This is a genomic window from Thermincola ferriacetica (genome assembly GCF_001263415.1).
Taxonomy (GTDB): Bacteria; Bacillota; Thermincolia; order Thermincolales; family Thermincolaceae; genus Thermincola; species Thermincola ferriacetica.
Map to the genome: position 1 here is coordinate 1 of NZ_LGTE01000002.1, position 57671 is coordinate 57671.

The 57671-nt window shown below is 47.2% G+C and carries 65 protein-coding genes and 1 riboswitch (1 of these 66 running past the window's edge); of the genes, 63 read left to right on the forward strand and 2 right to left on the reverse strand.

Annotated features, from left to right (window positions below; translation table 11 throughout):
• Window positions 1–261: 261 nt before the first annotated feature.
• The 8 genes from Tfer_RS01590 to Tfer_RS01625 all read left to right on the forward strand — a co-directional run bounded on the left by Tfer_RS01590 (window position 262) and on the right by Tfer_RS01625 (window position 6564).
• The gene (locus Tfer_RS01590; protein WP_013120645.1) at window positions 262–468 is read left to right on the forward strand and encodes a DUF378 domain-containing protein; all 207 of its coding nucleotides are present in this window, start codon (window positions 262–264) and stop codon (window positions 466–468) included.
• Between the two features lie 143 nt (window positions 469–611).
• Window positions 612–742, forward strand: a riboswitch (FMN riboswitch).
• A 108-nt stretch (window positions 743–850) separates the two neighbouring features.
• The gene (gene ribD / locus Tfer_RS01595) at window positions 851–2008 is read left to right on the forward strand and encodes a bifunctional diaminohydroxyphosphoribosylaminopyrimidine deaminase/5-amino-6-(5-phosphoribosylamino)uracil reductase RibD (RefSeq protein ID WP_052216590.1); all 1158 of its coding nucleotides are present in this window, start codon (window positions 851–853) and stop codon (window positions 2006–2008) included.
• The gene (locus Tfer_RS01600) at window positions 1993–2652 is read left to right on the forward strand and encodes a riboflavin synthase (RefSeq protein WP_052216591.1); all 660 of its coding nucleotides are present in this window, start codon (window positions 1993–1995) and stop codon (window positions 2650–2652) included. Before ribD ends, Tfer_RS01600 begins: the two co-directional genes overlap by 16 nt.
• Before the next feature lie 35 nt (window positions 2653–2687).
• Window positions 2688–3914, forward strand: a complete 1227-nt coding sequence (locus Tfer_RS01605) for a bifunctional 3,4-dihydroxy-2-butanone-4-phosphate synthase/GTP cyclohydrolase II (RefSeq protein ID WP_052216592.1) — start codon at window positions 2688–2690, stop codon at window positions 3912–3914.
• A 2-nt stretch (window positions 3915–3916) separates the two neighbouring features.
• Window positions 3917–4384: a 6,7-dimethyl-8-ribityllumazine synthase gene (gene ribH, locus Tfer_RS01610; protein WP_013120641.1), complete on the forward strand. Its 468-nt coding sequence runs from the start codon at window positions 3917–3919 to the stop codon at window positions 4382–4384.
• 167 nt (window positions 4385–4551) lie between these two features.
• On the forward strand, window positions 4552–4935 hold the full coding sequence (gene speD, locus Tfer_RS01615) for an adenosylmethionine decarboxylase (RefSeq protein WP_013120640.1): 384 nt from the start codon (window positions 4552–4554) through the stop codon (window positions 4933–4935).
• 189 nt (window positions 4936–5124) lie between these two features.
• Window positions 5125–5691: a 4Fe-4S dicluster domain-containing protein gene (locus Tfer_RS01620; protein ID WP_052216593.1), complete on the forward strand. Its 567-nt coding sequence runs from the start codon at window positions 5125–5127 to the stop codon at window positions 5689–5691.
• A 6-nt stretch (window positions 5692–5697) separates the two neighbouring features.
• On the forward strand, window positions 5698–6564 hold the full coding sequence (locus Tfer_RS01625; RefSeq protein ID WP_052216594.1) for a CoB--CoM heterodisulfide reductase iron-sulfur subunit B family protein: 867 nt from the start codon (window positions 5698–5700) through the stop codon (window positions 6562–6564).
• Between the two features lie 80 nt (window positions 6565–6644).
• Here the strand turns inward: Tfer_RS01625 and Tfer_RS01630 are convergent, their stop codons facing one another.
• Entirely contained in the window at window positions 6645–7208 is a 564-nt protein-coding gene (locus Tfer_RS01630) for a hypothetical protein (protein WP_052216595.1), read from the reverse strand.
• 196 nt (window positions 7209–7404) lie between these two features.
• On the opposite strand from Tfer_RS01630, the gene Tfer_RS17225 reads away from it, so the two are divergent.
• From Tfer_RS17225 to Tfer_RS01820, 38 genes are all read left to right on the forward strand, one after another.
• Window positions 7405–8985 (forward strand): demethylmenaquinone methyltransferase, encoded by a 1581-nt coding sequence (locus Tfer_RS17225; RefSeq protein ID WP_013120636.1) that lies wholly within the window; start codon window positions 7405–7407, stop codon window positions 8983–8985.
• 36 nt (window positions 8986–9021) lie between these two features.
• Window positions 9022–9894 (forward strand): UbiA-like polyprenyltransferase, encoded by an 873-nt coding sequence (locus tag Tfer_RS01640; RefSeq protein WP_013120635.1) that lies wholly within the window; start codon window positions 9022–9024, stop codon window positions 9892–9894.
• A gap of 38 nt (window positions 9895–9932) precedes the next feature.
• Window positions 9933–11036 (forward strand): aminofutalosine synthase MqnE, encoded by a 1104-nt coding sequence (gene mqnE / locus Tfer_RS01645; protein ID WP_052216596.1) that lies wholly within the window; start codon window positions 9933–9935, stop codon window positions 11034–11036.
• Window positions 11036–11887: a menaquinone biosynthetic enzyme MqnA/MqnD family protein gene (locus tag Tfer_RS01650; protein ID WP_052216597.1), complete on the forward strand. Its 852-nt coding sequence runs from the start codon at window positions 11036–11038 to the stop codon at window positions 11885–11887. The genes mqnE and Tfer_RS01650 overlap by 1 nt, the downstream gene beginning before the upstream one ends.
• 7 nt (window positions 11888–11894) lie before the next feature.
• Window positions 11895–12953 carry a cyclic dehypoxanthinyl futalosine synthase gene (gene mqnC / locus Tfer_RS01655; RefSeq protein ID WP_200900998.1) on the forward strand — a complete coding sequence of 353 codons (1059 nt, stop codon included), beginning with the start codon at window positions 11895–11897 and terminating at the stop codon, window positions 12951–12953.
• A gap of 34 nt (window positions 12954–12987) precedes the next feature.
• Window positions 12988–13200 (forward strand): twin-arginine translocase TatA/TatE family subunit, encoded by a 213-nt coding sequence (gene tatA / locus Tfer_RS01660; protein ID WP_052216599.1) that lies wholly within the window; start codon window positions 12988–12990, stop codon window positions 13198–13200.
• Window positions 13201–13223: 23 nt separating this feature from the next.
• The gene (tatC, locus tag Tfer_RS01665; RefSeq protein ID WP_052216600.1) at window positions 13224–14213 is read left to right on the forward strand and encodes a twin-arginine translocase subunit TatC; all 990 of its coding nucleotides are present in this window, start codon (window positions 13224–13226) and stop codon (window positions 14211–14213) included.
• A gap of 16 nt (window positions 14214–14229) precedes the next feature.
• Window positions 14230–16134 (forward strand): selenocysteine-specific translation elongation factor, encoded by a 1905-nt coding sequence (gene selB, locus Tfer_RS01670; protein WP_052216601.1) that lies wholly within the window; start codon window positions 14230–14232, stop codon window positions 16132–16134.
• 114 nt (window positions 16135–16248) lie between these two features.
• Entirely contained in the window at window positions 16249–16830 is a 582-nt protein-coding gene (gene yedF / locus Tfer_RS01675) for a sulfurtransferase-like selenium metabolism protein YedF (protein ID WP_013120628.1), read from the forward strand.
• A 306-nt stretch (window positions 16831–17136) separates the two neighbouring features.
• Window positions 17137–18042, forward strand: a complete 906-nt coding sequence (locus tag Tfer_RS01680) for a diguanylate cyclase (RefSeq protein WP_052216602.1) — start codon at window positions 17137–17139, stop codon at window positions 18040–18042.
• An 81-nt stretch (window positions 18043–18123) separates the two neighbouring features.
• A complete protein-coding gene (locus tag Tfer_RS01685; RefSeq protein WP_052216603.1) occupies window positions 18124–19428 on the forward strand; it encodes a nickel-dependent lactate racemase family protein in 1305 nt (434 codons plus the stop codon).
• A complete protein-coding gene (locus Tfer_RS01690; protein ID WP_052216604.1) occupies window positions 19418–19678 on the forward strand; it encodes a DUF4911 domain-containing protein in 261 nt (86 codons plus the stop codon). The genes Tfer_RS01685 and Tfer_RS01690 overlap by 11 nt, the downstream gene beginning before the upstream one ends.
• A 112-nt stretch (window positions 19679–19790) precedes the next feature.
• Window positions 19791–20114 (forward strand): YbaB/EbfC family nucleoid-associated protein, encoded by a 324-nt coding sequence (locus Tfer_RS01695; protein WP_052216605.1) that lies wholly within the window; start codon window positions 19791–19793, stop codon window positions 20112–20114.
• Window positions 20115–20129: 15 nt separating this feature from the next.
• Complete coding sequence (locus Tfer_RS01700; protein WP_152908939.1) at window positions 20130–20609, forward strand: hypothetical protein; 480 nt, start codon at window positions 20130–20132, stop codon at window positions 20607–20609.
• 234 nt (window positions 20610–20843) lie between these two features.
• Window positions 20844–21194, forward strand: a complete 351-nt coding sequence (locus Tfer_RS01705) for a hypothetical protein (RefSeq protein WP_052216607.1) — start codon at window positions 20844–20846, stop codon at window positions 21192–21194.
• A 131-nt stretch (window positions 21195–21325) separates the two neighbouring features.
• Complete coding sequence (locus tag Tfer_RS01710) at window positions 21326–22663, forward strand: UDP-N-acetylmuramoyl-tripeptide--D-alanyl-D-alanine ligase (RefSeq protein ID WP_160315509.1); 1338 nt, start codon at window positions 21326–21328, stop codon at window positions 22661–22663.
• 112 nt (window positions 22664–22775) lie between these two features.
• Window positions 22776–23294 carry a YqeG family HAD IIIA-type phosphatase gene (locus Tfer_RS01715; RefSeq protein ID WP_052216609.1) on the forward strand — a complete coding sequence of 173 codons (519 nt, stop codon included), beginning with the start codon at window positions 22776–22778 and terminating at the stop codon, window positions 23292–23294.
• A 61-nt stretch (window positions 23295–23355) separates the two neighbouring features.
• Entirely contained in the window at window positions 23356–23556 is a 201-nt protein-coding gene (locus tag Tfer_RS01720) for a hypothetical protein (protein WP_052216610.1), read from the forward strand.
• 113 nt (window positions 23557–23669) lie between these two features.
• A complete protein-coding gene (gene aroE, locus Tfer_RS01725) occupies window positions 23670–24551 on the forward strand; it encodes a shikimate dehydrogenase (protein ID WP_052216611.1) in 882 nt (293 codons plus the stop codon).
• Window positions 24552–24665: 114 nt separating this feature from the next.
• Window positions 24666–25142 carry a MerR family transcriptional regulator gene (locus tag Tfer_RS01730; protein WP_052216612.1) on the forward strand — a complete coding sequence of 159 codons (477 nt, stop codon included), beginning with the start codon at window positions 24666–24668 and terminating at the stop codon, window positions 25140–25142.
• Window positions 25143–25310: 168 nt separating this feature from the next.
• Window positions 25311–27014: a type II secretion system ATPase GspE gene (gene gspE, locus Tfer_RS01735; protein ID WP_083436711.1), complete on the forward strand. Its 1704-nt coding sequence runs from the start codon at window positions 25311–25313 to the stop codon at window positions 27012–27014.
• Between the two features lie 54 nt (window positions 27015–27068).
• Window positions 27069–28127 (forward strand): type IV pilus twitching motility protein PilT, encoded by a 1059-nt coding sequence (locus tag Tfer_RS01740; RefSeq protein WP_200900996.1) that lies wholly within the window; start codon window positions 27069–27071, stop codon window positions 28125–28127.
• A 61-nt stretch (window positions 28128–28188) separates the two neighbouring features.
• Window positions 28189–29403 (forward strand): type II secretion system F family protein, encoded by a 1215-nt coding sequence (locus tag Tfer_RS01745; protein WP_052216614.1) that lies wholly within the window; start codon window positions 28189–28191, stop codon window positions 29401–29403.
• 35 nt (window positions 29404–29438) lie between these two features.
• Window positions 29439–29780, forward strand: a complete 342-nt coding sequence (locus Tfer_RS17060; RefSeq protein ID WP_052216615.1) for a competence type IV pilus major pilin ComGC — start codon at window positions 29439–29441, stop codon at window positions 29778–29780.
• A 65-nt stretch (window positions 29781–29845) separates the two neighbouring features.
• Window positions 29846–30598: a prepilin peptidase gene (locus tag Tfer_RS01755; protein WP_052216616.1), complete on the forward strand. Its 753-nt coding sequence runs from the start codon at window positions 29846–29848 to the stop codon at window positions 30596–30598.
• An 18-nt stretch (window positions 30599–30616) separates the two neighbouring features.
• On the forward strand, window positions 30617–31057 hold the full coding sequence (locus tag Tfer_RS01760; protein WP_052216617.1) for a GspH/FimT family pseudopilin: 441 nt from the start codon (window positions 30617–30619) through the stop codon (window positions 31055–31057).
• 22 nt (window positions 31058–31079) lie between these two features.
• Window positions 31080–31643 (forward strand): type IV pilus modification PilV family protein, encoded by a 564-nt coding sequence (locus Tfer_RS01765; RefSeq protein WP_052216618.1) that lies wholly within the window; start codon window positions 31080–31082, stop codon window positions 31641–31643.
• Entirely contained in the window at window positions 31546–32160 is a 615-nt protein-coding gene (locus tag Tfer_RS01770) for a PilW family protein (RefSeq protein ID WP_160315510.1), read from the forward strand. Before Tfer_RS01765 ends, Tfer_RS01770 begins: the two co-directional genes overlap by 98 nt.
• Before the next feature lie 10 nt (window positions 32161–32170).
• Window positions 32171–32716 carry a TadE/TadG family type IV pilus assembly protein gene (locus Tfer_RS01775; protein WP_052216620.1) on the forward strand — a complete coding sequence of 182 codons (546 nt, stop codon included), beginning with the start codon at window positions 32171–32173 and terminating at the stop codon, window positions 32714–32716.
• A 27-nt stretch (window positions 32717–32743) separates the two neighbouring features.
• Window positions 32744–33925, forward strand: coding sequence for a type IV pilus assembly protein PilM (gene pilM, locus Tfer_RS01780; RefSeq protein ID WP_052216621.1), 1182 nt, complete (start codon window positions 32744–32746; stop codon window positions 33923–33925).
• Entirely contained in the window at window positions 33922–34479 is a 558-nt protein-coding gene (locus tag Tfer_RS01785; RefSeq protein WP_052216622.1) for a PilN domain-containing protein, read from the forward strand. Before pilM ends, Tfer_RS01785 begins: the two co-directional genes overlap by 4 nt.
• On the forward strand, window positions 34476–35081 hold the full coding sequence (locus Tfer_RS01790; protein ID WP_052216623.1) for a type IV pilus inner membrane component PilO: 606 nt from the start codon (window positions 34476–34478) through the stop codon (window positions 35079–35081). Before Tfer_RS01785 ends, Tfer_RS01790 begins: the two co-directional genes overlap by 4 nt.
• Window positions 35082–35226: 145 nt before the next feature.
• A complete protein-coding gene (gene aroC / locus Tfer_RS01795; protein WP_052216624.1) occupies window positions 35227–36381 on the forward strand; it encodes a chorismate synthase in 1155 nt (384 codons plus the stop codon).
• A gap of 4 nt (window positions 36382–36385) precedes the next feature.
• Entirely contained in the window at window positions 36386–36895 is a 510-nt protein-coding gene (locus Tfer_RS01800) for a shikimate kinase (RefSeq protein ID WP_083436714.1), read from the forward strand.
• Between the two features lie 9 nt (window positions 36896–36904).
• Window positions 36905–37993, forward strand: coding sequence for a 3-dehydroquinate synthase (gene aroB / locus Tfer_RS01805; protein ID WP_052216625.1), 1089 nt, complete (start codon window positions 36905–36907; stop codon window positions 37991–37993).
• A gap of 87 nt (window positions 37994–38080) precedes the next feature.
• A complete protein-coding gene (locus Tfer_RS01810) occupies window positions 38081–39502 on the forward strand; it encodes a TldD/PmbA family protein (protein ID WP_052216626.1) in 1422 nt (473 codons plus the stop codon).
• A gap of 123 nt (window positions 39503–39625) precedes the next feature.
• Entirely contained in the window at window positions 39626–40066 is a 441-nt protein-coding gene (gene rnhA, locus Tfer_RS01815) for a ribonuclease HI (protein WP_052216823.1), read from the forward strand.
• A gap of 97 nt (window positions 40067–40163) precedes the next feature.
• Window positions 40164–40700 (forward strand): FmdE family protein, encoded by a 537-nt coding sequence (locus Tfer_RS01820; RefSeq protein WP_052216627.1) that lies wholly within the window; start codon window positions 40164–40166, stop codon window positions 40698–40700.
• 24 nt (window positions 40701–40724) lie between these two features.
• Here Tfer_RS01820 and Tfer_RS01825 read toward each other — a convergent pair whose 3' ends face one another.
• Window positions 40725–41327, reverse strand: coding sequence for a superoxide dismutase (locus Tfer_RS01825; protein WP_052216628.1), 603 nt, complete (start codon window positions 41325–41327; stop codon window positions 40725–40727).
• A gap of 287 nt (window positions 41328–41614) precedes the next feature.
• Between Tfer_RS01825 and Tfer_RS01830 the strand changes: the two genes are divergently transcribed.
• The 17 genes from Tfer_RS01830 to accB form a co-directional block, all read left to right on the forward strand.
• The gene (locus Tfer_RS01830) at window positions 41615–42433 is read left to right on the forward strand and encodes a CPBP family intramembrane glutamic endopeptidase (RefSeq protein ID WP_052216629.1); all 819 of its coding nucleotides are present in this window, start codon (window positions 41615–41617) and stop codon (window positions 42431–42433) included.
• A 71-nt stretch (window positions 42434–42504) separates the two neighbouring features.
• On the forward strand, window positions 42505–43281 hold the full coding sequence (locus tag Tfer_RS01835) for a hypothetical protein (protein ID WP_052216630.1): 777 nt from the start codon (window positions 42505–42507) through the stop codon (window positions 43279–43281).
• 810 nt (window positions 43282–44091) lie between these two features.
• On the forward strand, window positions 44092–45450 hold the full coding sequence (locus tag Tfer_RS01840) for a TldD/PmbA family protein (protein ID WP_052216631.1): 1359 nt from the start codon (window positions 44092–44094) through the stop codon (window positions 45448–45450).
• 65 nt (window positions 45451–45515) lie between these two features.
• Window positions 45516–45956 carry a type II 3-dehydroquinate dehydratase gene (gene aroQ / locus Tfer_RS01845; RefSeq protein ID WP_013120595.1) on the forward strand — a complete coding sequence of 147 codons (441 nt, stop codon included), beginning with the start codon at window positions 45516–45518 and terminating at the stop codon, window positions 45954–45956.
• Window positions 45957–45964: 8 nt separating this feature from the next.
• Window positions 45965–47032: a M24 family metallopeptidase gene (locus Tfer_RS01850; RefSeq protein ID WP_052216632.1), complete on the forward strand. Its 1068-nt coding sequence runs from the start codon at window positions 45965–45967 to the stop codon at window positions 47030–47032.
• Between the two features lie 36 nt (window positions 47033–47068).
• Window positions 47069–47626: an elongation factor P gene (efp, locus tag Tfer_RS01855; RefSeq protein ID WP_013120593.1), complete on the forward strand. Its 558-nt coding sequence runs from the start codon at window positions 47069–47071 to the stop codon at window positions 47624–47626.
• Window positions 47627–47756: 130 nt separating this feature from the next.
• Window positions 47757–48206: a CD1247 N-terminal domain-containing protein gene (locus Tfer_RS01860; RefSeq protein ID WP_052216633.1), complete on the forward strand. Its 450-nt coding sequence runs from the start codon at window positions 47757–47759 to the stop codon at window positions 48204–48206.
• 165 nt (window positions 48207–48371) lie between these two features.
• Window positions 48372–50750 carry a sensor domain-containing protein gene (locus tag Tfer_RS01865; protein ID WP_052216634.1) on the forward strand — a complete coding sequence of 793 codons (2379 nt, stop codon included), beginning with the start codon at window positions 48372–48374 and terminating at the stop codon, window positions 50748–50750.
• A gap of 191 nt (window positions 50751–50941) precedes the next feature.
• A complete protein-coding gene (spoIIIAA, locus tag Tfer_RS01870; RefSeq protein WP_052216635.1) occupies window positions 50942–51919 on the forward strand; it encodes a stage III sporulation protein AA in 978 nt (325 codons plus the stop codon).
• 6 nt (window positions 51920–51925) lie between these two features.
• Window positions 51926–52444 (forward strand): stage III sporulation protein AB, encoded by a 519-nt coding sequence (locus tag Tfer_RS01875; RefSeq protein WP_052216636.1) that lies wholly within the window; start codon window positions 51926–51928, stop codon window positions 52442–52444.
• A gap of 32 nt (window positions 52445–52476) precedes the next feature.
• Entirely contained in the window at window positions 52477–52674 is a 198-nt protein-coding gene (gene spoIIIAC, locus Tfer_RS01880; RefSeq protein ID WP_013120588.1) for a stage III sporulation protein AC, read from the forward strand.
• Window positions 52675–52687: 13 nt separating this feature from the next.
• A complete protein-coding gene (gene spoIIIAD / locus Tfer_RS01885; RefSeq protein ID WP_242843534.1) occupies window positions 52688–53086 on the forward strand; it encodes a stage III sporulation protein AD in 399 nt (132 codons plus the stop codon).
• 23 nt (window positions 53087–53109) lie between these two features.
• Window positions 53110–54324, forward strand: a complete 1215-nt coding sequence (spoIIIAE, locus tag Tfer_RS01890) for a stage III sporulation protein AE (RefSeq protein WP_242843535.1) — start codon at window positions 53110–53112, stop codon at window positions 54322–54324.
• A 27-nt stretch (window positions 54325–54351) separates the two neighbouring features.
• On the forward strand, window positions 54352–54972 hold the full coding sequence (spoIIIAF, locus tag Tfer_RS01895; protein ID WP_052216638.1) for a stage III sporulation protein AF: 621 nt from the start codon (window positions 54352–54354) through the stop codon (window positions 54970–54972).
• A 15-nt stretch (window positions 54973–54987) separates the two neighbouring features.
• Complete coding sequence (gene spoIIIAG / locus Tfer_RS01900) at window positions 54988–55638, forward strand: stage III sporulation protein AG (protein ID WP_052216639.1); 651 nt, start codon at window positions 54988–54990, stop codon at window positions 55636–55638.
• Window positions 55639–55643: 5 nt separating this feature from the next.
• Window positions 55644–56267: a SpoIIIAH-like family protein gene (locus tag Tfer_RS01905; RefSeq protein ID WP_160315511.1), complete on the forward strand. Its 624-nt coding sequence runs from the start codon at window positions 55644–55646 to the stop codon at window positions 56265–56267.
• 213 nt (window positions 56268–56480) lie between these two features.
• Window positions 56481–57671, forward strand: partial view of an acetyl-CoA carboxylase biotin carboxyl carrier protein gene (gene accB / locus Tfer_RS01910; RefSeq protein ID WP_052216641.1) — the 5' portion only. The gene runs 717 nt beyond the window's last position; the window shows 1191 of its 1908 coding nt (coding positions 1–1191); the start codon lies at window positions 56481–56483; its stop codon lies off the right edge, out of view.

Consider the following 57671-nt stretch of genomic DNA (forward strand, 5'->3'; position numbering starts at 1 on the left):
CCATCGAGTTCGGGAACACTGCCTTCTTGGCAAGGTTTTGCAGCATAAAGCTCCGTGGTAGCGGAGAGCCCACCCACCCCTCCAATGGACTGGATTGGAAATATTGGAGTGGAGGATCATTTAAGCTCTCCTCAATTGTACTAATTTGATTTGTCTACAATCTGAAACTCACCCACAGGTGAGTTTTTTCGTTTTAAATTAATATTATTGTGGAATACTAGATTCAATCTGAAATTTATCTGAAGGAAAGGAGGGTCAACCATGGTTTTGGACAGGATCGCCCTGGTCCTGGTAATCATCGGCGCCTTGAACTGGCTTTTGGTTGGACTATTCAATTTTGATGTTGTTGCTTACCTTTTCGGCAGTTCAACGGCAACCCTGAGCAGGGCTGTTTACGTTTTGATCGGTATTGCCGGCTTGTGGGCGATAACCATGTTGTTTAGGCCACGGGAAAAAGCCAAATCATAAGGTAACATAAGAGGGCATATTATTTTTTAATATGTCCTCTTACAATTTAGCCCCCATGTATGATAAGTCCCACATTGAATAAACCCACAGTTTATTTGACAGTTTATGTCCAAAGTAATATAATTAAAATCAAATAAATATTGGATTATCTTCGGGGAAAGGTGCAATTCCTTACCGGCGGTGATGCCCGTCTTGGGATGAGCCCGCGAGCCAGAAGGCCGATTTGGTGAGAATCCAAAGCCGACAGTTAAAGTCTGGATGGGAGAAGATACTTAGGTTTGAACCTATTTGCTTATCTATGCACAATCCTGAAGATATCATTCTTCGGGGTTTTGTTTTTATTAAATTTAAATAGACCACTATATTGATTCGGGTGAGTGGTATGATAAAAACCGACGTAAAATATATGCGCATGGCCCTTGAACTGGCCTCAAAAGCAAGAGGAAATACAAGTCCCAACCCTATGGTGGGGGCGGTTATTGTCAAAGATGGCCGGGTTATTGGCAAGGGTTATCATATGAAAGCCGGGACTCCCCATGCTGAAGTGCATGCACTCCGGGAAGCGGGCGAATTAAGCAGGGGCGCTACCATGTATGTTACCTTGGAACCCTGTTCCCATTACGGGCGGACACCCCCGTGCAGTAAAGCAGTGATTGCAGCAGGAGTGGCGCGGGTGGTTGTAGCCATGGAAGACCCCAACCCATTAGTATCCGGCCAGGGCATTCAGCAAATGAGAGAAGCCGGGATACAGGTGGAAGTAGGGTTAATGGAAAAAGAGGCCAGAGAATTAAACGAAGTTTTTATTAAATACATAAAAACACGCCGGCCTTTTGTTGTAATGAAGTCTGCTATGACCCTGGATGGCAAAATTGCTACGGCTACGGGGCATTCTCGGTGGATTACGGGGGAGGAGGCCCGTCGGCTGGTGCACCTATGGCGGAGCTGGTATGATGCGATTTTGGTAGGCATCGGTACTGTGCTGACCGATAACCCTTTGTTGACCTGCCGGCTGGAGGACCGTCAAGCCCAAAATCCTGTCCGCATTATTTTAGACAGTTTAGGCAGACTGCCTGTTGATGTAAATGTTCTGAAAACCATAGAACAGGCTCCTGTTATTGTGGTCTCCACAGAAAAAATACCCCGGGAACGCAAGGCAGTTCTGGAAGAACTGGGAGCGGAAGTCCTGGTGTTGCCGGAGCGGGAAGGCCGACCTGACCTGGCGGCGCTGCTGGATGAATTGGGCCGGCGGGAAATTACTTCTCTCTTTGTGGAGGGTGGCGCTACGGTAAACGCATCTTTTCTTAAAAACCGCTTGACCGACAAAACGGTCTGGTTTGTGGCTCCTAAAATTGTCGGCGGCCCTCAGGCGCCAGGGCCTGTTGGCGAAATGGGTATTCAGTTTATGGACGAGTGTTTGAACATAAAGAATATGTCTGTGCAGGATATTGGCCAAGACCTTTTGATTACAGGCTACCCCGATTACGGGGACAAAGAACCGGCTGCAGGCAAGAGAGGTAGGTGCAGATGTTTACCGGTATAGTTGAAGAATTAGGCGTACTAAAAAGGATACATAAGGGTGCTGATTCGGCCAGATTGACTATCCAGGCTGAGAAGGTTTTACAGGATGTAAAACTGGGAGACAGTATTGCTGTAAACGGTATCTGTCTGACGGTGACTGAATTTAATAACCGGTTTTTTAGTGTGGATGTAATGGCGGAAACTTTGCGCCGGACCAATCTGCTGGACTTGCAACCGGGGAATTTTGTCAACCTGGAAAGGGCTCTACGGGTAGGCGACCGTTTGGGTGGGCACATTGTCAGCGGACATATCGACGGAGTAGGAACCATCATCCGGCAGCAGCGGGAAGATATTGCTATTATTACCGAGATTGAAGCCCCGCCGGAAGTAATGAAATATATTTTGACCAAAGGTTCTGTGGCTGTAGATGGTATAAGTTTGACGGTGGTTAATCATACTGACCGTACTTTCGTTGTTTCCCTGATACCGCATACTGCGAAAATGACAACCTTGGGGTACAAAAAGACAGGGGACAAGGTAAACCTTGAAAGTGATATTATTGGTCGTTATGTTGAAAGGCTTCTTGGTTGCCATCAGCAAGAATCCCCGGCAGTGAAGAAGACGGGTATTTCCCTGGAATTTCTTGCTGAGCAGGGTTTTTTGTAATCAGGACCGGCAGCATGGAAAGGAGAGAATAGTCGATGAACAAACGGCAGTTTAATACAGTGGAAGAAGCTATAGCTGACATCCGCAGCGGCAAAATGATTATAGTGGTGGATGATGAGGACAGGGAAAACGAAGGCGATTTGCTAATGGCTGCAGAAAAGGTTACTCCGGAGGCCATTAACTTTATGGCTACCTACGGGCGAGGTTTGATATGTGTGCCCATGGAGGGAAAGCGTCTTGATGAACTGGAGCTGCCGGCGATGGTCCCCCACGCTACCGATGCCCATGAAACAGCCTTTACTGTTTCCGTTGATGCAAAAGGCAAGACCACAACGGGTATTTCCGCTTATGAAAGGGCTATTACCGTGAAAACTTTGATTGACCCGCGCACAAAACCGGAAGATTTGGCCCGGCCCGGTCATATTTTTCCGCTGCGGGCCAAAGAAGGGGGAGTGCTGCGCCGAACCGGTCATACGGAGGCTGCTGTGGACCTGGCAAAATTGGCCGGTCTTTATCCGGCCGGCGTAATATGCGAAATTATGAAAGAGGACGGTACAATGGCCAGAGTGCCCGAACTCATTGAGTTTGCCCGTACCCACGGTCTGAAGATAATTACTATCGCCGACCTGATTAAGTACAGGCGGCGGACGGAAAAGCTCGTGCGCAGGGCGGCAGAGACAAAACTGCCTACCAAATACGGTAATTTTAAAGTAATTGCTTATGAAAACAGCCTGGATTCCGATGTCCATGTGGCCCTGATTAAAGGAGACGTCGATACGGGGGAACCTGTACTGGTGCGGGTTCATTCGGAGTGCTTCACCGGCGATATCCTGGGGTCTTTGCGGTGTGATTGCGGAGACCAGTTGGCTACGGCAATGCGGACGATTGAAGCCGCAGGCAAAGGGGTTGTGTTATATATGCGGCAGGAAGGCAGGGGCATCGGCCTGGTCAATAAATTGAAGGCTTATAAACTGCAGGATGAAGGGAAAGATACGGTAGAGGCCAATGAAGCTTTAGGGTTCCCTGCTGATTTGCGCGACTACGGAATAGGCGCCCAGATTTTGGCTGACCTGGGCTTAAAAAAGATACGGCTAATGACCAACAACCCGCGTAAAATTGCCGGACTTGAGGGATACGGCCTGGAAGTGGTGGAGCGGGTGCCTATAGAAATACCGCCCCAGTGTACAAATGAATTTTACTTAAGCACTAAAAAAGAGAAACTGGGGCACATGCTTACATTATCAAAGTCTAAGGGGGAATAATGATGGTGAAGGTATTTGAAGGAAATCTCATTGCCAGAGGATTAAAGTTCGGGTTGGTAGTTGGTCGTTTTAACGAGTTTATTACCAATAAACTTCTTTCCGGGGCTTATGATGCTTTGAACCGGCACGGCGCTTTGCCGGAAGATATAGAAACGGCCTGGGTTCCCGGGGCCTTTGAAATACCTCTGGTGGCGCAAAAAATGGCCAGATCCGGCCGCTATGACGCGGTAATCTGCCTTGGAGCGGTGATTAGGGGAGGCACGCCCCATTTTGATTATGTTTGTGCCGAGGTTTCCAAGGGAATAGCAAAAGTCGGGCTGGATACCGGCGTGCCGGTAATCTTCGGGGTAATAACGGCTGATACCATCGAACAGGCCATTGAAAGGGCCGGAACCAAAGCCGGTAATAAAGGTTGGGATGCCGCTGTAACGGCCATTGAAATGGCGAACCTGTTGAAGACTATCGGGTAAATGAAGGCAGTTTGGAAAATCATGTGCGCAAAAAGGAAAATTTTTTATTGACAAACGGTGCAAATATGCTAAAATTTAATTTGATTGGAATTTGGTTCGCCTGTCTTGGAGGAGTGACCGGGAACCGGGTTCCAAATTATTTTGTGAGAAGGGGGCAAAGATGAAAAATGGTCAACGCTTTGGGAAGACACATTTTGGCTGAAGTACACGGATGCGACTTCGATTTGTTAAACGATGTGGAAAAGGTAGAAGAAATCATGGTGAACGCTGCATTGGAAGCAGGGGCAGAAATCAGGGAAGTCGTGTTTCACAAATTCAGCCCCCAGGGTGTAAGCGGAGTGGTAGTTATTTCTGAATCCCATTTGGCCATTCATACTTGGCCGGAGTTAGGTTATGCAGCTGTAGACGTATTTACATGTGGTGAAAGGGTTAATCCTTGGGATGCATGTAACTACTTAGCAAAAGGTTTCCGTGCCAAAAGTGTTGATGCAAGGGAAACTCGCCGCGGTACAATGTATTCAACTCCCCAAAAAGAGGCTGTAAATCTTTAGGAGGGATATTTATTTGTACGCGAACAAAGGTTAAAGGCTAGCATGGGTCCATACATACCGAAAGGTTTATGGGCCCATGCTTTTTTCATGTCTTTTGGCATATGTAGTTTATAATTTCAGAAAAAAAGGAATTATTCTGAAAACGTAGAATAGCTTTTAGTAACTCGAAGGAAACGGGGGGGTGGGGGGATGAAAGAAATCGACCTGGTGAGGAATCACGAGAAAAGTTTACCTTTTTTGCAGCAGTTGGAAGAAGAGAGCGGCCAAAAAGTCGGTCGTTGTTATCAGTGTATGAAGTGTACAGGAGGATGTCCTTTCCACTTTACCATGGATTATGCGCCAAACATGATTATGCGGATGCTGCAGGAGGGCCTGGTAGACGAAGTCCTTGAGAGTTACACTATACATACATGTGCCACCTGTGCAACTTGTACCGCCCGCTGCCCCAGAAATATTGATATCGCCAAAGTTATGGATACGCTACGGGTTATGGCCTACCGGCAGGGTTTTTATGGAAAAGGGAAAAATATGTATGTTTTCCACAGAGCTTTTCTAAATTCAATAAAGAAGCATGGCAGGCTTTACGAGACGGGGCTTGCTCTTGGACTCAACTTTGGAACGGGCAGGCTTTTTCAGGATTTAGATTTGGGTTTACCGATGCTCGGGAAAGGAAAACTTTCCCTTGTTCCGCACGACATAAAAGGCAGGGATGAAGTGAGAAGGCTTTTCGATTATGCCGGGAAAATCGGAGAGTGATTTGGTATGAAACTGGCTTATTATCCTGGCTGCTGGTTAAAGGGTTCAGCCAAGGAATTAGATATGTCGATGAGGACCGTTAGCGGTCCGTTGGGTATTGAATTACTGGAGGTTCCGGACTGGAATTGCTGCGGGGGATTATCCGCGCACAGTATGGGACATTTTCTTGCTTTTGCCCTGCCGGCAAGAAACATAATCAATGCTGAAAGCACGGGGTGTAAAGAATTTACCTCCCCGTGCCCGGCTTGTTATGTCCGGCATTTTCTTGCCCGCAGGGATTTCAATGAAAACATGGTGATGAGACAGCACCTGGAGAAAGCGCTGGGCCGGAAATTTAAGGACAGCACTATTAAAATTAAAAACTTGATCGAAGTTTTTTTGGACAGGTTTGGCCCGGCTGATGTACGAAAGTCCTTGACCGGGTTAAAGGTAGTCAATTATTACGGCTGTGCATTAGTTAAACCGCCCGGTGCCTGCGGTTTTTTTGATGACCCGGAAAACCCCCAATCGCTTGATAAAATTGCCGAAATATGCGGCGCTGAGCCAATTGAATGGCCTTATAAAACGGAATGCTGCGGAGCTTCTTTATGCTTCACCAATCAGGAAGCCGTGTGGAAGGCCGGCCGGGATATTTTGCAGACAGCCAGGGATTCCGGTGCGCAGGCTGTTGTTGTGGCTTGCCCCATGTGCCAGATGAATTTGGATATGCGGCAAGCCCAGATTAACAGAAAATATAAAACCAATTTTCATATTCCCGTAATATATTTCACCCAGCTTATAGGGCTTGCGATGGGTTACAGCCCGAAGGAACTTGGCATCGATAAGCTGTGTGTAAGTGCCTTACCCCTTTTAAGATCATTGCATATAGCTTAGCAGATAAGCCCTCATCCGTACGGATTGTGGGCTTATTCAATTTCGGAGCAACGATTGTTTCATCGTTACAGGGGCAATCCTCAGGAAGTTGTTTCTACCTGCATTTTTTGCAACGCCAGTTCAATTTCATGCAGGGTGCGGCCGATTCTGGAACGCAGTTCTTGGTTATTGCAGGAGATGTTGCCTGAAGAAAAAGCCAGGAATCTTATTACCTGTAAACAATAAACAGACATTAAAGGCAATGTTGATGCCTCCATTGACCATGATTTCGGAGTAAAATGTATAAAATGGTTGCGCAGCCTGTTCAGACGGCGAATAGATTTATCATGGTGTTTTCCGGGAATAAATTTTTTGCTTTTGGGATTCATCAGCATCTTGTCGGTTTGGATTTTACGGTATAGGTTTAAAAAAGTGTCAAGTTCCGGTTTGGGCAAAGGAGCGTTATTTTGCTTTGCTTCTATTAAACGTTCCGCTACCCGGTCTTTCAAAACATTTAGGCCGTCTTTGCCTCTCAGCGCACAAACCATAAATCCCTGGATGGAATTATGCAGAGATACTAATACCCATTTCCAATAATAGACGTCGGTTTTAGCTTTTTTCAGGAATAGGCCTGTTAACTCCAGGGCTTTTACTGAATCTTCCAACTCGGTTGTCGTGAACCAAACTGAATGCTTTATGGAAACCCCCTCCTGTAAGATATGTTTTACCTGTGGAAGGACGGTTTATTCTAGGACCTTGCACGAATATTTGACAGAATTTTTGTGAAATCTTATGTCAAGGGGAGGAATTGCTTATATAGTACAGAATATATTAAGTTAAATTTGATTGGGAGGTTACCTGATGGCAGCAGGGTTCTTGGACACAATTAATTCTGATTTACAGGCTGTGGAGGCAATTATAAATAAAGCCTTTAAAATAAAACCGGGTTACATCGGGAATTTTGCCCGTATTGACGATGATTATCCGGTGAAATATTTACATCCGGCAGTTATTATTTTAACGGGGCGTATGTTTGGACTTTATGAAGAAAAGCTTTATTCGATGGCCGCCATTATCCAGTTTATCTATCTTGCGGCAAATGTTCATTTTAGAATACCTGATTATGATCCGGACCCTGCTGAAACCGATGTGAAAGATGGTGTCCAGTACCCGGTTTTGGTAGGGGACTATTTATATGGCCGGTTCTTTACTACACTATGTAAAGGACAGATAATCCACTTACTGGAGCCCCTTGCGGATATCATCTGTGAGATGAACGTTGGGGGTATTTTACGGACCCAAAATTACCAATCCAGAGAAGAAAAACTGGTTGTCATTGAAAAAGAATCAGCGTCTCTGCTCAGGGAAGGCTGCCGGTTGACAGGCAGTCTGGCGGGAGTTTCTGCGCAAGACTTGGACAATATCGGTAATTTCGGGTACAATATAGGAATGGGGTATGGGATGCTGGAAAGGAATTTCCCGCTGGAGGAGGCCCAGGAGTACTTCAACCGTGCCATTGACATTTTACGGCATTCATTTTCCGCTTCCAAAGCCAGGGATACTTTGTTGGAGCTTGTTCAGTCGCTTATTAAAGGCGAAACAAAGGTAAAATTAAAGAAGTACGGGCCGACTTTGGAACAGGCGGGGGACAAAAAGGATATCAATGACCCTATAGTGCCTCCATATTATAAAAACAAAGAGGAATATGTACATGATATTTTTTCTAAGATTGCCGGAAAATATGACTTTCTGAACACTGTATTAAGCATTAACCGGGATAAATATTGGCGTAAGTTTACGGTGGGGAAGACGGGCCTGAAGCCGGGCGGCCGGGCTCTTGATGTTTGTTGCGGTACGGGCATGCTTACCCTTGAACTGGCCAAGGCAGCCGGACCGGTAGGGAAAGTAGTGGGTTTGGACTTTTGCGGTGATATGCTGCAAATAGCCGGGAAAAACATAACAAATACCCCTTATATCAAAAATATCGAATTTATCCAGGGAAATGCTATGGATTTACCTTTTCCCGACAATTACTTTGATTGTGCGACCATCGGTTTTGGTTTGCGCAATGTTCCCGATATGCGCCAAGCCATCAGGGAAATGATGCGGGTGGTGAAACCGGGGGGCAGGGTTGTTTCATTGGAATTTGCCAAACCCACCGTACCTGGTTTCAGGCAAATATATAATTTTTATTTCCGTCACTGGGTTCCATTTTTGGGTAAATTAGGTGTTGGAGTGGACGGGCCCTATAATTATTTGCATAAATCGTGGACTGTTTTTCCGCACCAAAAAGAGGTAAGGGATATATTTGAGGAAATAGGCTTGAGCGGCGCCGAGTATTTTGAGCTTACCGGCGGAGTGGTGGCAGTTCACGTAGGTGTTAAACCTGCGATCAATCATGGCACACACGATGATGTTGCAGTTTCCCGGGAAGAACGGTGAAGTTACAGTAATTATACGCTAGAAAGTGGGAGAGCTATGTTAGTAAAAAAAGTAAGAACTTTTGGTGAAATGATCAAGTTTGAACATACTGTTTTCGCTTTACCCTTCGCTTATTTGGGAGCTTTTTTTGCTCATAAAGGTATTCCCGCGGCCAGCGACCTTTTTTGGATTACCATGGCTATGGTTGGCGCCAGAACGGCTGCCATGTCATTAAACCGCCTCATCGACCGACATATAGATGCGAAAAACCCGCGTACAGCACAGCGGCATCTTCCTCAGGGGTTGATTACCGTCAAGGAGGTATGGTTATATATTATCCTTTCTTTTGCTTTATTATTAGTATCGGCATGGCAGTTGAATCCTTTGCATCTGACTGTCCCCCTGACGGTTAAACTGATGCCGATTGCAGTTTTTTTTCTTTCCTTTTATTCTTTTACCAAGCGTTTTACATGGTTATGCCACATTGTACTGGGCATTTCCATTGGATTGGCCCCTGTTGGTTCCTGGGTTGGCATAACCGGTCGCATAGAATTTCCGGCCATCCTGCTGGGGTTGGCAGTGGCAACCTGGATAGCCGGTTTTGACGTTATTTATGCCTGTCAGGACGTGGAATTTGACCGCCGGGAAAACCTTTACTCTATACCTGTACGTTTTGGCATCCGGGCGGCATTATGGATTTCCAACGGGTTGCATATTCTGACCATGGTTTTTTTAGTTTGGGTAGGAATCAGTTTACATTTGGAGATTTTCTACTGGCTAGGCATAGCTGTTTCAACAATAATTTTGGTATATGAGCATTCCATTGTTTCGCCAACGGATTTATCCAGGCTGAATGTGGCATTTTTTAATATGAACGGTATCCTCAGCGTAATACTGTTTCTTTTTACTCTGATCAATTACTTTCATTAATTCAAATATTGCAAATGCTCAAGTCTGGGGGGAAGAAATTGAATAGTTTATTTGCAAACAGTGAATTAGCCGGTATTGCGGAGAAAGTTGAGAAAGGTGAACGCCTGAGCAGGGAAGACGGTATCCGGCTGATGAAGTCCAATGATCTGTTAACTATCGGTTATATGGCTGACCTGGTCAGAAAGAGAAAAAACGGGGACTATGCCTATTTTATTGTAAACAGGCATGTGAACCATACCAATATATGTGAAAACCTATGTAAGTTATGCGCTTTTGGCAAAAAACCGGATGATCCCGATGCATATACCTTGACCATTGAGGAAATTGAAGAAAAAGCCCGGGAATGCCAGGGGCAGCGCATTTCGGAATTCCATATAGTGGGGGGGCTCAACCCCAAGTTAAGGCTTGAATATTTTGAGGAAATGCTGCGCAGGGTGAAAAAGATACTTCCGAATACGGTAATCAAGGCTTTTACTGCTGTTGAAATCGATTATTTCGCCCGCACGGAAAACCTTTCCGTTGAGGATGTCTTACGCCGCTTGCAGAAAGCAGGGTTGGATTCCCTGCCGGGCGGTGGAGCAGAGATATTCAGCCCAAGGGTACGCAAGCATATTTGTGAGAAAAAAATCAGCGGTGAGCGCTGGCTGGAAGTGCATGAGACCGCGCACCGGATAGGGATGCGCACCAATGCCACCATGTTGTACGGACACATAGAAACGGCTGAAGAGAGAATTGATCACCTGATCAAATTAAGAGAGTTGCAGGATAAAACCGGCGGATTCCTCGCTTTTATAGGACTCGCTTTTCATCCTAAAAACACCGGTTTGGAAGAATTAAATCTAAGCCGGACCACGGGTTATGATGATATTAAAGTATTGGCTGTAGCCAGGTTAATGCTTGATAATTTTGACCATATCAAAGCTTATTGGATTATGATTGGCCCGAAACTGGCCCAGGTTTCCCTGGCATTTGGGGTAGATGATATCGATGGGACCGTTGTAGAAGAAAAGATTACCCATTCGGCCGGCGCGGATACCGGACAGTCAATGACTAAAGCTGAATTGGTCAACATGATTAAAGCTGCAGGCAGAATCCCGGCGGAAAGGGATACACTGTACACTATCCTGGAGGAGGGCTTCTAGTGAAAAAAATTCGGATAGGGTATATAGAGTACCTGAACTGCTTACCGATATATTATGCGCTGGAAGAGGGAACTGTCAAATTGGAGGCTAAATTGGTGAAGGGTCCTCCTACGAAGTTAAACCGCATGTTTCTGGAGGGCCAACTGGATATTACTCCTATTTCCTCTATAGAATATGCAAGAAATCCCGACAAGGTAGTCATACTGCCCGATATTTCCATTAGCGCAGACGGTAATGTGGAAAGTATATTTCTTTTCAGCAAAATCCCCGTAACGGAACTAGAAGGGCATACTGTCGCCTTGACCACATCTTCTGCCACATCGGTAGTTTTGTTGAAGATTCTTTTTGACCATTACTACCATGTAAAGGTAAACTACGTGGACCGTAAACCCGACCTGCCGACCATGTTAAAAAATACCGCAGCGGCATTGCTCATCGGTGATGATGCTATTTTGGCCAGGGAAAAGTATAAAGAGCTGGCGGGGCAGCCTCTCATTGTAACTGACCTGGGCGAAGTGTGGAAGAAATTTACCGGGATGAAGATGGTTTATGCTCTTTGGGTAATCAGGCAGGGATTCGTAGATGACAACCCGGGTGAAACGGCAGAAATTGCGGGTATTTTCCGGAAAGCAAAAGAAATAGGCCTAAATAGCCTTGATTTGCTGGCGGGCAAAGCCGCTGAACATTATAACCTGCCCAAAGAACTTTTTGACCATTACTATGAAACTATTCGCTATGATTTCGGTGAAGAGGAACAAACCGCTTTGCTGACCTATTATGATTATGCATATAAAAGCGGGCTCATTCCCGAACGGGTGAAATTAAGAATTTGGGGTGAAAACATTGGGTAATTCTGTTATGCCTATCCTGGAAAAGGCGTTAGCCGGGGGCAGGTTGGAAAAAGATGACATAGTGGACTTGTTTAATTCGAACGAACTGCTTCTCATAGGTAGGGCTGCGGATTTAATCAGAAAGAAACTGCACCCGGAGAATATTGTAACATTTGTTATTGACCGCAATATCAATTATACCAATGTATGCCGGACCCGATGCCGCTTTTGTGCTTTTTACAGAAACGAAAACGACCCCGATGCTTACGTGTTATCTATAGAAGAAATTTATGATAAAATCCAGGAAACCGTTGATTGCGGCGGGACACAAATCCTTATGCAGGGTGGACTGCATCCGGGCCTTCCCTTGGATTTTTACACTGATATGTTAAAGAAAATAAAGGAGCGGTTTCCCCATATTCACCTGCATTCCTTTTCCCCACCGGAAATAATCCATATTTCCAGGATATCGGGACTGAGCGTGCAGGAGGTGCTGGAAAAATTGCGGGCAGCCGGGCTTGATTCTATTCCCGGAGGAGGAGCTGAAATCCTCGATAACCGGGTCAGACAGTATATCAGTCCGCACAAGATTTCCTGGGAACAGTGGATTGACGTAATGAAGACGGCTCATAAAATGGGCATGAAAACTACTGCCACCATGATGTTCGGCAGCGTGGAAACATATGAGGAGCGGGCCAATCATTTAATACGGCTGCGGGAAGCTCAGGACGAAACTGGGGGTTTCCGAGCCTTTATTCCCTGGAGTTTTCAACCGGCCAATACCGCATTGGGTGGGGAACCTACTACGGGTGTGGAATACCTAAAGACCCTGGCAATTTCCCGTCTGGTACTGGATAACATACCAAATTTGCAGGCTTCCTGGGTTACCCAGGGCGCCAAAATGGCCCAGGTATCTTTAAGCTTTGGCGCCAATGATTTTGGCGGGACAATGCTGGAGGAAAATGTAGTCAGAGCGGCCGGAGTAAGTTACCACGTACCTATGGATGAAATTATCCATGCCATCAAAGACGCCGGTTTTACTCCGGCTCAGCGGGATACGGGGTATAATATATTAAAGTATTATTGAAATGGTTCATTAAAATATGGGAGGAGAAAAAGTAATGACCGCTTTTGGTTTAATTAGTGTGGGTATTCCCGAGTTGATATTGGTTCTGGTAATAGTCTTAATTATTTTTGGCCCCGGTAAGCTGCCCAAAATAGGTAAGGCTTTGGGAGAAGCCCTTGGCGGGTTTAAAAAGGCGGCTAATGCAAAATTTGATGAAGATGAAAAGACTAAGAAAAAAGAAGAGGATAGTGAAAGCACGAGTCATTAAACCCTTATTAGGAGGAGTATTGCATGGACGAAAAGAGGATGCCTATCCTCAAACATCTGGAAGAATTAAGGCGGGTTCTGATCATCAGTTTTCTTTCTATTATTCCTACTTCAGTGGTTTGCTGGTTCTACCGGAAAGAGCTATTGCATTTGTTAACCCGTCCTGTGGACAGACTGCATTACAAACTGGTTTATATTGGCCCAACGGAAGCATTTATCGCCAATATCAAGATTGCTGTTATCGGTGGAATTATTTTAGCATCGCCTGTAATCATGTGGCAGGTTTGGAGTTTCATCTTACCTGCCCTGACTAGAAACGAAAAACGCGCGGTTATTATCATCATGCCGATCTCCATTTTGTTGTTTGTGACGGGCGTTGTTTTCGGTTACCTGACAGTGTTCAACTTCGGGATAGAATTTCTGTTGGGATTTGGCGGTGAAGGACTGGAACCTATGCTGTCTCTCAGCAAATACCTGTCCTTTGCTTTTTGGTTCTTGCTTCCCTTTGGACTGATTTTTGAAATGCCCCTGGTGATTTTGTTTCTCACCAGGTTGGGTTTGGTTACGCCCCAGTTTTTGGCGAAAAACCGCCGGTTTGCCCTGCTCATAATCTTTATAATCTCTGCTGTGGTTACTCCGACCACCGATATGGTTTCTCAGTTCGCTATGGCAGGCCCAATGTATGTTCTTTATGAAATAAGCATATGGATATCCAGGTTTATGAAAGCTAAAAAGCGCAAAGAGGAAGAAACAGGGATAGTCGAAGGAGTAAAGGAAGCAGAAGAAGTGGAGGAGGCAGAAAAGACCTGGGAAACACCTGGCGTTTCCGGCGATATATCAGATTCTTCTGCCGTTCAAAAGGGCGGGGAGCAGGAAGATACAACGGCCAACAACGTTAACGAAACATCAGCAGATGATGAAGTAACCATTCCCTTTATAGATGAAGACCCTAAAGAAAAACGTCTTAAAGACATATACAAAAATATAACGGAAAAGGGTAATGGACCCGAGTAAGGGGATGTCTGGAAAAATGGGCAAGCATTTCATAATCGGAACCGCCGGTCACGTGGATCATGGCAAGACCATGTTGGTCAAAGCCATGACCGGAAAAGACACGGACCGGCTGAAAGAGGAAAAAGAACGGGGTATTTCGATAGAACTGGGTTTTGCGCCCATCCGACTGCCCAGCGGCATTCAGGCCGGTATTGTGGATGTTCCCGGTCATGAAAGATTTATTAAAAACATGCTGGCCGGGGTAGGCGGGATGGACCTGGTCCTGTTGGTGATTGCCGCCGACGAAGGAGTGATGCCCCAAACCACTGAGCATTTGGATATTATCAAACTCCTGCAGGTACCGCAGGGTATCATTGTCATAAGCAAGATTGACCTGGTAGATGCCGACTGGCTTGACCTGGTAGAAGAAGAAATCAAGGAAGCCGTCAAGGGTACCGTTTTTGACGGGGCTCCCGTGTTCAGGGTTTCTTCCACTACCGGTGAAGGAATTCGGGAACTCCTGGATTATATAGACCAAATGGCGGCAAAAATGAAGGTGCGGCCATCGACGGGGTGGCCCAGGCTGGCCATCGACCGGGTTTTTACCATAGCCGGTTTCGGCACCGTTGTTACGGGCACACTAATAGAGGGAAAGGTTAAAGTTGGCGATCCCCTGGAAATTTTACCCAAAGGGTTGGGGACCAGGGTGCGCAATATTCAGGTGCATGGCGAAAAAGTGAACGAAGCCTATGCCGGTCAAAGAGTGGCTCTGAATCTGGCCAATGTTGAGGTGGAAGAAGTACGGCGGGGTGATGTCCTGACTTGGCCGGGCAGGTTGAAACCAAGCCATAGAATTGATGTAAAACTACAGTTGCTGGAAAACGCCCGGCAACTTTCCCACAGGGCCCGGGTGCGCGTGCACATAGGAACCTCGGAAATTCTTGCCCGGATAATTCTACTGGATCGGGATGAGTTGAATCCCGGGGAAGTGGCTTATGCCCAGGTAGAATGTGAGGAACCTATTGTAGCCGCAAAAGGGGACCGGTTCGTGATCAGGTCCTATTCCCCTATGCACACTATTGGCGGTGGGACGGTAATTGATGCCAACCCGGCGAAGCACAAGCGTTTCCGGCCAGATGTTATTGAGGCATTGGCTACCAAAGAAAAAGGTACTCCGGAAGAACTGGTTATTCAGGCTTTGGGCACGGCAGGTGCGGAACTCCTTGCCCACGAGGCTTTGGCCAAGGCAGCCGGAATTCCGGAAACAGAGTTGACGCCGGCTCTGGAAAGTTTAAAAAAAGCAGGGAAAATCAGGGTAATCAGTGTTGAAGGCAAGCAGTTTTATATTTCCGATGATAAGTTTCAGCAGTGGGCCCGGGACATTACCGGGGTTTTGGAAGAATACCACAGGAAATTTCCCCTGCGTCCGGGTATGCCAAAGGAAGAAATCCGCTCCAGGTTCTTTCCGGGAATAAACAATAAGCTGTACAATGCCATTCTGCAGGTTTTCGAAGAGGAACAGAAATTTACCCTGACAGGCGATAGCTTGGCCCTATTTGGTTATGTTCCCCGCGTGGACCCGGAACAGGCCAAGGAGTTGGCCGCCGTCGCGGAACAATTTTTGCAAGGGGAATTCCAGCCGCCGGCCTGGAAAGATATGGTATTTACAGGTAAAGATATGGACCCGGAAGAAGTGTTAAACTACTTTGTTAACCAAAATATACTGGTTAAACTGGAAGACAACGTAATTTTGCACAGGGATGTTTTTGAAAAGGGCAAGCAGAAAATAATCGATTATTTAAAGGAAAAGGGTGAAATTACCCTGGCCGAGGCAAGGGACTTGTTGAACTCCTCCAGGAAATATATCTTGCCTTTCTTAAACCGCCTGGATAAAGAGAAGGTTACCAGGCGGGTTGAAGATAAAAGAATTCTTTATAAATAGACGGATAACTATAAATAAGTTTTATTGGGGAAAACAAGGGTTTGGTTTATTATCACAGAATAATAATTAAGATAATATCGTACTTTATTGCTGTATTTCCAGGGGGTGAAAAGCATGTTTGCGGAAGTTGATGCCCGTAATTTAAACTGCCCTCAGCCTGTGATTAATACTAAAAAGGCTTTGGATGAGATCGAATCGGGCACGGTAATTACAATAGTCAATAATGAAGCTGCTTTGCAAAACGTATTGACGCTGGCTAAAAATATGGGTTGTGAAGTAGAGGTAGAACAAAAAGGGGAGGACTGGCACATTCAAATCACCAAGAAAGGTGAAGCGCTGGATTGCTCGGTTGTGACTACCAAGAACGAAGTTGTTGTTTTTACCTCTGATGTTTTGGGCAGGGGAAACGATGAGCTTGGCGGAGTGTTAACCAAGGCGTTCTTCTATACCCTGGTTGAAAGCGAAGACATTCCCCAAACCATTATCTTCCTTAATGCCGGCGTTAAGCTGACTTGTGAAGGGTCGCCCGTTATAGAGCACCTGCTGGCGCTGGAAAAAAGAGGGACTGAAATTTTATCTTGCGGTACTTGTCTTGATTTCTTGAAATTGAAAGAGAAACTGTGTGTTGGACAGGTTACCAATATGTATACGGTTTGGGACAAGATGAATAAGGCCGATAAGGTTATCAACTTTTGATGAAAAGCCCTGTAAACAGGGCTATTTAATTGTAGACAAAGCAAGAAAAGGGGAGGTTAAATGTTTTCCGGAGCGGGGCTTAAATCGTCCATCGGTCCGCGAGCCGCGTAAGCGGGAGCGGTTATCCGATGGAGACTTCGCCCAGAGCGGAGGAATCATTTAACCTCCCTGAATCTTAAAATTTTAACCTTTGTCAACAGCACGGAGCGCGCCCGATAATTTAGCGGATTTCTGATATTTAGAAGGAAAATCGGCAACTTTTAGAGAATAAAAACTGCAGTAACCTCTGGAGGAGCGAAGCGTACTGTGCAGGAAACCAAGAACCACATTTTGATCGTTGAAGATAACCCGTTAACCGCCAACCAGCTAAAGTCATTTTTGGAAACGGTTGGGTATAAGGTTTCCCTTTGTCTGAATGCCGAACAGGCCAGGAACTTTTTGACCGAGGAAACGCCAGACTTGATAATCCTGGACATTATCCTACCGGACACGGACGGTTATGAGTTATGCCGGTGGATCAGGGAAGAGACGAGGCTGCGCCTCATACCTATTATTTTTGTCAGTGCTAAGGATGGCCTGGATGACAAGGTGTTGGGGCTGCAGGCCGGCGGGGATGATTATATTACCAAGCCTTTTGCCATGGAAGAGTTGCTGGCCCGTATTGAAGTAATTCTGCAGCGGATGCGAGTTTTTCACGAACTGTCCATGCGGGACGAGCTGACAGGCAGCTATAACCGCCGTTATTTCAATGAACGTTTGACAGAGGAAGTACACCGTGTGAAGAGGTACGGGCGGCCTTTAACCGTGGCCATGATTGATATAGACCACTTCAAACAGGTCAATGATACATACGGCCACCAGGTAGGCGATTTTGTGCTTACCAAGCTGGTAGAGTTTTTGCAGAACAATTTGCGGAAAAGCGACCTGGTTGCCAGATTTGGCGGAGAAGAGTTTGTGGTTTTGTTAACGGAAATTGATGCTGATTCGGCGGAACGCCTGATGGAACGAATCCGTAGCGCTTTGGAAAATGCTACTTTTATATATAATCGGGAGCCTCTGTTTGAAAAGATATCTGTGAAAATAACGGTTAGTATTGGATTAGCCAGTTGTCCGAAGGATGCCACGGATCCCGAAAGGATAATATCGTTGGCTGATGAAGCTCTCTATATAGCTAAAAATACCGGTCGCAACCGAATTGTGAAGCACTGCTGAGAACAGATATAATCCCGTAATAGAAAAGGAGGGGCAGGGCCAAACTAATAGGGATTAAAACATAAGAGCCGGAGTGAAGCGATGGTGAAAATATCCCTCAGGTTTGGGGCCGGAGAAGTGACCGGCAATATACCCGATAAATATGTAACCACTATTGTCCAACCGGGACCTGCTTTAAACCTGCCCATTACTGAACAGGTTTCTCTGGTAACCCGGGCTCTTCATAACCCTGTCGGAACAAAGCGCCTTATTGAAATGGGCCGGGGAAAAACTACAGCGGCCATTGTAGTGAGTGACGGTACCAGGCTTGTTCCAACTTCGGTGCTGCTACCACCCGTGCTGGAAGAACTGAAAGCAGCCGGTATTAACAATGATGGCATAACTATTGTGGTGGGGGTGGGTAACCACCGCCCGGTAACGGAAGAAGAAAAAACGGCAATAGTAGGTGCTGATATATACAAATCATACCGGTGCAAACATAGCAGGGAAGGCCCTTACGTAAGGGTGGGCGTAACTTCCCGGGGAACTCCGGTGGAGATAAGCAGGTTTGTGGCCGAAGCAGATTTAAAAATTCTTACTGGAAATATCGAAATGCACCGTCTGGCAGGGTTCTCAGGGGGCCCAAAAGGTTGTGTAGGCATTTCCAGTCCACGGGCTTTAGAGCATAACCACAGACTGAGCCGTCTGGGATCTAACGCTCCGGGTAGTCTGGAAGGTAATATAGTCCAGGCGGATTTATCTGAATATGCGCGTATAGCCGGAATAGACTGCATCCTTAATGTGGTGACGGACCATCGAGGCAATGTGGAAGCAGCGGTGGCCGGTGATGTAATAGAAGCTCACCAAAAAGGCATCCCGCTGGCAGAAAAAAAATACAGGATTCCTGTTGAAGAACCGGTCGACCTGGTAATTGTATCAGCCGGAGGCGTTCCTAAAGATTCTGCTCTCTACCAGGCGGTAAAGGCTTTGCAAAATGCGATGGATGTATTGCGGCCCGGCGGACAGGTGATCCTTGTTGCAGCCTGTCCGGAAGGGTTTGGCGACCCCTGTTTCCGCGAATGGATGCTTACCGGAAAGGGGATTCGGGACATTGTGGGCAGGGGAGAAAAAGAATTCCGTTTGGGAGGCCATAAAGCCGTGGCTTTGGCGCAGTTGCTGATGAAGGGAGAGGTGTACCTGGTTTCCCTTATGGGTAGCAAAGAAGTGGAAGCCGCTGGGATGCGGCCCTGTGTGTCCCTGCAAGATGCGATAGATAATGCCGTTGCCAAGTTTGAATACGGTAGGATTATTGTTCTTCCCTTTGGGGGAGTTACGTTTCCTTATATAATGCGGCAAACGGCTGCTTCAGTTCAATTAGGCAGGGGGGAGTTGGGGCATGGGACGTAGGTATAAGGGTAAGTTCTGTAACAGGATTCAACCAGATATGCTCGGTAAAGGAGAAGTCTATTATGAAGTCAGGGTGGATACAGAAAAAATAAATTTTTTTACAAAAATTCTGGAAGCCCATGAACGTCTGGCTTTTGTGGTTCAGGTAGACCCGGCCCGGGGTACCCTGGGCATGCTCAGCACTAAAAGCCAGGAGCATGAATTAATGCAGGTACTGCAGAGCCTGCCTCTAAAAATAGAAATACTTTAATCTGAAAAACATTTCTGCTCTTTGCAGAAATGTTTTTTTATCACGAAACATATTGGAGTTTGGTGAATATATTGTAGTAATTGGGACGAAATCAAATGTGGGGGGGTTACAATTGGAAGACCAACTGAGTAACTTATTGGCACAGGCGCAAAAGTTACAGGCTGAGATAACCAGACTCCAGGAGGAAATGAAAACCAAAACAGTGGAAGTTTCTGTAGATGGAGGGACAGTGCGGGTTATTGCTACCGGGGGTCAATATATAAAGGATATATTCATCGACCCCAACTTTATACATCCGGCCAATGCCAAGGTCATTAAGTCCCTTATCGTGGAAGGAGTGAATATGGCACTTGACAAGGCCAAGCAGATGGCAGAAAAAGAAATGAAAAAAATCACCGGCGGGTTTGCCATGCCCAAAATACCGGGAATGTTTTAGAGGAGGTATATGGAATTGACCGTTTCCCATTTGGATAAACTGTTGGCTTTGTTGGACCGCCAGACAGACAACAGGCTACATCCAAACTTGCTGGTGGGTTACCTGGGGTTGGTTAACCTCATGAGTATCATGAGCTTTATTCATGCAGCAGAACAAAGTACCGGCCTGGCGCTGCCTGCTCTGAATGATGCCGAATCTACGTCGGGTACCGGCGACGAAAAAAACCTGAAAAACGCCATCACGAGCCTTATGAACAGCGCGGGAGCCGGTTCGGGGGGCCCTGATTTATCCAGTCTGTTGAACATGATGGGTGGAAATAAAAAGCCTAATCCCCAGATGCTTTTGACTTTAATGAATCTGATGAATTCTATGAAAGCAAAGGCCGACACGGGAGATGATAAAGAAGCGGATTCAAAGGATGTCGGTGAAAAACCTCTTCCGGCTAAAACAGATTCCCCCGATGTAAAAAGCGATAGGAGACGTGGACTGCTATAATCTGCCATAAAGCTAAGCCCCAAAAAAGTAAAGCCCCAAATAAGCCGTAGGCTGGAACCAAAGTAATCCTGTAGACCTGGGGAGGTTAAATGTTTCTGTAATCATTTAACCTCCCCCTTATATTTTAATATTTAGGAAATTATGCAGTAACCAATATTTCATTTATTCATACAATGATATAAAGTGAGATAAGGCGCTGCCTAAAAAGCAAAAGAATGTTAGGGAGGATGAGAGATGAGTTCAAGTCCGCTAAACCCCAATTTAGTCCCGTTTTTGCAGGGACTAAAGCCTTTTCTTGGCCCAAAAGGACAAAACCTGACCGATATTACTTTAAACCTGTTAAAGATCCTGTCGAGTCAAACTACACAGGAAACGGTGCAAATGTTAAACGAGGCCGTCAACAAAAATTCATCGGCCGCGCAGGGAGTAGCTTCGCCGGTGGATTATGCTTTTACCCTGTTCTTGATTCTTATACTGCTGATTTTATCGAGCAATGTACTGATTCCAAACGAGGTCGGGTACAACACAGGACTTTCCCATGGAGACAGTCCTTTCTCTGACGAGCCTATTGGTGAAACCACGTAAAAAGCTGGGCAAGCCAAATCACCGGTTGGGGAAGGGAACGTCTGCAGATGCTTGATAACGTACAAACTCTTTGTAAAGTTACCAATGGGGTTTTGAGACAGGGAGATCCGCAACAAAAAATAGCAGGGATTATGAGTAGGTGCAAGGCGGTTAAACCGGGACAGGTTTATTTTGATGTCAAGGGAGGCCCGGGGAGCGACGAAAATATACTGGTAGCCCTCGATAAGGGAGCTGTTGCCCTTGTCATATCGAAACACAAGAAAAAACTGCCCTTCAATAATCATAAAATTTCTGTAATAGCTGTGCCGAAAGTTTGGGACGCTTTTTGGGACTGTGTCAGTTACCATAGGGACCAGTTCAATATACCGGTAGTTGGCGTTACAGGTACCTCCGGAAAGACTACCACCAAAGAAATGATTGCTTCAATATTTAAAAAAAAATGGGGCAAGATTTTAAAAACTGAGCAGAACCTGAATCTACCAAGTTTTGTGCCGGGGCACATCATGAGGCTGACGGCCGAGCATAAAGCCGCCGTATTTGAAATCGGCATGAACCGGCGGGGCCATGTCGCCAAGCAGTCCAGGGTCATAAAACCGATGATCGGCATTATAACCAACATAGGTCAGGCCCATGTAGGGATGCTGGGTAGCAAGGAGGCCGTTATCGAAGAAAAAGGGTCAATCATAAAAGGAATTCCGAAAAATGGATACTTGCTCATTAATGCTGATGATGAAAACAGCGGCAAATTAGACCTTAGTTCTTTTCAAGGCAAAACGCTCCGTTTCGGTATCAAAAACAAAGCTGATTATGTTGCCGAAGATATCGCTACCGGCCTGGATTTTGTTTCCTTTAAGACTGTTATTTATGGAAAAGAGGAGCAAATCAGAGTCCCGATTTCCGGCAAGCACAACGTTTATAATGCACTGGCTGCCATAGCAGCTTCCACGTTATTAAATATTGAAGTCAAATATATTAAACAGGGTTTGGCCGGTTTCCGCCGCCCCAAACTGAGACTGCAGTTGGTCAAAGGAATCAACGACAGTTTGTTGATCAACGATACTTACAATGCCAATCCTGATTCGGTGATTGCGGGACTGGAGGTTTTAAAAGAGCTGGCCAAAGATAAAACTTCAATTGCTGTACTGGGTAATATGCTAGAACAGGGAGTTTTTACAAATGAGGCTCACCAGAGAGTGGGGCGCCATGTGCAGGAGCTGGGAATAAATTATTTGATTACTATTGGCAAACTTGCCCGGCAGATAGCTGTGGGAGCACGTAAACATGGTATGCCTGAAGAAAAGATAAAGAGCTTTGATCAACGTTACGAGGGTAGTTTTTACCTCAAAAAACATATGCCACATAGGGCAGTCTGCTTGTTTAAAGGATCCCGGGCTGTTTACCTGGATAAGATGGTGGAGTACCTGAAAGACCCGGCGGCCAGTCCGCAAACCATTCAAATTATCCGTTGATGAGGTTGGGATTTTCCCAACCTTTTCTGATTCGTTCCCAAAAAATATTTGGATAAGGCCCTGTGATATGGTATAATTCTCGTTGTAAGAAAGAACCGGGAGATGGATATAGTTGTTAAAATATCTGCAACCTAACCTGTATGTTCCTTCAGTGAACAAAATAGATTTGGACAAATTAAAATTGTACGGGATTAAAGCCTTGATTTTTGATTTGGATAATACCTTGCTGCCCTGGCGGGAACGAAAATACAGCCTGCTGCTGGAGGAGACCATCAAACGTTTTACTGATTGCGGGTTTGCGGTATGCATCGTTTCCAATGCCCGGGACAGTAGAGTTAAAAACATGTTTGCATCCATGGGTATTCCGGCCATCATTAAAGCCGGCAAACCACGAAAAAAGGCCTTCCGGAAGGCCTTACACATCCTGAAAACCAGGCCTGACGAAACGGCGGTAATTGGCGACCAGCTTTTCACCGATGTTTTAGGCGGCAATCGCATGGGCCTGTTCACAATTCTTGTTCTGCCTATAAGCAGGCGGGAGTTCCTGGGTACCAGACTGGCCCGCCGGGTGGAAAAACCTATTTTAAAACATTTTATCAAAAAGGGTGTCATATCCAGACCGAGGTATTAGTTTCTATGTATAATACAGCCATTTATGTCACAAACTAAAAGAAAAAAGGAGCTGTGACATTTTGGCGACAAAAATTGTTTCCCGGTTTTTTCCGGAAATGCACAAGGTTGGCCAGGACGGCGGTCTGTTTCTCCGGCAGTTGCGGGATACGGTACAGGAAGTAAAAGCTGAAGACCCTTCGCTGGCCGATTACCACCTGTATGACCTGGGATTCATTCAGCAGGAAAACGGGTTGGAAGTAAAAATGTACTTTGAAGGATAAGGTTGCAGTAAAATCATACATAGAGGCAGAAAAGACCAAGCAGGAAAAGATACTTGCCTTGTCAAATACCTGTAGTGACCCAATGGTCACTATATTTTTTTGGAGGCGCTGCTATGAGCAAAAAAGTTCAAAGAATTACGGGAAAAACAGGAGTCATAGGCATATTTGGCTTTCCCGTGGAACATTCTTTTTCCCCTGTCATGCACAATGCGGCTTTTCAGGCTGGTGGGCTGGATTATGTTTATGTACCTTTCGAGGTTCCACCTGAAAGACTGGCGGAGGCTGTATCGGCTATAAGAGCTTTAAAGCTCCGGGGAGTTAATGTGACCATCCCCCACAAAGAGCGAGTGGTCCAATATCTGGATAGTTTATCGGAGGAAGCCCGCCTCATCGGCGCTGTAAATACTATTGTCCGTTCGGGGGACGAACTGAAAGGATACAATACTGACGCTGCCGGATTTTTGCGGTCGCTGGAGGAAAAAAAGGTGGCAGTGCAGGGGGCCAATGTGTTGCTTCTCGGAGCAGGCGGAGCAGCTAGGGCAGTAGCTGTCCAGTTGGCATTGGCAGGAGCGAGGCGGGTTGGTATAGTAGTGAGAAATTCGGGCTGGAGTAAGGCTGAGGGAATTGCGGAGATTGTCGCGGGACACTCTTGCGCCAAGTCTACGGTTGCTTTATTTGAAAATGCGCAGGACCTGATAGCAGAAAAGGGAAACATCATCATAAACTGTACTCCTGTCGGTATGCATCCCAACGTAATGGAAATGCCTCCTTTTAAACTGGATACTATCCCGGCAGATAGCGTTGTCTGTGATTTGATATATAACCCGGCGGAGACGCTGTTTTTAAAAACGGCCAAGGCCAGAGGGCTGAAGACGGTATCAGGAAGCGGTATGCTCCTGTACCAGGGGACGCTGGCTTATGAACTGTGGACCCGGCAACAGGCTCCGGTGGATATAATGAGAACAGCCCTGGAAGAAGCCCTGCAGCGCTGCTGAAGTTGTCGCTTCTTGTTGGGAAATGACTGAAAATTCTCGACCTTTACGGCAGGATTAATGGTGGCTGAAGATGAATAGATTCATAAACATGGGAATCAAAGGGGGAGGAGTTTGATGGAAAAGAGCTTAACCCTTAAGCAGGTAGCCACCATTCTTGGGGTAGAGCCAAGTACCGTAAGGTTTTGGGAAAAAGAATTTGCCGAGTTTGTTAAGGTGAAATCCTACAAAGGGCAGCACAAAAGGTTCACGCCCGCTAATGTGGAAATACTCACGAAAATCAGAGACCTGTTGCAGGTTGAACAGTATACTATTAAAGGAGCCAAAAGACGCCTTGAGATGGATATGGCTTTGGACAGCGCCATGGGCATTGACGGGAACTTTAAAACAACGGTGTTTTTCATGCTGTCAGCCATTATGCAGGAACTGCAGACTTACCGGGAAACGAGCCAAAAACTTTCGCAACAACTGGAACTCCTGCAGCTTGAAAAATCGGAGATAGAGGAGAAGCTGCAGGAAGAACAAAGAAAAGGAATCCTGGATTTTATTAGGGATAAAATAGCCATGAAAAAGATGCAGGAAAAGGAAGCGTAATCGAGCAGGCTTCCTTTTTTGTTTGGCTAATTTTTGGTGTTGGGAGTCCGTGGCTGGAATTGAAGACCAATTTTATTTATATTTTTTAATTTTATGGAAGGAAATATTGGAAAAAAGTAGAATAATGTATTGTCTTGTAACAATATGTAGCAGGAGGGTGATTTAACCGTGTATAATGGCGAAAAATTGCTTCTTGGCGATTTGCTTGTGAAATCAGGGTTAATCACCCGGCAGCAACTGCTTTTGGCCCTGGAAAAACAGAAACTGAGCGGGGAAAGGTTAGGCAAGATACTGATAGAAAGAAACTATATTTCCGAGACTGATTTGCTGGATGTGCTTCAGGAACAGTTGGGTATTCCTAAAGTTGACCTTTTCCATACGGCCCTGGACCCAGAAACTGTGAGGTCTGTTCCCGAACAACTGGCCAGGCGCTATCAGGCGGTGGCTGTGAAAAAAGAGGGCCGCAGACTGACGGTAGCCATGGCTGACCCTATAAATATCTTTGCTATTGACGACCTGAAATTGGCTACGGGATGTGAAATCGTTCCATGCCTGGCCCTGGAAGATGACATTATGAAGGTCATCAACCAGTACTATGGGCTGGAAAACATTGATGAAGCTTTTGAGAACGTGGAGGTTGGCGCTACCCAGGAGTACCGGGAAATTTATGATATAGATGAAGTCGATGAAGGCCTTGTTGACGACGCCCCCATTGTCCGGGTAGTCAACTCCATAATCAGCCAGGCCATCAAGGCCAGGGCCAGCGACATACATATTGAGCCGCAGGAAAAAGGGCTTAGGGTACGCTACAGAATAGACGGCGTGCTCCAGGAGGTCATGTCTCCTCCGAAACACGTCCAGGCCTCCATTATTTCCAGGTTGAAAATTATGGCGCAACTGGACATAGCCGAACGGCGCATTCCCCAGGACGGCAGAATTGAAATAGCTGTAAACAACCGTCCCATTGACCTGCGGATTTCCACGCTGCCTACTATCTTTGGGGAGAAGGCGGTTATCCGTATCCTGGACAAGGGGAATTTCCTGGTTGGCATTGACCAATTAGGTTTTTTGCCCGATACCAAGGACCGGTTCCGGAAGCTGATCAGGCAGAGTTATGGGATGATCCTGGTTACCGGACCCACGGGCTGCGGAAAAACCACTACCTTATACTCGGCCCTCAGCGAGCTCAATTCGGTGGATAAAAACATCATTACCGTGGAAGACCCGGTGGAATACCGATTGCCGGGCATAAACCAGGTGCAGATAAACCCTAAAGCGGGGCTTACTTTTGCCAACGGTTTGCGGTCAATTTTACGGCAGGACCCCAACATCATCATGGTTGGGGAAATCCGTGACCTGGAAACGGCCGATATTGCCATCAGGGCTGCCCTGACGGGGCACCTGGTGCTGAGCACCATGCATACCAATGACGCTGCCGGAGCCTTGACCCGGTTGATAGACATGGGTGTCGAACCCTTTCTGGTGGCTTCGGCGGTCATCGGTGTGGTGGCCCAGCGGTTGGTAAGAACAGTATGCCCCAATTGCCGTGAGTCTTACCAGGTCCCTGCCGCCGCGCCGGAACGCCTGGCGCTGCAAATCCCCGATGAAGAGGCGCTGGTCCTGTACCGGGGCAGGGGTTGCGGGCAATGCAATAATACGGGCTACCACGGGCGGCTGGCCATACATGAAATTATGGAGGTTACGCCCAAAATCAGGGAGTTGGTCAATAAAAAGGCTTCCACCGATATTATTAAAGAAGCGGCTGTTGGGCAGGGCATGCGCACCCTGATGGAGGACGGCCGTGCCAAGGTATTGAGCGGCGGGACCACATGGCAGGAGGTACTGCGGGCAGCCTTTGTGGACGAAAAATAGCACAGGGCGAAATAAGCCGTTGAAATGCCAAAATTTTCAGACGAGGTGTTAGCATTGCATATTGAAGATTTGTTAAAAATGGCTGTGGAGCGGGGTGCTTCGGACTTGCACCTGACGGTGAACGCAGCGCCGGTAGTGCGGGTGCACGGTGAACTGCGCTACCTGCCGGTGCCGGTTTTGACATATCAGGACTTGAAGCGGATGGCCGGTGAAATTTTAAACGAGGAGCAAAAATTACACTTTGAGGAAAAAGGTGAACTGGACTTTTCGTACAGCATTTACGGTTATGCCCGCTTCAGGGTGAATGTGTTTAAACAGCGGGGGACGCCGGCCATTGCGGCCCGGATAATCCCGCCGGTCATTCTGAATACCGACGAGCTGGGCCTGCCCGAAGTGGTCAAAACCCTTGTCCGCAAGCCCAATGGCTTGATTCTTGTGACAGGGCCCACCGGAAGCGGTAAATCCACCACTCTGGCAGCCATGATCGACCAGTTAAACAAAGAAAGAACGGGGCATATCATTACCCTGGAAGATCCTATCGAATTCCTGCATACGCACCAGAACTGCATCATCAACCAGCGTGAAATAGGACTGGACTCCAAGACCTTTGCCGCCGGGTTGAGGGCGGCCCTCCGGCAGGACCCTGACGTGATCCTGGTTGGCGAGATGCGTGACCTGGAGACCATTGCCACGGCCATAACGGCGGCGGAAACCGGGCACCTGGTGCTGGCCACCCTGCATACGGCCGGCGCTGTACAGACCATTGACCGGATCATTGACGTTTTTCCGCCGCACCAGCAGGAACAGATCAGAGTACAGTTGGCCCTGATCCTGCAGGGAGTGATTTCCCAGACCCTGATTCCACGGGCTGACCATGCGGGGCGGGTGCCTGCTGTGGAAGTCCTGGTGGCCACGCCGGCAGTGCGCAACATGATCCGGGAAGGCAAGACCCACCAGTTGATGACGGCTATGCAGGCCGGGGCCAAGTACGGTATGCAGACTATGGACCAGTCCCTGAAGTCTCTCTATAAAAAAGGCTTGATTACTTACGAAGAAGCCCATTCCAGGGCCTTAGACCAGGACAGTTTCCTGACTTTCATTAATGCTGTTTAGTTCTTGTTCTTAAATTTAACCGATTTTTAAAAGAATTTAAACCGGGGCGGTGAACAGGCACGTGGGTAATATTTTTACATATCGGGTTATGGACAGGGGTGGACAGGTTCTCAGGGGAACCATCGAAGCAGACAATATCAATGCTGCGGCCGCACGCCTGAAGGAAAGGGGTTACCTGATCAAGGAACTGAAGGCCAGGAGCGAGGTCAGCGCCCTATTAACTAAAAAAATCCATCTGACCAGGGTGACGATGAAGGACCTGGCCCTTTTCTGCCGGCAGTTCTCTACCATGCTGAATGCCGGTATCCCGGTCATGAACGGCCTGGGCATCCTGACCAGGCAGATTGCCAATCCCCTGCTCAGGGAGGCCCTTGAAGAGGTGGTGCATGACCTGGAACGCGGACGGACTTTATCCGACGCCATGGCTATGCACCCCAAAGTATTTCCTGCCCTGATGGTGAACATGGTCGAGGCGGGTGAACTGGGCGGCATCCTGGACCAGGTTTTTGAGCGGTTGGCTGCCTACTACCAGCGGGAATACGAACTGCGGTCCAAGGTGGTCTCCGCTCTTATTTATCCGGCGGTGGTCTGCCTGGTGGCCATGCTGGTGGTGAGTATACTGATTGTCTTTGTGCTGCCCAAGTTTGCGGGCCTTTTTGCCGATTACGGTGCGATTCTGCCGCTGCCCACCAGATTGCTCTTGGCGTTAAGCAGTTCTGTTCAGAACTACCTGCTGCTGTGGCTGGCGGCCATAGCCGGGCTGATTCTCTTACTTATCCGTTTTCTCCGGACGGACATGGGCAGGCAGATGTGGGACAGGTTTATCATTTCGGTGCCGCTGTTCGGCCCCCTTACCCGTAAGGTGCTGACGTCGCGGTTCGCGCGTACTCTCGGTTCCCTGCTGGCCAGCGGCGTGCCGGTTCTGCAGGCCATGGATATGGTGAAGAGACTGATGGACAACCATTACCTGAAGCAGGGGATAGCCGGGGCCCAGGTGGCCCTGCGGGAAGGCAAGAGTATGTGGGAACCTCTGCAGCATGCCCGGGTTTTCGACCCCATGGTACCCCAGATGATCGCTGTCGGCGAGGAAACGGGTGCCGTGGACCGGATGCTGGAGAAGATAGCCAACGTCTACGACGGCGAAGTGGAGCAGACGGTCAACCGCCTGACGTCACTGATCGAACCGGTGATAATTGTTGTGCTCGCCCTGGTGGTGGGCTTTATTGTGGCGTCCGTAATGTTACCCATGTTTGACCTGATAGGTAACATTCAGTAATATTGGGTAGTTTTTTAGAAAGGAGGTGAATTCTGGTGGGGGGAATCAGAAAAGTGATAAAGAATGACCGCGGTTTTACGCTGATTGAATTGATGGTGGTTATAGTTATTATTGGTATTATTGCGGCCATAGCCGTGCCAAGGTTTGTCAATGCCATCAGTGATGCCAGAGCGGAAACCGATAAGGCTAACATTAAAATGCTACAGTCTGCAGTCGAGCGTGTTTATGCAAAGACAGGTAGTTATCCCAATACATTAAATGACTTGGTAAATGGCGGATATATTAAGAGTATACCAAAAGATCCTCAGAATGATGAAGTCTATTCCTTATCAAACGGTATTGTTTCCTGTGACCATTTTTCTGGTCAGAATTATTAAAAGTATTCCGGGTGGCAATGTGATTTGCCACCCGCCCCTTAAAATTTTACCTGGCTGGTGTATCAATGGCAATGTATGTATTTTTATTTGCTTTGCTTGGATTTATCATAGGCTCTTTTCTCAACGTCTGCATTTACAGGATTCCGCAGCGTATGTCTCTAATCAATCCGCCATCCCACTGTCCTGACTGCGGGTACCGGTTAAAACCCATGCATCTGATCCCGGTCATCAGCTTTCTGAAACAGAAGGGCAGGTGCGCCTACTGCGAAACCAAAATATCCTGGCAGTACCCGCTGGTGGAACTGCTGACAGGCCTGTTATACGGGCTTACGGTGTACCGTTTCGGTCTTACGGCAGAGGCCGTTGTTTATCTTGTGTTGATAAGTTTACTCATCGTTATCAGTTTTATCGACCTGAGGCTGAAAATTATCCCCAACGGGCTTATTATTATTGGCCTGGTTGTGGGTTTGGCTATAAATATAATACGCCCCTTGACCACTTTTTCAGGGGGGCTGGTTGGTTTTTTTTCCGCCGGTTGCCTTTTCCTGGCCATTGCTGTACTCAGTAAAGGGGGGATGGGCGGCGGCGATATAAAGTTGGCGGCCATGCTGGGGTTATGGCTGGGGTGGCAGCAGGCCTTTCTCGGTTTTTTTCTGGCCTTTGTCATTGGCGCCGTTGTGGGCATTGGCCTGATGGCTACAGGCAAAAAAACACGGAAGGACGCCATTCCTTTTGGTCCCTTTATCTCCCTTGGCGCCCTGCTCAGTATTTTTTGGAGCCGGCAGATAATCGGGTGGTATATGGCGCATTTTCTGTAACCTTAAGAGGGGATGAGCGTGAAAAGGTGGAATTCCGGTGGGTTTACCTTAATAGAGTTGATGGTGGTTATTGCAGTTATAGGTGTGATAACGATGCTGGCAGTGCCCAATTTACGTGGGGAATCGGACCGGTACCGGCTGGAGGTAAATGCGAAGAAGATTGCCTCCGTGCTCAGGTACGCTCAGACAAGGGCCGTCAGTGAGGGCAGGGTTTGGCGGGTGGATTTTGATACGGCTACTATGCCGGCGAAAATCCGGGCTTACCCCAAAAGTACAGGGGCAACTGCTCCTGAGGCGATGGTCGCCGGCCTGGAAGGTGTCGAGGTGACGACTGCGCCGGTCGTAGATTTTCAGGCGTCGGGTATTCCGGCTGCTCAGGCTGAAATAGTAATCAGGACCAAAGGTGCTGCATCGGTGAAAATCAGTGTAAACAGTATCGGCCGGGTCAGGATTGAATAAAAGGCGGGAAGAGGGAATTGCCATGAAAAGAATTGCCGGTGAAAAAGGTTATACCCTGGTGGAAGTGATGACGGCGGTGGCGCTTATCGGCATTGCCGTTATTCCGCTGGTTTCCCTTATCAGCGGGCAGGTACAGGTGAACAAAGAGGCGGGAAAAAGGTTTATTGCCGTCCAGGCGGCGAAGGCGAAAATGGAAGAGATTTATGATGCCATAAAGGATAACCCGCAAAATCCAGATATTAATATTGAGTTTAAGGATGACGAGCCTATTGCTGATGGGGTTTATCGCACCACCAGAAAGGTAATTGTAGACTCCTTCGATTTGACCAAATTCGGTAAAGGACACCGACACAGTGACAAACATAAGCGAACGGATTTTCTCTATAAATACGAAGTGAAAGTAGAAACAGGCAATCCGGAAGAAACTGTGCTGCTGTTTACCTATTATACTCCGCTGCCCGGTTATGGCCATGACTGGGAGCACGATGATGACGATGATGGCCCCGGAAACAACGGGAACGGAAATGGGTATGGGTACGGTAATGGAAATGGAAATGGGAACGGGAATGGAAATGGTAACAACTAACAGAAAGGAAACGGTAATCGATGCCGGACCAAAATCAAAGAATTATAAAGTGTCTGGCTTCACCCTTATAGAATTGACAGTGGCCTGTGCTATTATTTTCCTGGTGACGGCTGCCGTTTATGGACTGTTATATTCCGGGGTGGCTTCCTATAACTTCTCCGGGGACCAGGCAGAAATACAACAGAATGCCAGGGCTGCCATTTACAGGATGGCTGTGGACATTAAAAATGCGCAGAAGATACTTACCACTTCGGGAAAATCCACACCGTCAAGGTTGTGTCTGAAAATCGATGACTCCCGGGAAGTCTGGTTTCTGTTGGACGACAACCGGTTGATGCGCCAATGGCGAACAGAAACGGGGAGCCTGATAAAAGAAGAAATTGTTGCGGACTGTGTTAAAGACTTGCAGTTTGCCAATATCCAAAATGATTTTGTGACAATTACGGTCAGTACCGGCAAAGGAACTGCCGGCTATACGGTAACTACCGCCGTTTCTGTAGCCGGGTGGGAAGATTAGGGGTGGTACAGTGTTCATAAAAAAATTAAAAACTGATGAGCGCGGAGCGGCTTTGATATTGGCTGTATTTGTAATAGTTATTCTCTGTATTCTTGCCCTGGGTATTGCTGATATGTCACTTTTTGAGATAAGAGCCAACAAAGCAGAAAACAGGCAGTTTGTTGATGAGGAAAAGGCCAGAGCTGTTTACTACCTGGTGCTCTGGGACATCAAAACGGGGGAAATTAGTCCGGAAGATTTTGAAACAAAAGACGTTGATGAAAGATACTACGACCTGGGGCAGGACCTTGGCCGGGTGAAAGTAAGTATAGATTATGTGGACAGAGATGAAGACCATCACAGGCACCATAATAACAGTCACGACAATGGTCATCACTTTGGGCATTACAATCATGACCATGACCATGATGACGGTAAAGGAAACCCCCATGATTATTACTATCTGGAAATATATCCTGACCCTGTCGATACTTCAGTGGTATGGGCTGCCGAAGTACGCACCAAGAAAAATTGGGATAAACTGGAAATATTTGACGATTTACACCGGAATATTTGACCAAATATACAGAAAGGAGGCCACCGTATGTTTTTCACCCCCAAACACGTCGGCGTGGACATCGGCTCCAGCGCCGTGCGCATTGTAGAAGCCAGGAAACGCGGCGCCATTGCCGAATTGCAGGATTATATCATTGCTCCCCTGCCGGTGGGAGCCGTGGCCAACGGTAATGTGCTAAATGTGGATGCCGTTGCCCTGGCCATTCAGGAAGCAATGCGCAAGAGCAAAATATCCGGCCGGAATGTTGTACTTTCCGTGGACAGCCAGAACGTGGTTATCCGCCACGTGAAGTTTCCAAAAATGAAGGAGGAGGAACTGGCGGAAGCCCTGAAGTGGGAACTGGACCAGTACATACCCATGCCGGTTGCTGACGCCGTTGCTGATTTTGAAATAGTCGGCGAGGAAGAAGAAGACGGCGTAATCCAAATGGACGTAATGCTGGTGGTGGCAGCAAAAAAGGTTCTCCAGGGTTACGTGGAGGCCGTCCAAAAGGCGGGATTCAAACCTTTGGCGGTAGATATTGAACCCCTGTCCCTGGTGCGGGTGCTGAATCTGAAGGGCGTTAATACGGGCGGGGACGATCTGGCCAAGCATTTGAGCCACGGAGCGGTGACGTTGCTGGATATGGGGGCCGGTTCCACCAAACTGACCTTTTTCCGGCAGGGAAAAATAATGTTGAACCGGATTATTAATGTCGGCGGGTATGACCTGACCAAGGCCGTGGCCGCCCGTTTGCGCGTTAACCTGGAGCAGGCGGAACGGGTGAAAAGAGAATATGGCTTAAGGGGTCTGGATAAGTCAATGAACAGTTACAGTGAGGCTGCGGCTGCCCTGGAGAAAGATATAGGAGAACAGGAAAGACAGGATGGGCAGGAAGGACTACCGCTCTCCGCTTATGAGCAGGAAGTAGCTGAAGAGTTAAAGCCCAAAGTTGATGAAATTATCGCTGAACTGAAGCGCTCCATAGCTTTCTACAAGCTCCAGTACCGCCACGAGTTTATCAACCGCATAATTCTGGTGGGCGGCGCATCTCTTTTGAAAGGCTTACCTCAGTATCTGGAGGCGCAGACAGGGATAAAGACGGTTTTTTTTAACCCCGTTGACGTGGTCCATTATAAAACCAGGAGCCGTCGGGACAATATTGACCGCATTGCTCCGACCCTGACGAACGCAATAGGGTTGGCCATAAGAGAGGTGAAGGGCCGATGAAAGGTTCCATTAACCTGTTGCCTTTGGAATACCGGAAAAAGCCTATAGCCAACCGCGAACAGGTTATCCTCATAGTTCTGATTTTGGCGGTCCTGTTTTATATGGTTTATTACGGCGTTGGCGTGGCCGGTGTAGAAATGACGCAATACAGGCAGGAACTGAGTATGGCTGTTGCCGAGCTGGAGAAGATGCAGGACGGGCTCCGGAAATACGAGCAGAAACTGGCCCAAAACCAGGTTCTTTCTACCAACAAGAGGCTGGCCGAGTCGTTACAGAAGGAAATTAAACCGGCTACTCCTGTTATCATGGAAATTAATAAGATTATTCCCGCCGGGGTTGTGCTGAATGCCATGGAAACCGGTGATAACGGCACCCTAAGTTTGAAGGGTACGGCGCCCGGCCTGGCTCAAGTTTCCGATTTTATCGATCGCCTGAACCAGAGTGCCCATTATAAAAATGCGCGTGCGATAAATATTCAGGAAGCTGATACGGGTAAAGCTTTATGGAACTTTGAAATCACCTGCGCCTGGCAAAAAGGTGGTGACGGGCAATGAAACTTAAAGGCTTGAATATGAGTGAACGGGAAAAGACCACCCTGCTAATTGGCCTGTTTGCCGTGCTGATAGTTGCTTTTTACTTCTATATGTACCAGCCCACGGAAAGCCAGATAGCCGGGCTTAAGTCGGAATTGGCAGCCGTACAGGCCAAACTGAAAGCGGTGAAGGAGATAACCGGTAATCCGGGCGCCTTCGAAGCCCACATGGAGGCTAACAGGGCTGCAATTCAGACCATTGAAACCAAGCTGCCTTCAGGTGAAAACGCCACGGGGTTTATTCGGTCTGTTGAAGAAAAAGCCAAAGCCGCCAATATAAAGGTAATTGCCTTAAAACCGGGCGAAACTGTTGATAAAGGCCAGTACCTGGTTTACAAATATACGGTGGACATCAGGGGACAGTATCGTGATATTACCCGGTACTGCGAATCCCTGGAAAAACTGCCCCGGTTGGTGAACATAACCGGCTGGAAGATGACCAAAGGCCAGGACAAGGCGCTCACAGCTACTCTGCTTTTGGAGATATACAGCGCCAAGGGCCGGCCGCCTATACCTGAGGAGAAAATCCGGATACCTGACCAGGATAGGAATCCTTTTGTTTAGTCTGGATAATATTTTTTGCCGGAAAGAACTTTTGGGCATATTTTGTCCTGTCGTTGACAAATGGGAACTTGAACCTTCATAATATAGTAAATAACACCTGTAAAATGCCGGGGTTATTTACTATATTTTTTTCGAGGTGAGATATTTGTTGAGGTTTTTAAATGCCGGGGAATCACACGGGCCTGCCCTGACGGCTATTGTCGAGGGTATGCCTGCCGGGGTGCCTGTTACCGAGGAATACATAAATACTCAGTTAGCGCGCCGTCAGATGGGATACGGCCGGGGCGGACGCATGAAGATTGAAAGGGACCAGGTGGAATTTACTGCCGGGGTGCGGGGTGGTTTCACCCTCGGAACCCCTATTTGTTTGGTGATCAGGAACCGTGACTATGCCAATTGGGAAAAAATCATGACTCCTTCTCCATCGGCTGATTTGGACGAAATGGTGGTTACGAGGCCGCGCCCGGGTCATGCCGATCTGGCCGGCGCCATCAAGTATAACCACGCCGACATTCGCAATGTGCTGGAAAGGGCCAGCGCGAGGGAAACCGCCACACGGGTAGCCGTTGGAGCTTTAGGTCGGCGGCTTCTGGAAATGTTTGGCATCCAGATTTTCGGTCACGTAGTGCAGATTGGTTCGGTGCGGGCTGTTATCCCCCCATCCTATGAGGAAGTCCGGCGGTTGGCTGCGGCGTCGGAATTGTTTTGTGCCGACCCTGAGGCTGAGCAGGCTATGAAAACGGAAATTGATGCGTCTAAAGAAGCAGGCGATTCCCTGGGCGGCATATTTGAGGTTGTGGTAACCAACCTGCCGGTCGGTTTAGGGAGTTTCGTCCAGTGGGACCGTAAGCTGGACGGGCGCCTGGCCCAGGCGGTAATGAGCATCCAGGCTGTCAAAGGCGTAGAAATCGGCATGGGTTTCCGGGCGGCCACTTTACCTGGTTCACAAGTTCATGATGAAATATTTTACGACTCTGGCGGCTTCTACCGTTGTACCAACCGGGCCGGCGGGCTGGAAGGCGGTATTACCAACGGGGAACCATTGGTGATCAGGGCAGCTATGAAACCGATCCCGACTTTGTATAAGCCTTTAAAAAGCGTTGATTTGGCGACCAAAGAACCCTTTGCAGCATCGGTAGAACGGTCGGACACCTGTGCTGTGCCGGCGGCTGCCGTTGTGGCCGAAGCGGCTGTGGCCTTTGAACTGGCCAGGGCCATGATAGAGAAATTTGGCGGGGACAGCCTGGCGGAAATGCAGCGGAATTATGAAGCCTACGTGGCCTATGTAAGGCAGGTGTAAATCATTGAATATTGTTTTAATTGGTTTTATGGGGACGGGAAAATCAACCATCGGACGGAAACTGGCGGCCAAACTGGGTATGGAGTTTTATGACACGGACCAGGATATAGAAGAAGTAACGGGCATGACGATTCCCCAGCTTTTTAAAAAACACGGTGAAATACGGTTCCGTTCCGAAGAAGCGGCTGCGGTGAAAAGGGCAATGCGGAAAGACGGCCGGGTAATTGCCACCGGGGGCGGCGTGGTGCTGAACCCTGATAATGTGGCGGTGCTGAAGCAAAACAGCTTCATGGTATGCCTTACCGCCGACAAAGACACTATATACGAACGGGTGCGCCGTAAAAAGAACCGGCCGTTGCTACACGGCGATATGCAGAAAAATATTGAGCGGTTGTTAAAGGAACGGGAACCTTATTACCAGGTTGCTGACATTTATATAGATACTTCGGCATGTTCCGTGGAAGAAGTTGAGCAGCAGATAATAGAGGCATTTAAAGCCGGACAGGAAAGGTAGGAAGGTAACATGGAAGGGAACGAAAGTTTAGAAGAAGTACGGGTGGAGTTGGGTGAAAACAGCTACTCCATAATTATCGGCAATGATATTCTTTCCGGGCTGGGAGCCGCACTGAAAGAGCTGCCTATCGGGGAGAAAATTATGGTTGTTACCAATCCCACAGTGCAGGAGCTGTATGGTGACATTACCATACGCAGTCTGGAAAATGCCGGCTTTCAGGTCGTCATGGGTATAGTGCCTGATGGGGAACAGTATAAGTCCATGGCCAGCGCCCAGGCGCTTTACGATACGGCCTTTGCAGCCGGGTTAGACAGAAAATCAGCCGTATTGGCGTTGGGTGGCGGCGTCATCGGAGATTTGGCCGGGTTTGTAGCGGCTACCTACATGAGGGGTGTCCCCTTTGTTCAGGTGCCTACTACCCTGTTGGCCCAGGTGGACAGCAGTGTAGGGGGGAAGGTAGCAGTAAATCATCCGAAGGGTAAAAATATTATTGGTTCTTTTTATCAGCCCAAACTGGTTTATGCCGATATCAATACCCTGCGTACGCTGGATGAACGGCAGTTCAGGGCGGGAATGGCAGAGGTAATAAAATACGGCGTTATCTGGGATGCCGGATTTTTTTCTTATCTTGAGGAGAATCTGCATAAAATTAAAGGGATGCAAAATGAAACCCTGGTTAAGATAGTCAGGCGGTCATGTGAAATTAAGGCGCACGTGGTAGAACAGGATGAAAAGGAATCAGGGATCAGGGCCATTCTTAACTACGGTCACACCTTTGGCCACGCCATTGAAGCGCTGACAAATTACAGTGTTTTTGTGCACGGGGAAGCAGTGGCCATCGGTATGGTCACAGCCAACCGCCTGGCGCAGAGGATTGGCCTTTTATCTCAGGCTGACTTGGACAGAATAGGTCTTCTGATTGCAAAGACCGGGCTGCCTGTTGATTGCGGGAACATAAATAAGCAGGCCATGCTCAGGAAAATGTATTTTGATAAAAAAGTCCAGTCCGGCCGGATAAAATATATCCTGCCGGAAAAAATAGGCAGGGTTAGAATAACCGACGCTGTTGACGAGAGTGATGTGCTGGCTGTCCTATGACCAGGATGGGTTTATGAGACACGGGCAGGAATATATATGACCTGTATGGCAAAAAATAGTTAGTACTAATAATGTGGAGGTGTTTCCGTGCTTTCCAGGGATGATTTGCAGGATGTACTGCGGCAGGCGATAGCCAACGGCGGGGATTTCGCCGACATTTTTATCGAACGGAAAAAGACTACCGGTATCGGCTGTGAAGATGACAAAATAGAAAGGATTAATTCCGGGATTGACGTAGGGGCCGGTATCAGGGTAATTTCAGGTGAAGCGACGGCTTACGCTTACACCAATGACATCAGCAGGGAAGGGCTGATGAAGGCCGCAAAAATCGTCAGCCACGCAGCCGGTGAAAATAAAAGGGATATTACCTTTAATCTGACAGAGGTTAAACCGGTGGTGGATTTTGAATTCCAAAAGGTGCCGGATACGGTTCCCACTGATGACAAGGTGGCGTTGGTTTTGCAGGCCAATAAAACGGCCCGGGAGTACGATAAGCGCATCAAACAGGTAGCCGTGGGTGTAGGTGACGTTATGCAGCAGGTTACCATTGCCAATACTTTAGGAAACTACGTGGAAGATGAACGGGTCCGTACCCGGTTTATGATAAATACAGTCGGCGCCAGCGAAGGTGTAATTCAAACGGGTTATAATGCTGTCGGCGGTCTGGTAGGGTATGAGCTCTTTGACGAATTTAACCCCGAGGATGTAGCTCGTGAGGCAGCCGGTCGCGCCATTAAGATGTTGGAGGCCCAACCGGCTCCTGCCGGGAAGATGCCGGTGGTAATGGCCGCAGAAGCAGGGGGAACGATGGTACACGAAGCCTGCGGACATGGCTTGGAAGCCGATTTGGTGCAAAAGAGGCTTTCGGTGTATGCCAATAAGAAAGGTGAACAGGTAGCTGCCGACATCGTTACAGTAATTGATGATGCCACGATAAAAAATAAGTATGGTTCCTTCCGGTTTGACGATGAAGGGGAAAGAGGGCAGAAAACGGTTCTTATCAAGGATGGGGAACTGGTCGAATACATGTATGACCGGCTGACGGCCATGAAAGAAAAAAGGGAATCCACGGGCAACGGAAGGCGGGAATCTTACCAGGATAAACCAATTCCCCGTATGACCAATACCTATATTGCACCGGGAAAAGATGACCCGGAGAAAATCATTAAAAGTATTGAAAACGGTTTGCTGGTCAAGAAGATGGGCGGCGGTCAGGTCAACACTACCAACGGCGATTTTGTCTTTGATGTGGCCGAGGGTTACCTAATCCGTGACGGCCAGGTAGTTGCACCGGTGCGCGGCGCCACTTTGACGGGCAACGGGCCGGAAGTGCTTAAAATCGTTGATATGGTTGGTAATGACTTGGGTTATACCATCGGGACATGCGGGAAAGACGGCCAGGGCGTGCCAGTGTCTGATGCCCAGCCGACCATGCGGATCCCCGAAATCGTGGTCGGCGGTACAGGCGTATCCGACGGTCCCACAATCCGAAGGATCCGCAGAATATGAACAAGGGACAGGGCTGCTTCAGGCAGCCCTGATGACTATCTGGACACGAAAAGAATTGATTCCTTCATGGGCGGGTATGTGGTATAATTGGTGGAAAAGAATAACAAAAAAGGCGGGGGTATTTTGAAAAAGGTTACCATATATACCGACGGGGCATGTTCAGGGAATCCTGGCCCCGGCGGCTGGGGAGCCATACTTTTGTATGGTGAAAAAAGCAAAGAAATATCGGGCTATGAACCGTCTACGACCAACAACCGCATGGAGTTGACGGCGGCCATCAAAGCCCTCCGAGCCTTAAAGGAACCGTGTGAGGTAGACCTTTACAGCGACAGCGCATATCTGGTCAATGCCTTTCAGCAGGACTGGTTGGGCAAATGGCAACAAAAGGGATGGGTGAACAGCAAAAAAGAACCGGTAGAAAACCAGGACCTTTGGCAGGAACTCCTCAAGCTTACCAAAACCCATAAGGTAAAGTGGATAAAGGTGAAAGGACATGCCGACAATGAATTTAACAACCGGTGCGATGAATTGGCCAGGGGCGAAATAACAGCCCATCAAAATTGACATATCGGGTAATCGGTGTTATTATTTGAATATACCCTATATAGGTATATACATAATGAAAGATGCTATAATACCATTTTTTAGGGGGTGATTACTCATGTGCGTGGAAAAAACACCTTGGGAAAAAGCCGTAGAATTCCATGGACATGCCTGTCCCGGATTGGCCCTGGGGTTTCGGGCAGCGCAACTGGCTCTTCAAGAACTGGGCGTGGATAGGGATATTGATGAGGAACTTGTGGCCATTGTTGAGAACGACAGTTGTTCCATTGACGCGATTCAGTCTCTGACAGGATGTACTGTGGGGAAAGGCAATATGATCATGCGGAACAATGGTAAGCAGGTATTTACCATAGGAAAGAGGTCAGGGGGGCAGGCTGTCCGGGTGGCCTTAAAATTTGGCGTAATGCAGGGAAAAGGGGACAGGGAGGAACGAATTAAAAAACTCCTGCACGGTCCCGCCGAGGAGTTATTTGATATCAGGAAGGTTGACCTGGAACTGCCCGGAAAGGCCATCATTTTTAATACTGTCCAGTGCAGCCGGTGCGGTGAAGGTGTTATGGAACCCAAAGCCCGGCTGAGGGACGGTAAACCTGTTTGTCCGGACTGTTTTAGTGAGTATACAAGAGGGTTTTAACCTACGCATATCCCCGCCCCCTTTTTATTCCCGCCAGGGAGTTTCAAATCTGTGATTGACAACACCCCAGTCGATATTTTTCATGAATGCGTCAATATAAGGAGCTCGTTTAGCTCCATAATCTATAAAATAAGCGTGTTCATAAACATCGATAATCAGCACAGGAGCCGAACTTTGAATTACGCCGACATTATGAGCATCCAGAAGGAAGTTATGCAATCTTTTATCCCGGAAATCATAAGCCAGCACAACCCATCCGCGGGATGAAGCGGCGGCCGCTTTAAAATCTTCCTCCCATTTTTCAATGGAGCCGAAATTATGTATAATTGCATTTCTGATTTTTCCGATCGGCGGGCCTCCATCTCCGCCCAAGTTGTTAAAATACAGTTCATGGAGGACCACTCCGTTAAGATTAAAGGTTTCTTCTACCTTTAATTCCCGAAATTCGGTATAGCGGGGGTTTTGATTTTCTCTCGACACCTGAGACAGTTTCCGCCGAATTTCGTTAGTTGTTTTAACATAACCTTTATACAAAATTTCATAATGCTCAGTTATCTGTTTTGTAGAGATGCCATCAAGTTTTAACAACTCTGGTTTTAGTGGTTTGGCTATAATTTCTTTATGCATTCAATCCGGTCTCCTTACAATGAATTTGATATATAATGAACTTTGATATTTGGGAGAGGAGCTAGGGCAACAAACCTAGCTCTTTTTGATGCCATAGTCCTCTACATGATACGTGATACTTATTGTTTTTTTTGCAATGCGTCTATTTTAGGATATGAGCTAGTAATAGCAAAGGTGACATAACAAATCTTCAACTGGGGAGCAGGGTTGTAATGACAAACAATTTTCATTTATAATTGTTATATCTTGGGTTTACAAAGAGGTGAGGGGTTCTGCCGGCCGGAGGCTTGGAAAGGCATATAAAGAAAATATTGATTATTACCGGGCACCTGGTTTTCATTCGGTTTTTGGCGGAAGTCCTGACCGGTGTCCTTATTAAAGGACTGGCCGGGGTCATTCCGGAGGACTTGCAGCTTCCCGCGTACCGGTTATATTTTGCCGGTTCCCTGCTGGCGGTGGGCGTTGTTTACGGTTCTAAGCTGCTGGGATTTGAAATAGCCGGTTTTTTTGCCCACCGGGCGGCCTGGGGCAGACTTTTTTCAGGTATGTTGGCGGCCTTTGGGTCTGTAGCCGCCATCATACTGTTATCGGTTTGGTTAGGTACTTATAATATTTCCGTTGGCCGGTTGACTTTTAAACCGGGCCAGATGATGTTTTTTTTCGGCCTTTTCATACTGGTAGCCTTTGCAGAAGAATTGCTCCACCGGGGGATAATTTTTCGCTTGACAGAAAAGCACTATTCCGGGAGTACAGCCATAATATTATCAGCTTTGACTTTTTCCCTCATGCACCTTTTCAATAAAGGTATAACTCTCTTAGCATTTCTCAACATCTTTTTAGTTGGCTTATTAATGGCCGAAAAGGCAGCCGGGACAGGCAGTCTTTGGTGGCCCGTCGGTTTTCATTTTGCATGGAACGCTATGGAAGGTCTTGGCTTTTCTCTTCCGGTGAGCGGTTTGGCAGTACCCGGTATATTGAATGTGGTACCGGAGCGCAGTGTTATAAAAAGCCCCTTTTGGGGCGCCGAGTTCGGGCCGGAGGGCAGTATTGTCACCACTGCAGTGGCAGTAATTATTTTAATGTTCCGTAACATACGTAAGGGGTAATAAATTCTGTTCTTTTTAAGTACATTTTTTCATAGGCTATCTAGAAGATGTGGAGATTGGGAGGGTGGGGCATGCGTTGGAAAATTGCCTTGGTGGTAGTGATCCTCGCTGTTGGTTTATATTTAATCCTTTCCCACGGCTTAACCGGAGATGAGCCTGAATTAACTGCGGGGAAAATGCCGGAAGAGATTCTGGCGGAAACTAAAAAGAAAGGGGCAGCTCTAGAAAGCTTTAAGTACCGTTCAACTGTTACCGCGGGAGAGCAGTTGACTGTTAACCTGAGAGGGACCGCGTCTCCGGCCAAGAAAGAAGAACTGCTGGAATTCAGTTGGGAGTCATCCCAGGGGTACGGGGAGTCGGCGGCTTACATAAAAGACCAACGCATTTTTGTTTACCACCCCCTGAAGAACCTTTGGTTTAGGCCGGAAGAAGAGCCAGGCCTGAAGCAGTTGGTTGGAATACTGGGTAATCAACTGAGGTTGCTGAACCCGTACCGGAGTTTGGAACGGATAAACCTAGAAAAGGCCAGGGTAACCAATACGGGGACTGAGGTAATTGATGGCCGGGAAGCTACCGTCATTGAGGTGTTTCCGGGGGCAAAAGCCAATGAGTGGTTCGAAGGGGTATTGCCTCCCCAGCTTATTGGCGCGAAAGTGGCCGATGTCAAGCAGATTTACTGGATAGGAAACAAGGATTTATACATCTATAAATATATTTTAAGGGCCAAAATCAAAATCCTTGGACTGCAGTTATTGGACTTCCAGGTGCACAGCACTCTCCGGGATTTCCACAAAGCAAAAATTACCATTCCCGACAAATTGCGGAAAAAACTCTTTGCAGCCGGTTAATCTGTGCTGCACCGGTGGAACAACCGTTGTTTTGTGGATGCCGCTGCACCGCTGAAACAACCGTTGCTCCGGGGCTACGGGCAGAGACAGTGTAAACTCCGTTCGGTTGAAATCACTGAACCCGGCCGAATCGTCGTCCGTGACTCACGGCCGGGTTTCCGGCGTCCGTGCCGGAAACAGTGATTTCAAGCCCTCACTGTCGTTAACACTGTCTATCTGCCCTCCGCCAGGTCGCAACTTATTGTTTCACCGGGCAGCGGCCTCTTTCTCACCCTTACCCGGGGCAGGGCAGGCAGGGTTCTCCGCCTGCCGTTTGGGAGCGACTGCGCCCGCAAACCCGCAGCCGGGCAGGCAGGGAGTTCCCGCATGTCCGAAGATGGCGAAGGCCGCCGGGAAGTCCGGATCTCGACTTATGCAGGGTGCCCAGGCTGACGATAAGGGAGGTTAAATGTTTTCCGGAGCGGAGGAATCATTTAACCTCCCCTTTTTCCAATCTGCGGCATGCAACATATGCTGAGTAACCGGACGGGAGGCGGCCTGACTTATCAGAAATGCTATATGAGCCATCGAGTTCGGGAACGCTGCCTGCCCGGCAAGGGTTTGCAGCACAAAGCTCCCGGGTAGCGGAGACACCCTCCTGCCCTGCCAATATTAGATGATATTAGATGATGCCGCTGTGGAGGCAAGACAATGAGTTGCGACACACTTATAATTTCACTGTTGCAGTGTTAATTGTCGCCGGTCGTTAAAGGAATATTTTTACTTTTGTTGAATTATACTACCTTGAGAGTGGAAAGGAGTGCTGAATGCATGGTAAGATCAGAAAATACACAGGAATATATGGAGCTGGCCGCATATGTGGTGAAAAAGGCCCGGGAAATGGGAGCGGGCCAATCGGAAGCCTTTCTGATAAATTCCAGGGAATTGTCCGTAGATGTTCGGGAAGGGCAAGTTGAAACGATGAAACTGGCTGAAGACCGGGGGTTGGGGATACGGATTTTTAAAGAGGGCAGAATCGGATTTGCTTTTACCTCAGACCTTGATAAGCAGGCAGTCAACGACATTATTGCCCAGGCTCTGAAAAATTCGGACAAAACGACCGCAGACGATTTTAACAGTTTGCCGGAAACGGCGGGGAATTACCCGCAACTGGATTTATTTGACCCGATAATTCATCAGGTCCCCGTCGAGGATAAAATAGCCCTGGCCAAGCACATTGAGGAAATAGCCAAGAATTATGACCGCCGTATTACTAACACGGAAAGGGCCGCTTATTTTGATGTCGAATATGCTGTAACCCTGGCCAATTCCCTGGGTGTAGCGGAGACATATAAGGGTTCTTACTGCGGGGCTTATATGGATGTTGTGGCTGAAGAAAACGGCGATAGCCAGACCGGTTTCGGACTGCAGTTTGTCTTGAAATACCGGGATTTAGACCCTAAGGCCATCGGGGAAGAAGCAGCAGAAAAAGCCATTCATAAACTGGGGGCAAAAACTGTTCCCACCCAAAAAGCTTATGTGGTTTTTGACCCTTATGTGGCCACTAATTTTCTCGGCGTCCTGGCTCCTGCCCTTTCTGCGGAGGCGGTTCAAAAAGGCAAGTCCATCTTCGCCGGAAAAGTAGGGCAGCAGGTTGCTGCATCTGCGATCAGTCTGATTGACAACGGCGCCATGCCCGGGCAAACGGGGTCAGCGCCTTTTGACGGGGAAGGAGTGCCTACATCGGAGACGGTTTTAGTGCAGGACGGCCAACTGCAGGGCTTTTTACACAATGCTTATACAGCGCGTAAAGATAAAACGCAACCTACCGGAAATGGTATCCGGGGTTCTTTTAAAAGTATGCCGGAAGTAGGGACTACTAACTTTTATATAAAACCGGGCCAGGTATCCAGGGAAGATGTGATTAGCCAAGTTGATAAAGGCCTGTATGTGACGGAAGTCATGGGCATGCATACGGCAAATCCCATATCCGGTGATTTTTCTGTAGGAGCGGCAGGTATCTGGATAGAAAACGGCAAATTTGCTTACCCGGTGAGGGGTGTGGCTATTGCCGGAAACTTGCTGGATCTTTTGAGAAATGTAGTAGCCGTGGCTGATGACCTGCGTTTTTTTGGCGGAAAGGGAGCTCCTACCATCTGTATCGGAGGAATTACCATAAGCGGCCATTAAAAATACTACTCAAATAAAATAATTTATGGTAAAATTTTTTAGTGGAATATTTAAGGGGTGAGCCGATGGCGAGGATCAAAGTTATTCACGGGCCAAATCTTAACCTGCTGGGCAAGCGCGAACCCGATATTTATGGTACAGTCAGCCTGGACCGGATAAACGCCAGACTGGAGGAAATAGCTGCCGAATTGGGCTTAAAACTGGAAATTGTCCAATTCAATGCGGAAGGTCAGATTATTGATGCTATCCAGGAAGCGGCTGTTTCCTGTCAGGGCATTCTCATTAATCCGGCAGCATATACCCACTACAGTATTGCTATCAGAGACGCCATCGCTGCTTCGGCCATTCCGACTGTTGAAGTACATCTATCAAATATCTATGCCCGCGAAGAGTTTCGACATGTTTCTGTTACAGCATCTGTTTGCGCCGGTCAGATTTCGGGTTTTGGTCCGAGAAGTTATGAATTGGGATTGCGGGCGTTGGCAGATATAATAAAAGATAAATAGGAGAGATTATGAACCAGAGGCTACTAAAAGTTCAGAAAAAAATTGCTGAATTAGAATTAGATGCTTTATTGGTTACAGGAGTGGAAAACAGGCGTTATCTCAGCGGCTTTACCGGTACAAGCGCAATTTTGCTCATTTCGCCGGCCAAAGCATTCCTGATAACTGATTTTCGTTACCTCGAACAGGCTGAAAAACAGGCTCCGGATTTTAGAGTGGTTTCGTCCACGGGCTTACCTGACGAAGCGTTGGCGGACCTGGTTGACCACGAAGGGTACAGAACTCTTGGGTTTGAGGCGGATCACCTTACATATCAGCAGTTTAAAAATTACGGAGAAAAAATGCCCGGGGTAACTTTAAAACCACTGCGTACAGTAATTGAAAAATTTCGAGAGGTCAAGGATGACCAGGAAATACAACTGCTTCGGAAAGCGGTGGCCATTGCTGACAAGGCCTTTACGCACATTCTTGATTTCCTGCGGCCGGGAATTACCGAAAAGGAAATTGCCAACGAACTCGAGTACTATATGAAAACTTGCGGCGCAGAAAAATCAGCCTTCGACCTGATTATTGCTTCCGGCTCGCGGTCAGCGTTACCCCACGGCGTGGCCTCAGGCAAAAAGCTGGCAGTAGGAGATTTTGTCGTATTAGACTTTGGTTGTGTTTACCAGGGGTATCACTCCGATATGACCAGAACCGTTGTACTTGGAAAAGCCAGTCCGGAGCAGAAAAAGATATACAATATCGTTCTGGAAGCCCAAAAAAGGGCAACGGCAGCTATAGCTCCGGGAAAGGTATGTTCTGAAATCGATGCGGTGGCCAGGGACCTGATTGCCAAAGAAGGTTATGGTTCAAATTTCGGGCACGGTTTAGGACACAGCATAGGTTTGGCTATTCATGAAAAACCCGCTCTGGCTCCCAGAGACCAAAGCGCGCTCAGGCCAGGGATGACGGTAACGGTTGAACCCGGCATATATATCCGTGACTGGGGTGGGGTGCGTATTGAAGATATAGTTGTTGTGACCGGTCAATCCGTGGAGGTCCTGACCCAATCTACTAAGAAACTCTTAGAACTTTAACAAATAATCATAACCTAAAAAGGAGGATGCAGAAGGATGATTTCTACAAACGACTTTCGGACAGGCTTAACTATCGAAATAGACGGAGACGTCTATTCCGTAGTGGAATTTCAGCACGTTAAGCCCGGGAAAGGAGCTGCTTTCGTAAGGACTAAACTTAAGAATGTCAGGACTGGGGCAGTTGTGGAAAAAACGTTTAACGCCGGTGAGAAAATACCAAGGGCCAGGGTTGAACGCAGGGAGATGCAGTACTTATACAGCGATGGCGATTCCTATAACTTTATGGATACCCAGAATTATGAGCAGATAGCCCTTACTAAAGAACAATTAGGGGATGCCATTAAATATTTAAAAGAAAATATGAATATTCACGTGGTTTTGTGGCAGGGCAATCCTATAGGCGTAGAATTGCCGAATTTTGTTGAGTTAGAAGTAGTTGAGACTGCGCCTGGCATTAAAGGTGATACTGCTTCCGGAGGCTCCAAACCGGCAACTCTGGAAACTGGTGCCGTTGTACAAGTTCCTTTCTTTGTAGAAGTAGGGGATGTTTTACAGATTGATACCAGGACGGGCGCTTATCTCAAGAGGGTATAGTAAAGATAATAGAGGTGAATCATTCTAGTAAATTACGCCTTAATTATTTTAATTATTGACTATCAGGTTTAAAATCCCCCTTTTTAAGTTATAATAATACTGATTTAAGGACTTAAAAGGGGGTTATTTTGTGACAAACCTGAAGAAAAGAGTAGCATACCTGCAGGGCTTGGCCGAAGGCATGGATATCGATGACGGGTCCAAAGAAGGCAGAATTCTGGCAGGGATTATCGATGTCCTGGGCGAAATGGCCGAGCAGATTGAAGATATTGAAGCAGCTCAGTCGGACCTTGAGGATTACGTAGAAAGCATAGATGAAGACCTATATAATCTTGAGGGCGATGTGCACGGAGCCGATATTGAGGAGTATATGGAAGTAGAATGCCCTAACTGCGGACAGATTGTGTGTTTCGACGCCGGTATTGTTGACGATGAAGACCTTATTGAGGTAACGTGTCCAAACTGTGATGAAGTTGTTTATGTCAATGATGAAGAAATTCTTGACGATACCGAAGACGCTGTTTTGGAAGCGGGGAATGATAACCGCATGGTTTCCTCTAAAGATACGGAAGACATTTAGTTAACTACATTGTGGCGAGAAACGGTCAGGATAACCTGGTCGTTTTTTTATGTCATTCCAAAATCAGGCAGGATTATCCATGAGTTATGTTGAAAAACGTACCGATGGCATCAGTTCAAAAAGTTTGCAGATCAGCATACAAATAACGACGGCGGGAGGAGACTTATGGAGAATAGCTTGTCGAAGTCAAATTTTGCCAAGAAACGTAAAATTCCGATAAAAATCACCATAATATACATGTTGATTGGCAGTCTGTGGATATTGTTTTCTGACAAGATTTTAAATAACCTGTTTTTCGATGTATCAAAAATCAGTTTTTTCCAGACATTCAAAGGATTATTTTTTATTGGGGCAACGGGCTTTCTGTTGTACCTGCTGATGAGGCGGTACGTATCGGCCCTTGCACAATCGGAAATGGAACTTTATGTCCGGGAGGAACTTTTTCGCACCGTTCAGGAAACTTCCCATGAAGGGTTTATGATTTTCACCAGTATTCGTAATGAACAGGGGAAAATTATTGATTTTGAGGTTGCCTATTGCAATTCGGAAGCGGCCCGGATAATGGGTTTCAGGGTAGAGAATATAATCGGTCATTCGCTGCTTAAAGCTATTCCTGTTTTTAAAGAAAACGGCTTGTTCGAGGTTTTTGTCAATATTGTCGAAACAGGCGTTTCCAAGCATTTCGAACATTCATTCCGGTTGAATGGGTGTAATTTATGGTTCAGGAACACAGCCGTTAAAGCCGGTGATGGTTTTGCTGTCTGTTTCAGCGACATTACCGATTCGAAAAAAGCTTTGGAGGAACTCCGGCAGGAAAGGGATTTTTCCCAAAGTCTGGTGGACAATGCCCGGACCATCATTATGCTTTGGGCTATGGATGGGACAATTACCTTGTTTAATAAGTACGCCGAGGAACTGACAGGGTATACGGCTGCTGAGGTAATTGGAAAAAAATGGTGGGAAATATTTACGCCTAAAGAGATTAAGCCGGCAATACCCGAACTAGTGGAACGTTTCCAACAGGGCGAAGTGATTGAAACAGGTGAACACCCGTGGATTGCCAAGGACGGAGGACGAATAGAGATTCTCTGGACCCATACGCTGTCATATGATGCTGAAGGTAAGCCTTTGGTTATAATTTCTATGGGTATTGATATCACTGACAGGAAGCGGGCGGAAGAAATAATTAATCATATGGCATATCACGATCCCTTGACTGACCTGCCTAACCGGGCGCTGTTTAATGACCGCCTGAAGCTGGCCCTGGCCCATGCCAAACGAAACAAGCAGCTTTTGGCAGTGATGTTCATAGATTTAGACCGGTTTAAACTAATAAATGATACATTGGGCCATGCCATGGGTGACCGGGTATTAAAGGATGTGGCCCAGCGGCTCACCGAGTGCCTGCGGGAAGGTGATACGGTGGCCCGCATCGGTGGAGACGAGTTCATATTAATTTTCCCACAAATAGCCAAAGAGCAGGATGTGGCCAAAATAGCCTTAAAGATTATTGAAACCATGAAAAGGCCCTTTAAGGTTGAAATGCAGGAATTCCATTTGACAACCAGTATAGGAGTGGCCATTTATCCCCATGATGGGCAGGATGCCGAGACGCTGGTGAAAAACGCCGATTCAGCTTTGTATCTGGCCAAGGAACAGGGTAATACATACCAGCTTTATACGCCGTCCATGAATGACAAAGCTTACGAAAGGCTGAATACGGAGCAGGCTCTCTGCAAAGCCCTGGAGAACGATGAATTTGAGGTGCATTACCAGCCCCAGGTGAATATTATTACAGGTCAAATTACGGGGATGGAAGCCCTGGTTCGTTGGAAACACCCGGAAAAGGGGTTGGTTTACCCGGGTGATTTTATTCAGATCGCCGAAGAAACCGGGCTGATAATTCCAATCGGTGAGTGGGTTTTGCGCACTGCCTGCCTGCAGAGCAAAGCCTGGCAGGATGCCGGATATTCGCCTGTTACCGTTGTGGTCAATCTTTCGGCGCGGCAGTTTCTCCAGCAAAACCTGGTAGAAACTATAACCAGAATACTGCAGGAAACGGGAATGGACCCGAAGTGGTTGGAATTGGAAATTACTGAGGGAGTGATTATGAAGGATGTTGATTATACGGTCAAGGTATTGCAGGAATTGGCTAAAATGGGGATCAGGATTACCATTGACGATTTTGGCACAGGTTATTCTTCGCTAAACTATCTAAAACGTTTTCCGATAAATACGTTGAAAATTGATCGCTCTTTCATTCAGGGTGTAGTTTCCGATATTCAAGATGCGGCTATAGTCAGTACTATTATTGTGCTGGCCCGAAACCTTAACCTGAAGGTAGTTGCCGAGGGAGTGGAAACGGAAGAACAATACCTGTTTCTCCGGGGCAAGCAGTGTTACGACATGCAGGGGTACTGGTTCAGCCGGCCCGTACCTGCAGAGGAATTTGAAGGTCTGTTAAAACGCCAGCCTTTTAGCCGGGTAGTTACCATGGCCGAGGTGGCAGCCACGGAAGAAACTAATCCTTTAGCAAAAACTTGAACCGGCGCCCGTTTAAATACGGTTAACTAACTTCATTGGCAAATACAGAGTGTATGAGTTAACAGACTGTACCAGGCTGTTAAATGACCGCCGCGAGGCTTTATGCTTCGCCGGCGGTCTTTTTTCGCCATATTTTTTATTCATAAATGCCGGGGCTCGGCAATATTTATATACGGAAAGGGGGACAAAGTATGGCAAGACAGACGGTGCTTTACCAGGAAATAATGGAAATGGTCCCTGGCAATTTGAGGGCTATTTTGGCCCGTGTGCCCAATGAATTGATGAGGCGAGCTGAAGAAATCCGCCTACGCCAAAACCGCCCGCTGATTATCGGACATGACGGTGGCGATTTGTTTCTTACACCGGAAGGAGAACCTACCGTTGATATTACGCAAAGTTATACTGTGACCGGTGAAGATCTGAAGAAAACTGCCAATTTGCTGAGCAATTCTTCAATATACGCAGTGGAAGAAGAAGTAAGGAACGGGTTTATTACCGTTCCCGGCGGGCACCGTGTGGGGTTGGCCGGCAGGGTTATTATTGATAACGGAAAGGTTAAAACCATTAAATACATAACCAGCCTGAATATCCGGATAGCCCGGGAAGTCATCGGCGCATCCGATAACATCATGCCATATCTTATTGACCCCATTCGAAAAGAGTTTCAGCATACCTTGATAATTTCTCCCCCTAGGTGCGGCAAAACTACGTTGCTGAGAGATATTGTCCGCCAATTGAGCAATGGAGTACCTTCTTTGGGGTTTCATGGGGTACCCGTCGGCGTGGTGGATGAAAGATCCGAGATTGCCGGATGCTTCAGGGGTGTCCCTCAGAAGGATGTCGGCATCAGGACCGATGTCCTGGACGGATGCCCAAAGGCAGAGGGAATGATTATGCTTATTCGTTCTATGGCGCCCAAAGTGGTAGCTACCGATGAAATTGGCCGAAAAGAAGACATTTTTGCCCTGGAAGAAGTATTGAATGCCGGTGTTAAGATCCTGACCACAGTGCATGGCGCCAACCTGAGCGAATTGGTCCAGAGGCCTGCTCTGAAATATCTGGTAGAACAGGGCATTTTTGAACGCTATATTGTTTTGAACCGGGAAAAGGGAGTGGGCACGGTGGAAGATATTCTGGACGGTAAAACCCGGCAGTCTTTGAAGAGGTGAAGGGAAATGTTGAAACTGATTGGCGCATTTTTGGCCGTAGCAGCCTGTGGCGGGATAGGACTGACTGTAGCCCAGCATTATATTCAGCGGCCCAAGCAACTGCGGGCCATGCTATCGGCCCTGCAAATGCTGGAGACGGAAATAGTTTATGGCGCTACGCCGCTACCTGACGCAATGGAAAACGTCGGTCGCAACTGTGATGAAAAAATAGGCCGGATTTTTCTGGCGGCCCGTGATTTTCTTTGCTCAGCCGAAGGCTTGACAGCCGGTGAAGCCTGGCATCTGGCGGTAGAAAAATATGGTTACGATTTAGCCTTTATCAGAGAGGACCTGAGTGTTCTAAAGAGAATCAGTGGCTTTTTGGGTTGTTCTGACCGGGATGATCAGAGCAAGCACCTACAGTTAACCAGAGAACAACTCAGGTATGAAATAGCCAAGGCTGAGGCAGTTGCACAGAGCAACGGGAAAGTATGGAAATCGCTGGGGTTTTTGTTTGGCCTGGTTTTGGTCCTGATGGTTTATTAAGATGACCTGGGTTTTAAGAAAGGAGAGATTTGATGGATATCGATCTGATTTTTCAACTGGCCGGAATCAGTATTGTTATTACTGTTATTTATACAGTTCTGAAACAGGCCGGTAGGGATGAGTATGCCTTTGCAACCTTATTGTTGGGGATAGTAATCGTGCTGGCCATGGTTATCCCCAGGATAGCCAACTTGTTTGACACGGTAAAGGACGTTTTTAATCTTTATTAAGGAGTGCTGGGAATTGGGTATCTTGGAATATGCAATGAAGGTTGTGGGCTTAGGCATCGTGGCAACGGTAATCATTGTGGTCATTAAACAGCAAAGGCCAGAATTTGCCGTTCAATTGAGCCTTCTGGTGGGCATAATGTTTTTCACCTTTATTATCGGTAAGGTCAATACGGTGATAGTGGTATTTAACCAACTGGCCCAGCGGGCCAATATCAATATGTATTACATGGGTACTGTGCTAAAGATTATTGGAATAGCTTATGTTTCCGAGTTTGGAGCGCAAATCTGCCGGGATGCCGGCGAGGGAGCCATTGCTTCCAAGATAGAGTTTGTAGCCAAGGTTTTGATTATGGTTATGGCCATTCCAATAATTATTGCTGTTTTTGATACCTTGATGAAAATAATTCCCTAACGGCGGAAACGGTGGGTGATGTAGTGGCTGGAAGATATAAAAAAGGTTGGGCAGTAATAATTTTACTGGCATTAGCCTTGTTTTCAGGCTTTCTTACGGGCCGTGCCTATGCTGTTGAACCCGCTGAAGAAGACATCAGAAGCGCCAATGCCGAAAAAGTAGAACAGGAACTTGATGCCCTTGATTTGCGGGAGATGGAAAAATACCTGGACGAAATCAACAGGGAAATAGCAGATTATGTTCCCCAACTTGAATTGCGCTCCTTAATCGGCAAAATAGCCAGAGGTGAATTTAAGTTTGGTTTTACCGACATATTAACGGGGCTTTTGAAGTTTTTGTTTCATGAAATCATAGCCAATTCCAAACTGTTAGGTGAACTCCTGGTTTTAACGGTGATATGCGCCGTTTTACAGAATATCGAGTCGGCTTTTGAACAAGGAACGGTGGGCAAAGTTGCCTGGACAGTTTGTTACCTGACTTTGTTTATTTTGGCGCTAAAGTCCTTCGGTATCGCCCTTGGTATCGGCAGAGAAGCAATAAGCGACATGGTTTCTTTCATGCAGGCCACGTTGCCTGTTTTAATCACCTTGTTAACGGCTATGGGTAACCTGACTTCGGCGGCGCTTTTTCATCCCCTGACCGTTACTGTTCTCAGCAGTATTAGCACGTTGATTAAAAATATTGTTTTTCCCCTAATTTTTTTCTCGGCGGTATTAGGTTTGACAAGCAATATCTCCGAAAGATTTCAGGTATCAAAAATGTCCGGTTTGATGAAACAATGGAGTATGGCATTAATGGGACTTTTTTTTACCGTATTTTTAGGGTTTCTCAGTGTGCAGGGCATAGCAGGTTCAGTGGCTGACGGTGTTGCCCTGCGAACTGCCAAATTCGCCACCGGGGCCTTTGTGCCGGTTTTGGGCAAAATGTTTGCTGATGCCCTTGATGCAGTGGTAGGCACCTCTTTGCTGCTTAAAAATGTCGTCGGCCTGGTAGGGATTATCGCCATTTTTTTCATCTGTATATTTCCGGCCTTAAAGATTCTGTCTATTATGCTCATTTTCAGGGTGGCGGCGGCGATTAGCCAGCCTATCAGCGATACTAAACTGGTAGAGTCGTTAAACACAATGGGAAACAGCCTGGGACTTGTTTTCGCAGCAGTATCTTCCGTAGGAATTATGTTTTTTTTCGTCATCGCCATTGTCCTTGGGACCGGAAATGTAAGTCTGATGATGAGATAAAATCCTGCGGGGAAGGTAGCTTGGGTTATGGATATATTAAAACAGATTGTGCAAAATGTATTAATTATTGTTTTGTTAAATGTTTTACTGGAAATGGTTATCCCCAATTCCAACCTGGGCAGGTATATTAAATTGGTGATGGGCCTGTTTATAATTGTGGCCGTTTTAAATCCTATCCTTGGTTTCCTGAACAGGGATTTTTCCATTTTAACTGTTTCACCGGTTGAATACAGGGGTGAAGATCTCAATAGTTTGCTCAGGAAGGGTAAATCTCTGGACAGTGAAATGAAACGGGCTGCATTAAAGGACTATGCCCAAAAAATCTCTCAGCAAGTTTCCGCTTTGGCACGGTTAGATGGGAGCGCGGCGGTTCAAAAGGTGGTGGTTGATATAGAGGATAACCCTGAGGCAGCCAATTTCGGCCAATTGAAAGAAATTGTTGTCTACTTGGGAAAAAATCCTCAAGCGGGCGGCAACAGCTCAGGCAGTGTGGGTGTAAAACCGGTAGAAATCAACGTAAGCGGCACCCAGGAAGAAAGTAAGACCGGTGAGACCCCAAATAAGGACGTAATAAAACTGCAGGGTGTATTAGCTGATTTTTACGGAATTAACCCGGATAACATAAAGATTGTTTTTTCCGGGAAATGAGCAGGGGGGGTAATTTTGGGAAACAAATTTTTTGACCAACTGATTTCTTTTTTTGGCAGAAATGAGCGAAAGGACGGGGCAGACAAAAAAACAAACAAATTCAATTTATTTATCATTATTGGCGCTTTTGGCCTTATGCTTATAGTACTTGCCAATAATTTCGGACAGCAAAAACCGCAGGTGAAAATTACGGCGGATTCCGGAAGCGGTAGTTCCGGCCAACGGGCAGAACAGCATATTTCTTCGGGAACCGATATTACAGATGCAGAAAATGCCATCAGTGAGAAGCTCGCAGAAATCCTTTCCCAGATAGACGGCGCAGGCGAAGTAAAAGCCACGGTTAACCTGGCTTCTACCATGGAATATGAATATGCTGTTAATACTTCCACCAGTAACAAAACCACCCAGGAGACCGACCAAAAGGGCGGCAACCGCACAGTGACAGAACTGAATGAAGACGGTCAATTGGTGTTGATCAGGGAAGGTGAGGGGAACAAGGAAATCCCCGTGGTGAAAAAAGAGATCAAGCCTCAGGTACAGGGCGTAGTAGTTGTGGCTGAAGGCGCCAACGACCCTGAAATCAAAGCCCGGTTGCTGGATGCGGTACAGGTTTTCCTCAACGTCTCGCCGCACCGGGTGGTAGTTTTACCAAAAGAGAGTAGGTGATGTGCATGAAATCGGTATATTTTTCCAAAAAACTCATTTGGCGGCTGACTTTTACCGTAGTTGCCCTGGTTGTTGTGGTGGAACTAATCAGTTTGAGCGCTTCTTTTAACGCCGGCGGGTCAGCGGAGATACATAAGGCTTTACCTTTTAATGACAACCTGAAGGTTGCCGTCGGGCAGGCAGTCAGGGGACAGGGAGGAGAGGAGACTCCTGGAGCTGCCGACGGGCAGGGATGGAATGTGACCGGGTACAACCGGAAGGAAACTGTCAAAAGCCAGTTTTTTATCGAGTACAGGATGCAGAGAGACAGGGCCCGTGGACAGCAGATAGATTTGCTCAGGGAGATAGTGAACAACGCCAATTCCACAGAAGACGTCCGCAAAGAGGCCCAGCGCAGGTTACTGCAGATATCCCAGTTGCTGGAAAAAGAAATGGAGATAGAAAACATGATCAGGGCCAAAGGTTTTAAGGATGCCGTAGTGTTTTTACAGGACAAATCAGCCACCGTTATAGTGCAGACCACAAAGCTTGCACCTGAAGAAGAAGATAAAATCAAGGGAATAGTAAACCGCATCGCCAACATAGAGGAAAGCGCTGTTTCTATAAGCACAGTACCGGTGAAACAATAAGTTGCGACTTCACGGAAGGCCTATATATTATATTGTATACTTGCTTCTAATCTATTGAAATAAGGTTAAACACCTAATATAATTAATAAAAGTAAGGGTATGCCTCGTAAACCGGATGTATTGTTTCTCAGGTTGTCCTTGACTGCCTGAGATTTTGTATTGTTTTTTGGTTTCACTTGTGAAGGACAGAACTTTACGGTGGGAGGAGATAGCATGTGCCATAAAGTGGAGATTACGGATACGACGCTGCGTGACGCTCACCAAAGCTTATGGGCCACCAGGATGCGAACTGAGGATATGCTCCCCATTGCTGAGAAGCTGGATGAGGTTGGATACCATTCTTTAGAGGTATGGGGCGGAGCGACTTTTGATGTATGCCTCCGGTACTTGAACGAAGACCCTTGGGAGCGCCTGCGGACTTTGAAGAAATATTTCAAAAAGACTAAGCTGCAGATGCTCCTGCGGGGGCAGTCGCTGGTCGGTTACCAGCATTACCCCGATGACGTAGTGGAAGCTTTTTGTTATAAGGCTGTGGAAAACGGTATTGACATTATCAGGATTTTTGATGCTTTAAACGACACCCGCAACCTGGAAGTGCCTATCAGAATGGCCAAAAAAGCCGGGGCCCATGTACAGACGGCGATTTCCTATACTGTCAGTCCTGTACATACCTTGGAACATTACCTGCAAACGGCGCTGGCTTTCAAGCAAATGGGCGCTGATTCCATTTGCATAAAAGATATGGCCGGACTTTTATCACCCTACAAAGCTTATGAATTGGTTAAAATGATTAAGGAAAAGGTTGATATCCTTGTTCAATTGCACTGCCATTACATTGGAGGTATGGCTGTCGGAGCCTATCTGAAGGGTGTTGAAGCCGGGGCCGACGTGATTGATACGGCATCGGTACCTTTGGCTTTTGGCGCCTCTCAACCGCCTGTGGAAACGGTAGTAAGGGCTCTCCAGGAATCTCCCTATGATACAAGTCTCGATATCCATCTTTTGTTTGAAGTGGCCAAGTATTTCGAAGATTTAAGGAAACGGCACGGTTTTGAACGGGGTGTTACCAGAATTACGGACATGCGTGTCTTTGATCACCAGGTGCCCGGCGGCATGATTTCCAACCTGGTGTCCCAACTGGAAGAACAAAAGGCATTGCATAAGATTCACGAAGTGCTTGAAGAAATCCCCCGGGTTCGGGAAGACCTTGGTTACCCGCCTCTGGTCACTCCTACCAGCCAGATTGTCGGTACCCAGGCAGTGTTAAACGTATTAACAGGAGAAAGATACAAGTTGGTGCCGGGTGAAGTGAAAGCGTACGTACGAGGGGAATATGGCAATCCTCCTGTACCTATTAAAGAAGAAATAGTTGAGAAAATACTTGGTGAGGGCAAAACCAATATG

Coding starts and splice junctions, on each gene's coding strand:
- Tfer_RS01600 (WP_052216591.1), top strand. CDS start 1,993: ATGTTTACCGGTATAGTTGAAGAATTAGGCGTACTAAAAAGGATACAT.
- Tfer_RS01590 (WP_013120645.1), top strand. CDS start 262: ATGGTTTTGGACAGGATCGCCCTGGTCCTGGTAATCATCGGCGCCTTG.
- aroQ (WP_013120595.1), top strand. CDS start 45,516: ATGGCGAGGATCAAAGTTATTCACGGGCCAAATCTTAACCTGCTGGGC.
- tatC (WP_052216600.1), top strand. CDS start 13,224: ATGGACGAAAAGAGGATGCCTATCCTCAAACATCTGGAAGAATTAAGG.
- yedF (WP_013120628.1), top strand. CDS start 16,249: ATGTTTGCGGAAGTTGATGCCCGTAATTTAAACTGCCCTCAGCCTGTG.
- ribD (WP_052216590.1), top strand. CDS start 851: ATGATAAAAACCGACGTAAAATATATGCGCATGGCCCTTGAACTGGCC.
- spoIIIAF (WP_052216638.1), top strand. CDS start 54,352: ATGGATATATTAAAACAGATTGTGCAAAATGTATTAATTATTGTTTTG.
- mqnC (WP_200900998.1), top strand. CDS start 11,895: ATGCCTATCCTGGAAAAGGCGTTAGCCGGGGGCAGGTTGGAAAAAGAT.
- Tfer_RS01850 (WP_052216632.1), top strand. CDS start 45,965: ATGAACCAGAGGCTACTAAAAGTTCAGAAAAAAATTGCTGAATTAGAA.
- Tfer_RS01710 (WP_160315509.1), top strand. CDS start 21,326: ATGAGTAGGTGCAAGGCGGTTAAACCGGGACAGGTTTATTTTGATGTC.
- Tfer_RS01690 (WP_052216604.1), top strand. CDS start 19,418: ATGGGACGTAGGTATAAGGGTAAGTTCTGTAACAGGATTCAACCAGAT.
- Tfer_RS01875 (WP_052216636.1), top strand. CDS start 51,926: ATGTTGAAACTGATTGGCGCATTTTTGGCCGTAGCAGCCTGTGGCGGG.
- ribH (WP_013120641.1), top strand. CDS start 3,917: ATGGTGAAGGTATTTGAAGGAAATCTCATTGCCAGAGGATTAAAGTTC.
- Tfer_RS01835 (WP_052216630.1), top strand. CDS start 42,505: ATGCGTTGGAAAATTGCCTTGGTGGTAGTGATCCTCGCTGTTGGTTTA.
- Tfer_RS01640 (WP_013120635.1), top strand. CDS start 9,022: ATGTTAGTAAAAAAAGTAAGAACTTTTGGTGAAATGATCAAGTTTGAA.
- Tfer_RS01770 (WP_160315510.1), top strand. CDS start 31,546: ATGACGATGATGGCCCCGGAAACAACGGGAACGGAAATGGGTATGGGT.
- pilM (WP_052216621.1), top strand. CDS start 32,744: ATGTTTTTCACCCCCAAACACGTCGGCGTGGACATCGGCTCCAGCGCC.
- Tfer_RS17225 (WP_013120636.1), top strand. CDS start 7,405: ATGGCAGCAGGGTTCTTGGACACAATTAATTCTGATTTACAGGCTGTG.
- aroB (WP_052216625.1), top strand. CDS start 36,905: ATGGAAGGGAACGAAAGTTTAGAAGAAGTACGGGTGGAGTTGGGTGAA.
- Tfer_RS01905 (WP_160315511.1), top strand. CDS start 55,644: ATGAAATCGGTATATTTTTCCAAAAAACTCATTTGGCGGCTGACTTTT.
- aroE (WP_052216611.1), top strand. CDS start 23,670: ATGAGCAAAAAAGTTCAAAGAATTACGGGAAAAACAGGAGTCATAGGC.
- Tfer_RS01730 (WP_052216612.1), top strand. CDS start 24,666: ATGGAAAAGAGCTTAACCCTTAAGCAGGTAGCCACCATTCTTGGGGTA.
- Tfer_RS01865 (WP_052216634.1), top strand. CDS start 48,372: ATGGAGAATAGCTTGTCGAAGTCAAATTTTGCCAAGAAACGTAAAATT.
- spoIIIAC (WP_013120588.1), top strand. CDS start 52,477: ATGGATATCGATCTGATTTTTCAACTGGCCGGAATCAGTATTGTTATT.
- Tfer_RS01790 (WP_052216623.1), top strand. CDS start 34,476: ATGAAACTTAAAGGCTTGAATATGAGTGAACGGGAAAAGACCACCCTG.
- Tfer_RS01820 (WP_052216627.1), top strand. CDS start 40,164: ATGTGCGTGGAAAAAACACCTTGGGAAAAAGCCGTAGAATTCCATGGA.
- Tfer_RS01785 (WP_052216622.1), top strand. CDS start 33,922: ATGAAAGGTTCCATTAACCTGTTGCCTTTGGAATACCGGAAAAAGCCT.
- speD (WP_013120640.1), top strand. CDS start 4,552: ATGGTCAACGCTTTGGGAAGACACATTTTGGCTGAAGTACACGGATGC.
- Tfer_RS01755 (WP_052216616.1), top strand. CDS start 29,846: ATGGCAATGTATGTATTTTTATTTGCTTTGCTTGGATTTATCATAGGC.
- spoIIIAA (WP_052216635.1), top strand. CDS start 50,942: ATGGCAAGACAGACGGTGCTTTACCAGGAAATAATGGAAATGGTCCCT.
- Tfer_RS01705 (WP_052216607.1), top strand. CDS start 20,844: ATGAGTTCAAGTCCGCTAAACCCCAATTTAGTCCCGTTTTTGCAGGGA.
- tatA (WP_052216599.1), top strand. CDS start 12,988: ATGACCGCTTTTGGTTTAATTAGTGTGGGTATTCCCGAGTTGATATTG.
- selB (WP_052216601.1), top strand. CDS start 14,230: ATGGGCAAGCATTTCATAATCGGAACCGCCGGTCACGTGGATCATGGC.
- Tfer_RS01685 (WP_052216603.1), top strand. CDS start 18,124: ATGGTGAAAATATCCCTCAGGTTTGGGGCCGGAGAAGTGACCGGCAAT.
- Tfer_RS01620 (WP_052216593.1), top strand. CDS start 5,125: ATGAAAGAAATCGACCTGGTGAGGAATCACGAGAAAAGTTTACCTTTT.
- Tfer_RS01625 (WP_052216594.1), top strand. CDS start 5,698: ATGAAACTGGCTTATTATCCTGGCTGCTGGTTAAAGGGTTCAGCCAAG.
- Tfer_RS01840 (WP_052216631.1), top strand. CDS start 44,092: ATGGTAAGATCAGAAAATACACAGGAATATATGGAGCTGGCCGCATAT.
- efp (WP_013120593.1), top strand. CDS start 47,069: ATGATTTCTACAAACGACTTTCGGACAGGCTTAACTATCGAAATAGAC.
- Tfer_RS01825 (WP_052216628.1), bottom strand. CDS start 41,327: ATGCATAAAGAAATTATAGCCAAACCACTAAAACCAGAGTTGTTAAAA.
- Tfer_RS01765 (WP_052216618.1), top strand. CDS start 31,080: ATGAAAAGAATTGCCGGTGAAAAAGGTTATACCCTGGTGGAAGTGATG.
- Tfer_RS01605 (WP_052216592.1), top strand. CDS start 2,688: ATGAACAAACGGCAGTTTAATACAGTGGAAGAAGCTATAGCTGACATC.